This is a genomic window from Geothrix sp. 21YS21S-2, assembly GCF_030846775.1.
Classification (GTDB): domain Bacteria; phylum Acidobacteriota; class Holophagae; order Holophagales; family Holophagaceae; genus Mesoterricola.
Genome location: NZ_CP132910.1, coordinates 1,909,365 through 1,967,035, shown reverse-complemented (window position 1 = coordinate 1,967,035; position 57,671 = coordinate 1,909,365). Strand labels below are relative to the sequence as shown.

The window sequence follows — 57,671 nt, the reverse complement described above, 5'->3', positions numbered from 1 at the left end:
CACCTCGCCGTTGCCCGTCATGATGGCCATGGCGGCTGCGTGCAGGGCCTGCATGGAGGAGCCGCAGAGTCGGTTCACGGTCTGGGCGCTGGCGGTGTGGGGGATGGCGGTCATGAGGGAGGCGAACCGCGCGATGTTGAAGCCCTGCTCCAGGGTCTGCTGCACGCAGCCCCAGATCACGTCCTCCACCTCGGCCGGATCGACCTTGGGGTTGCGCTGGAGGAGCGCGGTGATCATGGCCGCCGAGAGGTTCTCGGCGCGGACGTTGCGGAACATGCCCCCCTTGGACCGGCCCATGGGCGAGCGCACGGCATCGACGATGACGACGTCTTTCATCGCTATTTCTCCTGATGGAAGCCGAGACCGGCTTCGGCGAGCTTTTGCATCTGGGCCGTGGGTTCATAGAGCCTGCCGAGCCGCTTGAGCTTCTCCGCCTTCTCGCAGAGTGCCCGGAGGCCCACGGCGTCGGCGTATCTCAGGGCCCCTCCCCGGAAGGGCGGGAAGCCCAGGCCGTACACCAGGCCGATGTCGACCTCCACGGGCGTGGCGACGATCCGGTCCTCGAGGCAGCGCGAGCACTCGATGATCATGGGGAGCATCATGCGGTCGATGATGTCCTGGTCCGTGACGGGCGCGGCGTCCGCGCGCGCCAGGGGCTGGAGGATCGCCGGGACCTCCGGGTCGGCCTCCTTCTTCGGGGCGCCCTTCCTGTCCGGCACGTAGGCGTAGAAGCCCTTGCCGTTCTTCTGGCCGAAGCGCTTGAGTTCGAACATGGCCTCGATGGCGGTCCTGCCTTCGTGGGCCATGCGGTCGGGGAATTCCCGTGCCATGACGCCGTCGGCGTGGTGGGCCGTGTCGATGCCGACGACATCCAGCAGGTAGGCGGGCCCCATGGGCCAGCCGAACTTCTCCATGACCTTGTCGATGCGCTGGAAGTCCACGCCCTCGTTCACCAGCATGATGAACCCGGCGAAGTAGGGGAACAGCACCCGGTTCACCAGGAACCCGGGGCAGTCGTTGACGACGATGGGGGTCTTGCCCATGGCCAGGGCGTAGCCCACGGTGGTTGCCACCGCGCGCTCGGAGGACGCGCGGCCCCGGATCACCTCCACCAGGGGCATCTTGTGCACGGGGTTGAAGAAGTGCATGCCGCAGAAGTTCTGAGGCCGCTTGAGGCCCTCGGCCAGGCGCGTGATGGAGATGGTGGAGGTGTTGCTGGCCAGGATGGCGTCCTCCCGCACCTGCCCTTCCACCTCCGCCAGGACGGCCTTCTTGACCTGCTCGTTCTCCACCACGGCTTCCACGGCCAGGTCGACGGCCTTGAAGTCCCCGTAGGAAAGGGTGGGCCGGATGCGGGTGAGCACGTCGGCCATGGCCGCCGCGGTGAGCTTGCCCCGCTCAACGCGCTTGACCAGGAGCTTGTCGGCCTCGGCCAGGCCCAGGTCCAGGGCCTTCTCGGCGATGTCCTTCATGACGATGCGGGTGCCCCGGGAGGCGGACTGGTACGCGATGCCCCCGCCCATGATCCCGGCCCCCAGCACGGCGGCCGATTCCACCTTGGCCCCGGCCTTGGCCAGCTTCTTGGCCACCTTGCCCACGTAGTGGTCGCCCAGGAAGATGGTCACCAGGTTGTAGGCGGTGGGCGTCTTGGCCATGCGCGCGAAAGCGGCGGCCTCGATGGCCAGCGCGTCGTCCCGGCCCCGGGTGGCGCCCCGCTGCATGGCCTCGATGGCCGCCACGGGGGAGGGGTAGTTGGGGCCGGCCTTGGCGGCCACGAAGGCCTTGGCGCCCTCGAAGACCATCATGGTCTCGGTGGGGTTGAGCTTGAGCGGGGAGACCTTCTCCAGCCGCCGGGCCTTCCAGTCCCGGCGCCCGGCCATGGCCTGGGCCAGGAGGTCCAGGGCGGCCTCCCGGACCTTGGCGGGGGGCACCACGGCGTCCACCGCGCCGATCCTGAGGGCCTCCTCCGCGCCGTGCTGGTCGCCGCCGGCGATCCACTCGATGGCGTTGTCGGCCCCGGTGAGGCGGGACAGGCGCACCGTGCCGCCCCAGCCCGGGAAGATGCCGAGCTTGGTCTCGGGGACGCCGATGCGGGTGTCCGAGGCCATGACCCGGTAGCTGGTGGCCAGGCAGAACTCGAGGCCGCCCCCGAAGGCGAAGCCGTTGATGGCCGTCACGGAGGGGAAGGGGAAGTCCTCCACCGTGGAGAAGATTTTGTCCACTTGCAGCAGCCATTCGGCGAGCTGGTCCTCCGGATTCTTGAAATATTCAGTAAATTCCGTGACGTCGGCCCCAACGATGAAGCAATCCTTGCCGCTTGTGACCAGCAATCCACGGACCTCGGGGTCGGCTTTGATCAGGCCGATCGCTTCCGCCAATTCGGAGAGTGTGGCTTTGTTGAACTTGTTGACGGAGTCATCCTTCAGGTCGAACCGGAGCTCGACCCTTCCGCCTTCGAGCATGGAACACTGGATGGACTGGCCTTCGAATTTCATGGTGCGGGTGCTCCTATAAATTGACCGGGTTGTCCTGGGGTGTCGGCGGGGGATAACGGTGAGAATCGATCAATTAATATCGAATAAACTATTTAGTTTTTCAGTTTCCCGCTCCGCCCAGATTCTCGCCGAAACCCATCAGCACGGCGGCGTAGCTGGAAAAGATGGAGCATTCTGCCGCCTCCCGGACCCCCATGCAAGATTTGATTATTTCTTTTTTCCCGGTGAATTGGATATAGGATGACCCAACCTCGGAGGAGATCCCGTTGATCAAGACCATTGCAGAGCTTTTTTACGAAGCCCTGGGTCATGACCTGCCCGATGCCATGGCCTACAAGGCCGGGGGAACGTATGTCCCGCTCTCCCATCGGGATATCCAAACGACGGTGGAGCGGCTGGCCCTGGCGCTCCGGCACGAGGGGATCCTGGAGGGCGACCGGGTGGCCATCCTCTGCGAGAACCGGCCCGAATGGGCCATGGCCGACTACGCCTGCGCCATCCTCGGCATCGTCTCCGCCCCGGTCTATCCCACCCTGAACCCCCTCTCCACCGAGTACATCATCCGGCACAGCGGGGCCCGGATGATCTTCTGCTCCACGCAGACCCAGCTCGACAAGGTCCTGGCGGCCTGGCCCCGGCTGCCGGAGCTTCAGACCGCGGTGCTCATGGACGGCGAGCCTCCGGAGGTTCCCGGGCGGCGCATCCTCACCTGGAAGGGCCTGCAGGCCGCAGGGAGGCTCCAGGAGGACCTGCGGCCCCAGGTGCGGGTCTGGGCCTCGCAGCGGGACCCGGGCCAGCTCCTCACGCTCATCTACACTTCGGGCACCACCGGCGAGCCCAAGGGGGCCATGCTCACCCACGGGAACCTGGTCTCCAACATCCTGGCGGCCCTGAAGGTGCTAGAGATCCATCCGGGCCAGCGCTGCATGAGCTTCCTGCCGCTTTCCCACATCTTCGAGCGGATGGGGGGGCACTACACGATGTTCCACGCGGGGGTGGCGATCTACTACGTCACCGACCTGGAGAACCTGCCCGCGGCCTTCCTGGAGGTTCGTCCCCAGGTGCTGCTGGCGGTGCCGCGGGTGTACGAGAAGGTCTACGCGCGGATCCGCGAGGCGGTGGCCGCGGCGGGCCCCGCCAAGCGCTACGTCTTCCACTGGGCCATGTGGGTGGGGCGGCGCATGGCGGCCCTGCGCTACGTGGGCAAGGCGCCGGGGCTGCTGCTGGGGGCGCTCTACGGGGCGGCCGACAGGGCCGTCTTTTCCAAGGTGCGGGACCGGCTGGGGGGGCGCCTGGAGATCTCGGCCTCGGGCGGGGCCGCCCTGGGCGCGCCCGTCATGGAGTTCTTCTGGGCGGCCGGCGTGCCGGTCTTCGAGGGCTACGGCCTGTCGGAGACCAGCCCCATCCTGACGATCAACATGGTCAACCAGGTCCGGCCCGGATACGTGGGCAAGCCCCTCCTGGACGAATGGCAGGGCAAGCCCTTCCTCAAGCTCAGCGAGGACGGGGAGATCCTCTGCCAGGGGCCCAACGTGACCCTGGGCTACTGGAACGACCCCTTCGCCACGGAGCAGGCCTTCGACGAGGAGGGCTACTTCCGCACCGGCGACATCGGGGCCCTCGACGAGCTGGGCCGCCTGCGGATTACGGACCGCAAGAAGGAGCTCCTGGTCACTTCCGGCGGCAAGAACGTCGCCCCCCAGCCCCTGGAGCGGCTCCTGACCCAGGACAAGTACATCGCCCAGGCCGTGGTCATCGGGGACCACCGCAACTTCCTCAGCGCGATCATCATCGCCAACATGGCCAGCCTGCGCCGCTGGGCGGAGCGCGCCGGGGTCGCGTACGCGTCCGACGCCGAGCTGGTGGCCCGGCCCGAGGCCATGGCCAAGGTCATGTCGCGCATCGAACGCATCAACGAGCACCTGTCCAACTTCGAGCGCATCCGGAAGATCGTCCTCTCCAGCGAGGAGATGACCCTGGACTCCGGTCTGCTCACCCCCAGCCTCAAGATCAAGCGCAAGGCGGTGTGCGAGCGCTACGCCGACGCCATCGGGAACCTGTACGAAGGTTGCTGACGTTCTTTGACAGGCCGGCCCGTCCGGTGGGAAGGTTGTTTGGTTACCCCAGGTAACTGGACTTGGAGCCACAAATGGAAAGAAGATGGTTGCCCCTCCTTCTAGGGATCACGCTCATGGCCTCAGGCAAGACCCCCGCACCCACCCCCGCCCCCGAGGACGCCTACCTCTGGCTGGAGGACGTCACCGGCGAAAAGTCCCTTGACTGGGTCCGGGCGGCCAACGCCGTCACCGCGAAGGAGCTGGAAGGTTCTCCCGCCTACAGGAAGCTCGAGGACGATCTCCTCGCGATCATGGATTCCAAGGAGAAGATCCCCTACATCACCAAGTCGGGCGCCCACTACTACAATTTCTGGAAGGACGCGGCCCATCCCCGCGGCCTCTGGCGGCGCACCACCCTGGCGGAATACCGCAAGGCCGAGCCCGCCTGGGAGACCGTGCTGGACATCGACGCCCTGGGCAAGGCCGAGAAGCAGGGCTGGGTGTTCCACGGCGCGCAGTTCCTGCGGCCCGACTATCGCCGGTGCCTGGTCTCGCTGTCTCCGGGCGGCTCCGACGCCGCGGTGGTGCGGGAGTTCGACGTGGAGACCCGGACCTTCGTGGAGGGCGGATTCTCCCTTCCCCTGGCCAAGTCCCAGGTGAGCTGGATCGACAGGGACACCCTGTTCGTGGGCACCGACTTCGGCAAGGGCTCCATGACGACCTCCGGGTACCCCCGGGTGGCCAAGATCTGGAAGCGCGGCACGCCCCTGGCCCAGGCCAAGTTGGTCTTCGAGGGCCTGGAGACCGACATGGAGGCGGTGGCCTACCATGACCCCGCTCCCGGGTTCGAGAGGGACTTCCTGGTCCGCAAGCCCACCTTCTTCACCAACGAATTCTTCCTGCTGGCGAAGGACGGCTCCCGGCGCAAGGTGGACGTGCCCCTGGACGCCGAGCCCTCCCTCCACCGCGAGTGGCTCACCGTCAAGCTGCGCACCTCCTGGACGGTGGGCGGCACTACCTACGCCGCGGGGTCCCTCCTCGCCGCGAAGTTCGACGACTTCATGGCCGGCAGGCGCGACTTCGCCGTGCTCTTCCAGCCCAGCGCCACCACGTCCCTGGAGGACGCCACCTGGACGCGGAACCGCCTGGTCCTCAACGTCATGGACGACGTGAAGAACCGCCTTTCCGTGCTGACCCCGGGCACCTGGAAGGCCGAGCCCCTCAAGGGCGCCCCGGCCATGGGCACCACCTCGGTCTCCGCGGTGGACGACGAAGCCTCGGACGACTTCTTCATGGTCACCCGGGACTTCCTCACCCCCGATTCCCTCTACCTGGGCACCCTGGGCCGGGAGCCCGGGCTGCTGAAGTCCCTGCCGGCCTTCTTCGACGCCGGGGACCTCGAGGTCACCCAGCACTTCACCCCCTCCAAGGACGGCACCCGCATCCCCTACTTCCAAGTGTCCCGCAAGGGCCTGAAGCTGGACGGCGCCAACCCCACGCTGCTGGACGGCTACGGCGGCTTCGAGGTCTCCTCCGTGCCCTACTACAGCGGGGCCGTGGGCCGCGCGTGGCTGAGCCGGGGCGGGGTGCTGGTCCTCGCGAACATCCGCGGGGGCGGCGAGTACGGCCCCCGGTGGCACCAGGCCGCCCTCAAGGCCAACCGCCCCCGGGCCTACGAGGACTTCGCCGCCGTGGCGCGGGACCTGGCCGCGAGGAAGGTGACCTCCCCGAAGCACCTGGGCATCATGGGCGGCAGCAACGGCGGGCTGCTGGTGGGCAACATGCTGGTCATGTACCCCGAGCTCATGGGCTCCGTGGTTTGCCAGGTGCCCCTGCTGGACATGAAGCGGTACTCCCACCTGCTGGCGGGCGCCTCCTGGATGGAGGAGTACGGCGATCCCGACAAGCCCGAGGAGTGGGCCTACCTCCAGACCTTCTCCCCCTACCAGAACGTGAAGGCGGGCCGGAAGTACCCCGCCACCTTCTTCATGACCACCACCCGGGACGACCGGGTGCACCCCGCCCACGCCCGCAAGATGTTCGCGAAGATGAAGGACATGGGCTACGACGTGCGGTACTTCGAGAACATCGAGGGCGGCCACGGCGCGGGCGCCGACAACCGCCAGACCGCGCATTTCTGGGCCCTGGCCTACACCTTCCTGGACAAGACGCTGCGCTGAATCACTTCCGCCCCGGAACCCGCAGGTCCGTGAGCGCCGCGAAGGCGCCGGGCGCGGGTTCCGCCGAGGGTGGGCGCGGGGCGGGGATGCTCGCCAGGAGGGCGTCGCGCTCCCTCGCCAGTTCCGTGCCGTCCTCCCCGGCGGCCTTGAGGAAGGGGAAGACGAGGTCCACCTGGGCGGAGGTGATGCGCACCGGAAGGTCGTCGGCCACGAGCTTCAGCCCCTCCCAGCATTCCTGGAACCAGCCGCGGCACTCCACGTCGCGGTGCGCCTCCAGGAGCTCCCGGGCCACGGCCCGGTGGACCTTCTCCGGCAGGAGGCAAAGCCACCGGGAACGGGGCTCGGCGGCGGGCATCGTCCGGGCGAAGGCGTAGGCGGAGGGCCGGTCCGGGCACAGCCGGGCCCAGGAGATCCAGGTCTCCCAGAGCCCGGCGGAGCTTGGCCACCGGCGCAGGGCGGCCTCCAGTTCGGGCATGGCGGCGGCGAGGGGCGCGGCCCAGGCGGCGGTATCCGGGCGCCAGCCGCCCTCGCCGGTCTCCACCTCCAGGAACGCCGCCGTGGCGTCGGCGGCGAGGGCGGGTTCCAGCCCGGGGGAGGGCATGCGGTCCCGCAGGATGCGGAACCGCTTCCGGCGGGCGTCCAGGTGGATGGGGTCCCGGCGGATGAAGGGGTTGAGCCAGGCCAGCCGTGGCGTGTCCAGGGCCTCGAGGGTATGGCCCATCGCGCCGGGACGCGCCGGATCCTCCCAGGCGGCGAGGAGGGTCGTGGCGCCCCGGAAGGCCCCCCAGGCGCTCTGCCCCATGATTTCCGCCTCCCGGGGCGAAGCCATGCCCCAGCGGAGTTCCCGGGGCCCCCAGAGGAGGAAGGCGGGGTCGCCGCGGAGCGCGGCGTCCTGCGCAGGCTTCAGGGGCGGTCCCTTGCGGACCAGGCGCAGAGGCTCCTCCCGCACCGGGATGGGCCAGTCGGGGAGGGCATCCAGCCCCAGGATGCCGGAGAAGCTGCGGGGCAAGGGCTCCATGGCGAAGGCGTCCAGCAGGGCCTGCGCGGCCGCGGGCCAGGAGCCTCCCGCCCACCGGCGGCACTCCAGGGCCGCCGCGTCGGCGTTCTCCCAGAGAAGCTGCTTGCCATAGGCCACCGCCAGCAGGAGCCGCACGTGGACCTGCAGTTCCACGAAGCGCCGCCAGTCCCCGGGCCCCGCGGCCCGGCCCGGGATGACCTCGGGCAGGTCCTCCAGGAAGGCCGCCACGCCTCTCCACTCCTTGCGCATCCAGGGCCTGCGCACCAGGAGGTTGACCTCGAGGCGGCTGGGCCAGGTCTCCCCCGGCGGCGGGACCAGGTCGGGCAGGATACCCACCCGGTCCTCCTCCAGCCCGCGCTCCAGGGCGATCCACAAGGCCCCCTCCCGGGCGCTGCCCGAGGCCGGGGAGCGGGCCCAGCGCTCCCGGGCGGCCTCCCGCAGGCCGGTCATGATGCCTCGCATGCGAGGGGAGCGTCCCGCCTGACCCTCCTCCAGGGCCCGGGCCAGGTCCGGCATGCGGGAGAGCCGCCACCAGTCCGGAAGCTTGAGGAGCTGGTCCAGGGTGTCGGCGGTCTCCTGGTACATCCGGTCCGCCTCGGGCTCCGTCAGGGCCTGGGACAGGCGCAGGCGCGCCCCCAGGACGCCCAGGGCCGAGCCCAGCTTCTCGTCCAGCGCCTCCCCGTGGTCGGGGAACTCCTTCAGGAAGGCCTCCCGGCGCACCCGCACGGTGCGGTAGCCTCCCGCCGTCATCGCCGCGAGCAGGGCCTCGCCGGAAGGCAGCCCCCGGAACTCGAGGATCGTCCTGAAGTCCCGGCTCACCAGCAGGCATCGCGCCTCGGAGGAACGGCTCCAGTGGTCCCACATCAGCACGGCCGGGGACGGGGGCGCCGCGAAGACGGAGAGGTCCTTGTCCTCCTGGAGCCTCAGGAAGGTCTCGTCCAGCCGCCACGGGTCCGGGGCCAGGTCCCGCTCCCGGGCCACCAGGACCCAGGCGGAGCGCCGCGCCGCGTTCTGGAGGACCTGCCTGACGAAGTGCGTCCGGGGGCCGGAGGCCTGGGCCGACAGGGCGCCGGCGAGAAGGATCGTCGGGAGGATCATGCGCGCTCTCTTGGAGGTGGAATCCCAGTCTACTACCCCAGGTGGGTGGGTCTGCCCGTGCGGGCCTCCCCCTCCATCTCCGCGAGGCCCTGGAGGATGCCGCAGTCCTCCACCGTGCGCTCCGTGCGGCAGCGGTCCCGCAGGCTCTTCAGCTGGGCCTCCAGCTGGACCAGCTGGTCGATGCGCACCCGCACGTGGTCGATGTGCTCGTCCAGGATGACGTTGACGGCGCCGCAGTCCAGCTGGGGCTGGTCCAGCAGGGCGGTGAGGGACCGGATCTCGGCGTGGGCCATGTCCAGGGCCCGGCAGTGCCGCACGAAGCGCAGGCGCTCCAGGTGCACGGCGGCATAGCGCCGGTAGTTGGCGCCGGTGCGGCCCGGGGCCGGCAGGAGGCCCTCCTTCTCGTAGTAGCGGATGGTCTCCACGGTGCACTGGGCCGCCTGTGCCAATTCGCCTATGGTCATGGACGGCCCTCCCCGGAAATCCCTTGACCCTAAAGTAGCTTCAGGGTTTGAAATGGGCCATGGCTTTCGACCGAGAACCTTCAACCTGCTCCCACTGCCACTGCGAGGCGGCCGTCCCGGACGCCCCCGGGGAGGTTCCGGAAGGCGCCCTGCGCAGCCGGCTGCGCATCGCCCAGATGGACTGCCCCACCGAGGAGGCCCTGATCCGGAAGAAGCTGGGGGGCCGCAAGGGCCTCCACGGCCTGGAGTTCAACCTGATGGAGCGGGTCCTGTCGGTCGTCCACGCCCCCGGGCTCCTGCCGGAGATCGAAGGCGCCATCCGGGAGCTGGGCATGACGCCCGAGTCCATGGACGCCCCCCCGGCGCCCCCGGCGCGGACGTGGCCCTGGTCCCTGGCCCTGGGCGCCCTGGCCGCCCTGGCCTCCGAGGCGGCGGCCCTGGCCGGACTGCCGTCCTGGGCCTCCCCGGTCCTGGCCGTGGCGGCGGTGGCCGCCTGCGGCCTGGGCACCTACCGCAAGGGCTGGATCAGCCTGCGCAACGGCGACATGAACATCAACGCCCTCATGAGCATCGCCGTCACCGGGGCCATGGCCCTGCGGGAGTGGCCGGAGGCGGCCATGGTGATGGTGCTGTTCGCCCTGGCCGAGCGCATCGAGACGCTGAGCCTGGACCGGGCCCGGAACGCCATCCACGGCCTCCTGCGGCTCTCCCCGGCGACGGCCACGGTCCTGGGCCCCGGCGGCTGGGCCGAGGCCGAGGCCCGGTCGGTGCGGGTGGGGGACCGGGTGCGGGTGGGCCCCGGGGAGGCCATCCCCCTGGACGGGAAGGTGGCCGCGGGGCGCTCCTCGGTGAACCAGGCCCCAATCACCGGGGAGAGCCTCCCCGTCGACAAGGGCGAGGGGGATCCGGTCTTCGCGGGCACCCTCAACCTCACCGGCTCCTTCGAATTCACGGTCACCGCCGAGGAGGGCTCCACCACCCTGGCCCGCATCATCCACGCGGTGGAGGAGGCCCAGGAGTCCCGGTCACCCACCCACCGGTTCGTGGACCGCTTCGCGAAGATCTACACCCCCGCGGTGCTGATCGTGGCCGTGGCGGTGGCGGTGGCGCCGCCGCTCCTCCTGGGGGGCGCCTGGTCCGTGTGGGTCTACCGGGCCCTGGTGCTGCTGGTGATCGCCTGCCCCTGCGCCCTGGTGATCTCCACCCCCGTGACCGTCGTCAGCGGCCTCGCCGCCGCCACCCGCCACGGGATCCTCGTCAAGGGCGGGCGCTGGCTGGAGGAGGGCCGGAACCTCGCCTGGATCGCCTTCGACAAGACCGGCACCCTCACCCGGGGCGAACCGGCGCTCACGGATTTCGCGCCCCTGGCCCTGGAGGGGGACGCCGCGTGGCGCCTGGCCACGAGCCTGGCCTCCCGTTCGGACCACCCCGTGTCCCGGGCCCTGGTGCGGCCCGGCGTCCCCGTGGCCGAGGTCGAGGCCTTCCGCGCCCTGCCCGGCCAGGGGGTGCAGGGGAGCATCGGCGGCACCGTCTACAGCCTGGGCAACCACCACCTCATCGAGGAGCTGGGGGTCTGCTCGCCGGAACTGGAGGCGCGCCTCGAGGCCCTGGAGCAGCAGGGCAAGACCACCCTCCTGCTCACCGACGGCAAGGCCGTCCTGGCGCTGTTCGCCCTCGCCGACGAAGTGCGCCCCGGCAGCCGCGACGCGGTGGCCGCGCTGCACGCCCTGGGCCTCCGCACCCTCATGCTCACGGGGGACAACACCCATACCGCCAGGTCCATCGCCGCCCAGGTGGGCATCGACGAGGCGCTGGGGGACCAGCTCCCCGAGGACAAGGCCCGGGCCATCCGCTCCAAGGCCGGGAAGGTGGGCATGGTGGGCGACGGCATCAACGACGGACCGGCCCTGGCGGCGGCCCACATCGGCTTCGCCATGGGCGCCGCGGGTTCCGACACCGCCATCGAGACCGCCGACGTGGCCCTCATGGACGACGACCTGGGGAAGATCGCGCGCTTCATCCGCCTGTCCCGGGACACCCGCGCGATCCTGGCCCAGAACATCGTCCTCGCCATCGGCATCAAGACGGTGTTCCTGGGCCTGGCCATCGCGGGGCGGGGCACCATGTGGATGGCGGTGTTCGCGGACATGGGCGCCAGCCTTCTGGTGGTGTTCAACGGGCTCCGGCTGCTGAGGAAGTGATCAGTTCGCCTTCTTGGCTTCGATGTTCAGCTCGATGTCGACGTCGTCGCCCACCAGGCCCGCGCCGTAGGAGACGCCGTAGTCCATGCGGTTGACCTTGACCGCGCCCTCGAAGGCGGCGACCACGTTCTTCCAGGGATCCACGGCCGTGCCCAGGTTGTTGATGGGGAGCACGATGGTCTTGGAGACGCCCTTCATGGTGAAGGTGCCGGTGACCTCCAGCTTGCCCTTGGCCACTTCCTTGACCGCGGTGCTCTTGAAGGTGATGGTGGGGAACCTGGCGGCGTCGAAGAAGTCGGGGCCCTTGAGGTGGGCGTCGCGCTTGTCCTCGTTGGTGGAGACGCTGGCCACGTCGATGGTCACGTCCACGCTGGACTTCGAGATGTCCTTGGTGTCGACCACCACGGTGCCCTCGGCCTTGCCGAAGCGGCCCTGGACCTTGGAGAGGAGGTGGCGCACCCGGAAGCCGACGCTGGAGTGGACGGAGTCGATCTTGTAGGTGTCGAGGGTGGAAGGGGTCGCGGCCAGCAGGCCAACCGAGGGGACGGAGAGCAGCAGGGCGATGGCGGGAAGAACGAAGCGGGAAGCGGGGTTGCGCATGGGGGTCTCCGATTAGGTGTTCAAACACCATATAGCCATGGTAGGCTCTTTTTTAGATGTTGCAACATCTTTCTTGAAAAAGATCCCGAACCCTCCACAAGGACCCCGCCGCCATGCCGATCCGAGACGAATTGTTGATTACAAAAGATATGCACCCAGGCCAGGAGCTCCTTCTCTCCATCCTCCTCACCCGGGAATTCGTCTCCCGGCTCTCCGACGAGCGCCTCTTCAAGCCCGCGGGGATCACGGACCAGCAGTTCAATGTCCTGAGGATCGTGAAGGGGGGTCCCGCGGAGGGGTCCCTGATCCGGGAGATCCGCCGGCGCATCCTCACCTGCCGCGCCGACGTGCCGCGGCTCGTGGACCGCATGGTCCGGGCCGGCCTGGTCACGCGCCGGGAGGATCCCGCGGACCGGCGGGGCTGCCTCGTGAGCCTCACGGTCGAGGGGGACAGGTTGGCGGCGCAGCTGGCTCCGGTCCACGACGCCTTGTGCCGGGAGGTGGAGGCGCTGCTTCCGGCCGAGAGCCGCGCCATGCTGTCCGGGCTTCTGGAGGAATTCCGGGCGGGGATCCAGAAGAAGTTCAGGGAAGCCTGAATCCGTTCGCCCCGGTCCGTCGTATTCATCAGTGAGGAGGCGGACATGGACAGCGGCATGAGCAGGAACCAGTTCCTCAAGATGATGGGCGTCGGCGGGCTGGTGTTCGCGACGGGGCTGCCCGGGTTCGGCGGCGGAGGTGCGAAAGGGGACGACTTCTGCTTCGTCCAGCTCTCGGACATCCACTGGGGCTTCGAGGGACCGAAGGCCAACCCGGACGCCGCGGGCACCTTCCCCAAGGCCATCGAGGCGGTGAACTCCCTGAGCCCCCAGCCGGACTTCATCATCTTCACGGGCGACCTCACCCACGACACGCCCGACGGCGACGCCCGCCGGAAGCGCATGGCGGAATTCAAGGCCCAGGCCGCGCGGCTCAAGGCGCCCAAGATCTTCTACCTGCCCGGGGAGCATGACGCCGGCGAGGACCGGGGCGAGGCCTACCGGGAGGCCTTCGGACCCTCCCACTACGCCTTCAGCCACAAGGGCGTCCATTTCATCGCCCTGGACAACGTCTCCCAGGAGGGGTCCATCCTGGGCAGGCCGCAGCTCGCATGGCTCGCCTCGGAAGTGGCCAAGGTCCCCAGGGACGCGCCCCTGGTGATCTTCGCGCACCGGCCGCTCTTCGACCTCTTCCCGGACTGGGACTGGGCCACCCTCGACGGGGAGGACGCCCTGGCCCTGCTCAAGGACCACCGGAACGTCACCGTCTTCTACGGCCACATCCACCAGGAGCACCACCGCCTCACGGGGCGGATCGCGCACCACGCGGCCACCTCCCTGATCTTCCCGCTCCCGGCCCCGGGCTCCCAGCCCAAGCGCGCCGCCGTGCCCTGGGATCCCGCACAGCCCTACAAGGGCCTCGGGTTCCGCCAGGTGCGCGACGTGGTGGCGGGCACGGCCCTGCGCCAGGAGATCTCGGAGCAGGCGCTGGCGAAATTCCTTCAGGCCGCCAAGGTGCCCGCGTGAGCACGCGGCGGGAATTCTGCGCGGGCTGCTGCCTCCTGGCCTGCGGCGCGGTCCTGGGGGCGCAGCCCGCGCCCGACGGGGAGGCTCCCCTCAAGCGGACGCAGGAGACCCGCGCGGGCATGAAGCCCGGATCGGTGCGGGACTACCGCAAGCTGGGACGGTTCTTCCTCGTGGCCGACGCCGCGGGGATCTACGCCCTCACCTCGGTGTGCACCCACCGGGGCTGCAACGTGAACGCCGCGGGCGCCGAGGGCTTCCACTGCCCCTGCCACGACAGCGAATACGACCCGCAGGGCCGGGTCACGGAGGGACCCGCCCGGCTTCCGCTGCGCCACCTGCTTGTGCGGGAGGCCGGAGGGCTCCTGGAGGTGGACGTCTCCGTCTCGGTGGATCCAACCGTGCGCATCTGAGCTATCCTTTCCGGATCGGAGCCTGCGCCATGGCCATCGCGCCCGTCCCCAGGACGCCCCAGGAGGAGGAAGCCGCCCTGGCCGCGGGAATCGCCGCGGGGGACGAGGAGGCCCTCCAGGAACTGCACCGGAGGTACGCCCCCCTGGTGTTCCACCTGGCCTGCAAGTCCCTGGACCGCCCCGCCGCCGAGGAGATCACCCAGGACGTCTTCGTGGCGGTGTGGCGCAGGGGGGCAAGCTACGATCCCGGGCGCGGGACCGTGCGCACCTGGCTGCTGGGCATCGCGCACAACCGCATCCTGGACGAGCTGCGGTCGCGGTCCAGGCGGCCCGGGTCCGAGGGGACGGTGGACGACCTGGAGCTGGCCGCCCAGGATCCCCTTCCCGACGAGGCCCTGTGGCGGGACTACCAGCGCCGCGCCATCGCCCAGGCCCTGGCGGCCCTGCCCGAGGCCCAGGCCCGGGCGCTGCGCCTGGCCTACTTCTCCGAGCTGTCCCACGGGATGGTGGCCGACGCGCTCCACGTGCCCCTGGGCACCGCCAAGACCCGGATCCGGTCCGGGCTGAGGGGCCTCTATCTGCGCCTGGGCGCGCTGGTGGCCGCACTGCTGGTGGTCCTGGGCGTGCCGGCGGTCATCGTCGGCCAGCGCCAGCGCGCACGGGACGCCCGGGCCCTGGACGTGCTGGCCAACAGCCACCTCCGGATCCTCAAGCTGATTCCCCCCGGCCTGGCCTCCCAGCCGGAGACGGCACAGCACGCGGCCTTCCGCGGCGTCCCGGGCCGGGAGACCGCCGTGCTCACCCTCACCCGCTTCCCGGCGCCCCCCGCCGGAAAGCACTATGTCCTGTGGTTCGGCCCCCGCCCCGTGGTGCTGCCGGATCCCGACCGGGAGGGCAAGGCGATCGCCATCCTCGAAGGGAGCTGGCTGGCCGCGCCCTGGCCCGCCGAGCTGTCCATCACGGCCGAGGCGGGGAGGCCGCTGGTGCCCACGGGGCCGGTGGCGGTCAGCGCCGCTCCGCCTTCACCGTGAGCCCGTTCTGCCTGATGACGAGGGCCACGACCTTGCCCGCGCCGTCCCGGGTGAAGGTGAATTCGGCGCCGGCGCCCGGGGCCTGGAAGATGTCCTTGTCCACAGGCTCCACCAGCACCTCGGCCTGATGCGTGCCCTGCACGTAGAGGAGGGTGCCCCGGCGGGTGACCTTCACGGTGAAGTCGTCGGAGGCGCGGTACTTCCCGACCAGGCGCTGGAGCGCGGCCTCGTCCATGGGGTCGGCCAGGACCCGCTCCGCCTTGACCTGGCCTCCGCCCTGGCGCAGGAAGAAGCTGTATCCGCCCGTGCCCCGCACGGGGTGGAGCACGGCGTCCAGGGTCAGGGCGTAGAAGTCGCCGGCGCTGTCGAAGCCCAGGTCCAGGGCGGGCTGCCCCTCGATCTGCGCGACGAGGCCGCCGTCCTTCGTCCAGAGCGCGATCTTCGTCCCGCCGGGAAGCGTGTACCGGCCGGTCATGCCCTCCAGGAGGCCGCTGCCCGGGGGCACCGGACGGCGGGGAAACCCGGGCGACGGGACACTGCCGTCCAGAAGGGAGAGGCCCATGGGCACCAGGCCCCCGAGGTTGGAGAGGGAGGTGTCCGCCAGGAGCACCACGCCCCGGCGCCGGTCGGGATCGAGGGCCACGAGGCTGGAGAACCCGCCGGTGGCGCCCTCGTGGTAGAGGATCTTCCGCCCCGCGACGGTCACGATCATCCAGTTCATGGCCACGGGGGGCATGGAGGCCTCGAGGGGCGTCTGGGTCCTCCTCATGGCCGCGGTGATGGGGGACTCGCGCCTGCCCAGCTCGGCCTCGACGTAGCGGACCATGTCGGCGAGGGACGCGCGCACGCCGCCCACGCCCGCCATCTCCACCGGGAAGTCCCAGGCCCCCGCGGGGCGCCCGTTGGAGGCGTGGCCCTGGGCCTCGTTCCGCCCGGTGCGGCGGATGTGGGCGTCCTCCATGCCCAGGGGCTTGAAGACGTCCCTGGCGAGGAGGGCCTCGTAGTCCAGGCCGGCGCGCCGGGCCAGTCCGCCGGAGAGCAGCATCATGGCGAAATTGGAATAGCGGTAGCGGGTGCCCGGGGCGGCGTCGAGCCTGACGTCCTCGAGCGAACCCAGGAGCTGCGCGGGCGTGAGGGAGGCGAAGGGGTTCGAGTCGTCCTCGGGCCGGAGGCGCCCCGGAAGGGAGGGCAGGCCGGAGCGGTGGGTGAGGACGTGGGCGAGGGTGATGGGCCGGCCCTCGAAGTCGGGGACCTTGGCCTCCTTGGGCAGGTACTTGGACAGGGGGTCGTCCAGCGACGCCTCGCCCTTGAGGATGAGGTCCGCCACCAGGGCGGAGGCCATGGTCTTGGCCACCGAGCCGATCTCGAAGGCGGTGTGCGCGTCCAGCCTGGCGGGGTGCAGGGCGTCGGCGGAGACGATGGCCTCGGCCGTGGCGTCGCCCACCAGGGCGGCGGCGACGGTGACCCCGGTGCGGTCGCCCAGGAACCGGGCCTCGAGGGCGGCGCGGAGCTCCTGCTGGGGGGTGGCGGCGGGCAGCACGGCGGCGGCCAGGAGGAAGGCTAGGACGGGGTGTTTCACGGTTGACTCCCTTCCCGAGCCTAACGCAAATCCGGGGAGCGCGTCGTTCCGGGCCGCCCCCGGGAACGATGCTATAGTTCAGCTCTCGTCTTCCGGAACGTACATGAGCCTTCAGGGCCCCAGCGCGTCGTGGCAGGATCCCCGGGACCGCCTCGGCGGCTACCTGGGCGGCTGGCGGGCCTACGTCTTCGCGGCCCTCGCCACGTCGGCCACCCTGGGCCTCCGGCTGACCTTGCAAAAGGCCTTCGGGGAACGCCCCCTGATGATCCTGTTCATGCTGCCCATCATCTTCAGCGCCTTCCTGGGGGGCATGGGCCCGGGTCTCCTGGCCACGGGGCTCTCCGGCCTGCTCCTGCTCTACTTCCTCCTCCCTCCCGCGCACTCCCTGGCCGTCGCCAGCCCCTTCGACCTGGCCCAGCTCACCATACTGCTGGCCAGCGGGGGCCTGGTGAGCGTCCTCGCGGGCGCCCTCCTGCGGTCCCGGGCCCGGGAGGCCACCGCCACCGCCGAGCTCCAGGCCGCCCTGGAGGAGGACATGGCCGCCCACCGCGCCCTGGGGGTCAGCGAGAACTCCCGCCAGCTCCTGGACGCCCTCTACCGCGGCCTCATGGAGACCACGCCCGCCGGGTGCTTCGTCACCGACGGGGACTGGCGGATCATCCTGGTGAACCAGGCCTACGTCCAGCGTTCCGGGTACGGCCGGGAGGAACTCCTCGCCATGCGGGTCCCCGACCTGGCCACGGACGGGGCCGACGAGTCCTACCGGCGGATCCTGGCCGAGGGGCAGGTCCGGTTCGAGACCCGCCACCGGGCCCGGTCCGGCGAAGTCTGGCCCGTGGAGGTCGTCGCCTCCTACTCGCCCATGGAGGGCGGGCGCTGCTTCGTGTTCTGCCAGGACATCACCGAGCGCGTCGAGGCCCTGGAGACCGTCCGGTCCATGGAGCACTTCAACCGCGCGATCCTGGATTCCGTCAACGCCCAGCTGGCGGTGCTGGACCCCCGGGGCGCGATCCTCGCGGTCAACGCCCCGTGGAGGGCGTTCGGCAGGGCCGGTGGCGCGGGGCCCGGAGGGGACGTGGGGGACAGCTACCTGGCCGCGTGCCGCAAGGGGGCGCAGGAGGGCGCGCCGGGGGCCCGGGAGGCCCTCGACGGCATCCTGGCGGTCCTGGAAGGCCGGCTGCCCCGGTTCTCCCTTGAATACCCCTGCGACACCCCCGACGACAAGCGCTGGTTCACCATGTACGTCACGCCGCTGGGCGACTCGGGGGGCGGGGTGGTCATCGCGCACACGGACAACACCTCGCGCAAGCGAATGGAGATGGCCCTGGTGGAGAGCGAGAAGCGCTTCCAGGACATCGCCAGCGCCTCCTCGGACTGGTTCTGGGAGATGGACCGGGAGGGCCGCTACACCTACGCCTCGGAGAGCGTGGCCAAGGTGCTGGGCTGGAGCCCGGCCGAGATGGCCGGACGGTCCGTGCTGGACGGTTTCCCGGCCGGGGAGCGCCAAGGGATGGAGGCCCGGTATCTCCGGCTCTTTTCCGAGGCCAGGGGCTACCGGAACCTGCCCGCGACCCAGGTGCGCAAGGACGGGACGCTCTGCCACGTGCTCACGTCCGGAACCCCCCTCCTGGACGACGCCGGGACCTCGAAGGGCTTCCGGGGCCTGGACCGGGACGTGACGGACGTGAGGGCCGCGGAGGAGCAGCACCGGCGGCTGGAGGGCGAGCTGACCCAGGCGCAGAAGCTGGAGTCCATCGGCAGGCTCGCCGGCGGGGTCGCGCACGACTTCAACAACATGCTGGGGGTGATCCTCGGGCAGGCGGAAGTGGCCATGATGATGCCCGGCTCCAAGCCCTTCCACTCCTTCCTCGGGGAGATCATCAAGGCGGCCAGGCGCAGCGGGGACCTCACCCGCCAGCTGCTGGCCTTCGCCCGCAAGCAGGTCATCACGCCCCGGGTGCTGGACCTGAACGAGACCATCCAGGGCATGCTCAAGATGCTGGGCCGGCTCATCGGCGAGGACATCACCCTGGCCTGGATGCGCAAGGAGGGCCTCTGGCCGATCCGCATGGACCCCTCCCAGATCGACCAGATCCTCGCCAACCTGGCCGTCAACGCCCGGGACGCCATCCTCGGGGTGGGAAGGGTCACCATCGGCCTGGAGAACGTCCGCGTCGGGAAGGACTTCCTGCAGGAGCACCCGGAGGCGGTGGAGGGCGAATTCGTGGCGCTCTCCGTGGCCGACTCGGGTTGCGGGATCGACCCCGAGGTCCTCAAGCACATCTTCGAGCCCTTCTTCACCACGAAGCCCCTGGGCAAGGGCACCGGCCTGGGCCTCGCCACCGTCTTCGGGATCGTCAAGCAGAACGACGGCTTCATCCTGGTGGAGAGCCAGCCCGGGAAGGGCGCGCGGTTCCGGATCTACCTGCCCCGGCACCTGGGCCCGGAGGACGTGGCCGGGGGGGACTCCGCCCCGGCGATCCCCACGGGCAACGGCGAGACGATCCTCCTGGTGGAGGACGAGGCCACCGTCCTGGTGGCGACCCGGATGCTCCTGGAGCAGCTGGGGTACGTCGTGCTCCCCGCCCAGGGCGCCGCCAGGGCGCTGGAGATCGAGGGCGCCTTCCAGGGGAACCTCGACCTCCTGCTGACGGACGTCGTGATGCCGGAGATGAACGGCAGGGAGCTGTCCGAGTGGATCCGGAACCGCAGGCCGGGCCTGCCGGTGCTGTTCATGAGCGGCTACACGGCCGACATCCTGGATCCCCACGGCGTACTGGAGGAGGGCGTGCACTTCATCCAGAAGCCGGCCTCGGTCCTGGAGCTGGCCCGGGGCGTGGAAGGCGTCCTGGGGCGCCGCCCCAGGGTATGATGGGGCCATGCAAGGTGGGAACCCCATGCGAAAAGCCGCAGCCATCCTGTTCATCCTGGCCTCGGGCCTCGTCATCGGCTGGTGCGCCGGCCAGGGGGCTGCGAGGGGCCCCGCCGCGCCGCGCCCGGTGACCCCGCGGGGCGCCCTGCCCGCCGCCGAGCAGAGCGTCGTGGACCGGTTCCGGGAGGCCCGCGCCTCCGTGGTCTACCTCACCAGCCTGGCCTACCAGCAGGACCTCTTCTCCCTGGACGTGCAGGCCGTGCCCACCGGCACCGGCTCGGGGTTCATCTGGGACTCCGGCGGGCACATCGTCACCAACTACCACGTGATCCAGGACGCCCAGGAGGTCGAGGCGGCCCTGGCCGACGGCAGCCGGCACAAGGCCAGGGTCATCGGCGTGGCCCCGGAGAAGGACCTGGCCGTGCTCCTGCTCCAGGACGGCGCCTCGGCCAAGCTGAGGCCCCTGCCCCTGGGCACGTCCGCCGACCTGCAGGTGGGCCAGGGGGTCATGGCCATCGGCAATCCCTTCGGGCTGGACCAGACCCTCACCACCGGCGTGGTGTCGGCCCTGGGCCGCGAGATCCAGAGCGCCACCCGCCGGCGCATCACCGGCGTGATCCAGACCGACGCGGCCATCAACCCCGGCAATTCCGGCGGCCCCCTGCTGGACAGCGCGGGCCGGCTCATCGGCATCAACACCGCGATCCAGAGCACCTCGGGCAGCTCCGCGGGCATCGGCTTCGCCGTGCCGGTGGACACCATCAACCGCATCGTCCCGCAGCTCATCTCGAAGGGCCGGCCCGTGCGGGTCGACCTGGGCTTCGACCCCCTCCCGGAGGGCTGGGCGGCCTCCATCAACGTGCCGCCCGGGGTCATCGTGGGCCGGGTGCGGCAGGGCGGCTCCGCGGAGCGGGCCGGGCTGCGGGGCCTGACCCGCCAGGGCCGGGGCTACGCCCTGGGCGACGTGATCGTGGGCGTCAACGGGGCGGCTGTGAAGGACATGGACCGCCTCCTGGACCTGGCCGAGGCGGAACCCTCCGGCGGGCGTCTCCAGCTGGAGGTCCTGCGCGACGGCAAGCGCGTCAGGCTGAACCTGGACCTGGAGCCCGGCAGGATCTGAGCGGATGTGGGATCATGGCCCCATGGCCATCCACCTGCGCACCTTCCTGGCGTTCCTCGTCCTGGCCTTCGGGTGCGCGGCCCAGGAGCAGAAGTTCGTTTCCATCGGCGACCTGCCGCTGACGAGCGGCGAAGTCCTCCAGGACTGCCGCGTGGGCTACCGCACCTTCGGGGAGCTCGACGCCGCCGGGTCCAACGCCGTCCTCGTCCCCTCCTGGTACGGGGGGACCACCCGGGAGCTCCTGGGCCAGGTGGGTCCGGGGCGCGTCTTCGATTGTCCCGGCGCCTTCGTGATCCTCGTGGACGCACTGGCCGACGGGGTCTCCACCTCCCCGTCCAACAGCGTCCGCCAGCCCCGCATGAGGTTCCCGCGCATCTCGGTGCGGGACATGGTGGAGAGCCAGCGCCGGATGCTCAAGGTCCTGGGCATCGGCCACCTGCGGGCGGTCATGGGCATCTCCATGGGCGGCATGCAGACCTTCCAGTGGCTGGTGTCCTACCCGGACTTCATGGACAGGGCCGTGCCCATCCTGGGCTCCCCGCGCCTGGCCCCCTACGACGTCCTGCTGTGGCGCACCATGAACCTCGCCATCACCGGCGACGCCGGCTGGCAGGGCGGCGACTATGCGGAGAATCCCGCCCGGGCCCTGCGCGCGGGCCTGTCCAACCTCACCCTGGGCACCCCGGCCCAGGTGAACGCCGGCGGCACCCGGGCCCAGGTGGACGCGGACCTGGCGCGGTACGCCCGGGATCCCGCCTTCGACGCGTGCGACCAGGTCCGCCAGGGCGAGGCCATGATCGGCCTGGACATCGCCGAGGGCTTCGGCGGTTCCATGGAGAAGGCGGCCGCCGCCGTGAAGGCCCAGGTCCTGGTGGTGGTGGCCGCTTCCGATCAGACCGTCACCCCCGGCCCGGCCCTCGCGTTCGCGGCGCTCCTGAAGGCCCGGACGCTGACCCTGGAAGGGAGCTTCGGCCACCGAAGCCTGCGGGTCGAGAGCGGGAACGTGGGCCAGGCCGTGCGCACCTTCATGTCCGGGCATTGACGGAGAGACTCAATCGCCCCATATTGCGGTGTGCTTCGAAACCCGGGGAGAGTTGTGCCATGGCCGAACTGACGCGGGATGAGGTCATCGAACACGTTAAGAACAAGGTATCTCTGGAGTTCGCGAACCTGTCCGGTCTGGACCTGCGGGGGATCGACTTCAGGAAGACGAACCTGAGCGGGGCGGACATGACGTCCTGCCGCCTCCAGGGCTCCCACTTCCTGGACACCAACCTGACCCGGGCGATCCTCTACGAGGCGGACCTCTCGGGCACGAACCTCTCGGGCTCCGACCTTTCCCACGCCAACCTGCAGAAGGCCATCCTGGTCGAAGCCAACATGACCAACGCCAAGATGGTGCAGGCCAGTCTCCGCCAGGCGGACCTCTCCCAGGCCGACTTCACCCAGTCCGACCTGGCCAAGGCCGACCTCCACTTCGCCAAGTGCAGCGGCACGGATTTCCGCCGCGCCGTGCTGGCCGACGCCAACTTCGGCCGGGCCTTCCTCCGGGGAGCCATGTTCCGGGGGGCCAACATCATGGGCGCCACCTTCGAGGGGGCCCTCGGCATGGACCCGGCGGTGCTCAAGGGCGACATCGGCGGCGGCATCGAGCTGGACGAGCCCGGTACCGGCTCCACCCTCCTGGGCATGCTCAAGGTCACCACCACGGTGGACTACAACGCGCCCCGCCCCATCGGGGAATCCGGCAAGGGCGCCCCCGCGCGCAAGACCAAGTACCATCCCCCGCTGCGGGGCATCCCCTCCGTCATCTACACCACCGGCGGCTGGATCAGGGGAACCTTCCACGTGCCCACCATGCACGGGTTCTTGGAGTACCTGAACCTCTCCGGCGACATGCTCAAGCTCACCGGCGTCATCCTGCCCTACCTCGAGATGGAGCTGCGGTTCTTCGCGCTGCGCCGGGGGAAGGCCCTCCTGGTGATGCCCGACTGCGACCTGGCCCTCCTCCAGCTGCCCGAGCCCACCGCCCAGTATCATGTGCATCGCGTCTCGTTCCTCCTGGAAGGCGGCACCGTCACCGGCAGCCTCGCCATCGAGGAGGACATCCGGGTCTCGGACTACCTGGCCAACCACGACGGCTTCCTGGTGCTGCGCAACTGCAGGTTCGGCGCCCACGACGCCCCCGTGGAGGAGGAGAGCCACTTCCCCATGCTCCTGGTGAACAGCGCCACGGTGGTGGGGGCTTCGGACGAGCGCCTCAGGGATACGTAGGGGCCCCCTGTTACGTGGACAGGCTCCTTGTGATCACCCAGAGCACGACGCCCAGAAGCGCCGCGCCCACGACGACGACGTAGATCGCCGTCAGGGCGATGCCCTTGAGGTGCCGCTTCCAGCCGGGGCCCCCGTGGACCCGCTTCAGGGCGAGGCACAGGTGGACCGGCAGGGCCAGGGTCAGCAGCCCCCCCGCAAGGCGCACCCAGCCCAGGGGAACCAGGCCCAGGAGCCCCTGTGCCAGGAACACGCTGAAGGCGAACGTGTGGAAGTGCAGCGAGAAGATCACGTGCTCCACATAGTAGGTGCCGCTTCGCGGGTGGAACAGGAAGAGGAGCCCCGCGAAGGCCGGGAGCAGCAGGAACATCACCCGCGAGAGCCAAACCAGGAGGGCGGCCTTGAACGCCCGCGGGTTCTCCACGGCCTTCTCGATGCCCCGCTTGAGGCGCCCCGCCTTCTCCTGCATGGCCGGGTTCTGCTTCCCGGCGTCATCACCGAGGTTGATCACGATGTTGGTCTCGGCCTTTCCCTGGGTGGCGACCGAGGAGGGACCGGAGCCCAGGAGCAGGAACAGCAGGAAGCTGACGAAGACGTAGAGCCGGAAGGGAGGCAGGAACCGCGCCCTGCGCCCCGCGAAGTATTCCAGCGTGAGCTGGCCCGGCCGCAGGAAGAGCAGCCTCAGGGAGGTCAGGATGCGGTTGTCCAGGCTGAAGACCTCCGCGACCACCTCGCCCACCACGTGCCTCAGCCGCAGGTCCCGGTCCTGCCGGGGCTGCCCGCACCGGGAGCAGAAGCGGCCGTGGAGCGGCGTGCCGCAATCGAGACAGGGTTCCAGCGCGGGAAGAGGTTGCATGGGACTCGCCATGGAAGTGGATACCCAACCATAGCATCGGGCCGGATCGTTCGGTCCCATGGCCGGATCACGGCGGGGGCGGGCCCGTCGGCTCCGGCACCCCCTGCGCCCGGAGCCATTCCGCGGCCAGCCGGGCATTCCGGCCACGGGCCAGACAGACGTCGCCCCGGGGATGGCCGTGCAGGAGCAATTGGTTGCCAAGCCATTCCAAGCGAATGAACCCCAAGGGGATTTTCAGGCTGCCATCCCGGATGGGGGGAAAAGCCTTAATGAAGAACCGCGTTGCCAGGCCAAAGGGAAGCCGGCCCGCCATCAGGACCACCTTGTCGTCCTCCCGGATCATTTCACGCCAGGAGAAGAACCGGCTGATCAGGAAGTAGTGGCCCAGGACCAGCAGGCCCGCCACCGACACCCCCGCAGGGAGCCAGAAACCCTGGCCCCGCCGCAGGTAGGCGGACCAGAACAGCGATGCCGCCATGCCACAACCGCAGGCGAAAGGGAGGATCCGGCGGTCCCAGACCGGGTGGAGATGGAAGGGGTCACGGGTGTCCCCTGAAGGGATTGGGGTCGATTCTTTCCGCATTCTTCACGTTCCTCTGCGAGCCTTCTGTACCCATGCGCCAAGCGATTTTCCAGACGCATGCCGTCAGCCTAACTGATGGCGCCGATGGAAGAGGAGAGAACTTGAACGAAGATGCGAAAAGGACATTCAAAGGGGCTCAGAGATAGGGCTTTCTTGGCATATTTAGCCCTTTATTGGGCGTCCTTCAGGTCCAAAACCAACCACCCCAGGGTCCTCGGGGTCGTGGAGAACCAGCCCGAAGGCAGCATCACGGTATAGAGGGCCAGGTCCCCCTTCGGATCCCCCCTGGCCATCCCCAAAGGCTCCGTGACCCGCTTGCCGAGCTGGAACCGGCGGATTTGGTTTCCCGCCCGGAAGTACACCGCCCTGGGCTGCCCTTTGACCCAGTAGAACACCTTGCCGTCGAAGGCACCGAGGAAGATCTCGTTCTCCCTGAGCCCGTACTGCTTCCTCGCCTCCTGCTGGGCGATGTACGGGTAGATGCGGATGTGGCCCTTCTCGATGCGGTAGAGATCCCGGCCGTCGAAGGCGGCGTCGGTGTCGAAGGAGAAGAGGCCGAGTGACAACCATCCTGACCAGAACTTGGGTGGAAGCGTCTTTTCAAATTCAGGGGTGAGCGTCTCCCGATGGAGGGTTACGGTCAGGGGATCATTCTGCAAATACCCTGAAACCACTGGAAAGCCAGGGTTCCTGTTGTAGGCGATGACGATGGTGCACGTCTTGTCCTGTGGATCCAGAGCGTTGAGCCTTGTGAAGATCAGACCGCGCTGGCCAGATCCCAACCCCATGGGTTCTGAGGGGACGGCGCCAGCCAATGCAAGGGAACTGCCGAGGAGCAGAACGTATGGGATTTGCATACCTACCTTCCCCAGTCGATTTCATCAACCAACTCGTTTTTGTGATGAATTTTGTACGGGTGGATCACATTGAATTCGGCCTCCCTCGCCAGGGCTGTTCGGAGGTCACGCGGCGTGTAAGGTGTTCCCGGGATGATAAGGGTCTGGTTCGCCCACATGCCGCCCAGGGACACCCCTCCATCGCGTAGGCTCAGGATGATGCCATGGGCGCAGTTGGTCGAATTTCCCATGAAAGGCGGGTTCATGAACCACTGACCCTTTCCCAGATCGGCCATCGCCCCCCCTATCAGACCCCCAAGGTTAGGAACTGACACCAGGAAAGCGCTTTCCGGCTTTCGGCCGCCCTCCTCTCGAATAAGGTCACTCGGACGTGAAATCAGTACATTCGGGCCAAGAGGCTTGGGGACGCCGCCAGGTTCATGGGGGAATTGGCTTTGAATTATTTTCCATTCGTTGCTGGAACCCTTTATTGCCAAAGCAGCATGACCCACGGAATGAGACGGCCCAACCACTCCCAGTCCCACCCAGTCCCAGATCAGGACCAGGGCCGAACCCTCCTTGCCTCCCGTCGAGGTCGCGAGTGGGCGAAGGTATTCGATCGTTTCGAGATTCGATGGGTGGGTGGGGACTGTCGGTGCCGCGATGGCCTCCTGGACCTGCCTCGCATGCGCCTCCTTCGCCCTTTCAATCGCCGCCTGTTGGGCCCGTTGCTGGTTTCGGAACATCTCATCCAGGTTTGCCTTCCGAAGGTCCCATTGGGCCTGCGCCATCATGGCGCTTGAGAGCGCTTGAGGGACGGCCGCCCCCATCAAGGCTGCGGTTCGTTGGCTGGTTTCCTGGATGGCCTGCTGGTTCTTCGCGATTTCCTGGGCCAGGAGGCCGGGGCCGTGGAACAGGGCTTCGCCGGGCTGCATCACGCGGCCGGAGGCGCCCAGGGGCGGCGTGCGTCCAGAGAAGGCCTCCATGGTCGCTTCTCCCTTGGCCGGGTCATAGGAGATGCCTCCGGGCCACTTGGGAAGAGGCTGGCGGAACGCGCCTCCCCGGAGCCCGGGGCGGCCGAGGGTGTGGAGATCAGGGGGATCTCCGGGGTCGCCCGGTTGCATGCGGACCCACCGCGTCAGTTGGCCAGGAACGGGTACGAGGGAAAGCGTCTGGCTGTCCAGTTCGAAGGTGGGGATGGGTCCATCGCCGTCGCCGGCCAGGTCCCCAAGGTTCCAGCGGTTCCTGACATGGGTCTGGCAGGGGGCGCCGGGACCGAGCGCGAAATGCCGGAAATGGCGGCTGGGTTCCTCGGCGGCAGCACCCTCCCGCTTCCGGACCGCCGTGGCGCAGAATCGCCAAGCCGGGCCCTCGCCGGGCTCCGGACGCTGCCACGGGGCGGCTTCCCAATCAATGGAAAGCGCGCAATGGTCGGAAGTGATGTCCGTCAGGACCGTGGGGGCGAAGGAAAGCGTCCCGAGGGGACCCGGGTGTTCGACGGTCGGACCCTTGCCGTAACCGATGCGGATGGATTCGCCGGTGGCCTCATCCTGCACGTGGGTGACCTGAAGGCCATCGCGGAAGGCATCCAGGGCCTTGCCTGACTCCTCGTCCGGGTGTGTCATGGCCAGGACCGTGTAGCTGGCCAGGGACCCCGCCCCTTCATAGGTGATGTGGAGGCGCGCTTCCGTATCGAGAAACGCCTGGGAGGGCGCCTGCGGGTCCGTGACCGAACTGGCGAGAGCGGGGACCGGGGCGGTGGGGTTCCGTCCCGCCAGCGCCACGCGGACCCGGGTGCCGTCCCCGGCCGCCAGGAAATCCACCTGGTTGGGACCGTAAGTGAAGGTCAGGCTGCCGCCGGAGGGGTCGCGCACCTCCGCGAGGCGGAAGCGGGCCGTCCCGGATGGGCCGGGACGGTATTCGAAGGCCCGTCCTCCCCGGATCACCAGGAATGCGGAGGGAGCGGTCCGCGGCCCGGAACTACCGGGCAGGGCAAGGAGAAGGTCCCCCGCCACGCCGGCCACCATCTGGCAGGCGGAGACCTCCGGGCCGTATCCGAAGATCGTGAGGATCTCCCGGGGATCCGCCGACGCGCGCCGGCCTCCGGTGCTTCCCCCCGATCCGTCGGGAAACACCCATCGCGCCATCAGGGAATCCGCGCCGGATTCGCCGGGACCGGTCCGCCAATCGAGGTGCCCCGGGGACAATTCGAAGCCCGTTGGCGCCAGGAGGACCTGGGCCCCCGGGGATCCACCGCGTACCGCATGCGGGGCGAAGCGTCCGATCAGGGAGGGGACGTACGTGAAGCCGGGACCGCCCACTCCGGGACCCAGGGGGATTCGCAGCGTGACGCACCCCGTGCCGGGATCGACCTCCAAGGCGGATGCTGAAATACTCCGTTCTCCAGCTGGTAAGAACGCCATTTGGAACGCTAGAATGGCAATTAGCTTGAATGCACCGACCGGCCATCCCGGAGAAGCGGAAGAGCCTATGTGGCGTTGCCTTTGCATGGAATCCCCCTGGCCCGACGCCGGCTGGGCAATCAGGCATTGGCATTCCCGCAATTGCGGGAACGCTTCTCAGGTGGATATGTGTATGCAGCGGGGAAAGGCCTCGCAAGCAGGCGTTCCGGATGGGGAACCCATTCATCGTGATCGACTGATAAAATAATTCAACTAAATGGCGATTTAATTTATTTCAATCCCTCGGCCAAGGCCCTATTTCCCTTCCTTCCTCAGCACGATCGGCACCGGCGGTTTCCGTCCGGGCCCAAGCTTCCCTTCCCAGCGCTTGAACCCGCGCAGGGACACCACCAGCACAGCGGGGTTGTCCGGCACGCGGACGCCGTCGCAGGGCGTCGTTCCCAGGCTGCGTCCGTCCAGGGTCACGGTGGCCCCGGGGGGCGTGCTGCGGATGTCGGCCCAGGACGTGGCGGGCTGGAGGGCCAGATCCAGCGGGGGCTGGCCGGCGCGGACCTCCTGGACGAGGGTGTCGTAGCCGTTCAGCCGCACTTCCAGGAGGTGCGTGCCGAACGAGACGGAGCCGTTGTAGGGCGTCTCGCCCACGGGCTTGCCGTCCAGCAGGACCTGGGCCCTGGGGGGGGTGGTCTGGATGCTGATGGACCGCGGGAAGAAGAAGAAGAAGGAGAGGGCCGCGGCGGCCATGGCGCCCACGACCCAGACCGCCTGGCCGCTGCGGCCGGAGCGGGCCGGGGTGAGGATGGGGGTCCAGCCCTTGGGGTGGGACTTGGAGGTGTACCCGGCCAGCGTGATGCCCTGGGGGGTGGAGTTCCGCGGGGGGGCGCTTTCGTTGGGGGAGGCGGCGTCGCCCTTGAAGAGGCCCGGGGGAGGGCCGGTGAGGGGGGCCACAGGCTTTGCGGGGGACGCCGCAGCGCGGGCCCTGGGGGCGGCCGTCGCTGCGTGGCCGCCGGTCGCGGCAGGGGCGGGCAGGGCGAAGGCCTCCGTCTCGTCGGGCCGCTGCAGCTTGGGGGAGGACGGATGGGAGGACCCCGCGCCGCCTTCGGGGGCAAGGCCCCGGGTGACCAGCTTGTCCTTGAGGCCCATGGCCTCGGCGAGGGCGGTGAGGAAGGCCAGGACGGACTCGTAGCGGCGGGTGGGGTCCTTGTGGAGCGCCTTGAAGAAGACCCGGGCGAGGGGGGCGGGGGTGCCGGGGGGGATGGCGGGCGGATCGTGGGCGATGGAGCTCAGCACGGACGAAAGGGTCTCCCCCGGGTGGGGGAGGGTGCCCAGCACCATCTGGAACGCCATCACCGAGAAGGCCCAGCGGTCCGTGGCGGGCGTCGCGCGGTCGCCCCCGAGGAGCTCGGGCGCGGTGTGGGTGGGCGTGCCCATCATGGTGCCGGTGTGGGTGAGGCTGCTGTCGTCGTCCCGGGCGAGGCCGAAGTCGGTGAGCTTGAGCTGGGAGTCCCTGCTCACCAGGATGTTCTCGGGCTTGATGTCCCGGTGGACCACCCCGGCGCGTTCCGCGGCCACCAGGGCCTGGCCGAGCTGTGTGAGCCAGTCCAGGGCGGTCGCGGGGTCCAGGGTCCGCTCCGAGAGGATCTTGGAGAGCGAACTTCCGTCCACGAACTCCATGGTCAGGAAGGGGCCGACCTCGGGATCCTCGCCCACGTCAAAGACCGTGATGATGTTGGCCTGGTTGAGCTGGGCGCTGATCTCGGACTCCCGCTGGAACCGCGCGATCATGGTCTCCGAATCCGAGCGGGTCTTCTGGACGATCTTCACGGCGACGCGGCGCTTCAGGAGCGGGTCCTGGGCCAGGTAGACCACGCCCATGGCCCCGGCACCCAGCCGCTCCAGGACCGTGTACCGCCCGATGGCCGCGGGGTCTACGAAGTCCATGGGTCCCCTCCTAGGAGCGTCTTACCATCACGATGGTCCGGTCATCGGTCGCGGCCGCGCCCCGGGTGTGCTCCTGGAGGGCGGAGGCCAGGCCCTGGTTCAGGTCGGGAAGAGGCAGCGCGCCCAGGGTCCTGAGGGTCCGGCAGACCATCCCGAGATCGAATTCGACCCCCTGCGGGTCTGCGGCCTCGGTGATGCCGTCCGTGTACAGGAAAAGCAGGTCCCCGGCCTCCAGGCGGACGACGCCCTGGCCGTACTCGGTGCCGGGGAACATGGCCAGCGGGAAGCCCTGGGAGGCGAGCTCCTCGATCGTGCCATCCGCGCGCAGCACGGGGATGGGGTTGTGCCCGGCATTGACGTAGGCTATGGTCCTGGCCACCGGGTCGAGCAGGCCCAGGAAGGCCGTGATGAAGCGGTTGGCCGTGGTGCGCTTGCTGAGGGCCAGGCTGATCTTCTTGGCGAGGACGGCGGGATCCTCGGCGCCCTCGGTCCAGGCCTGCATGAGGGCCTGGAAGGTGGCCATGAGGAGCCCTGGGCCGATGCCCTTGCCGGAGACGTCGGCGATGGCCATCCAGGTCTTCCCGTCGGGGCCGGGCCAGAACCCGTAGAGGTCGCCCGAGACGTTCCAGCACGCCACGTTGATCCCGAAGAGCTCGAAGCCTTCCAGCTCGGGGCAGCGGTCCGGGAGCAGCCGCTCCTGGATCCTGCGGGCCACCTCCATCTCCTTCTGCATGGCCTGCTTGACGACCAGCTCCTCCAGGAGCCGGGTGGTGCGGATCTTGGCGGCGGCCATGTGGCTGACCACCGCCACCAGGCGGAGGTCCTCCTCGGTGAACGCGCCGCGCATGGGCCCGGCGTCCATGTAGATGATGCCCACCACCTCGCCGCCGTGCTCCAGGGGCACGGTCATGATGGAGGTCACGCCGCTGGACATGATCGACTGGGCCTGCGCCAGCTTGGAGTCCAGCATGGGATTGTTGATGAGGAGGGCCTCCCTGCGCTCCACGGCTGCCTCGAGCATCGTCTTCGACAGCTCGACCTGGAAGTCGTGGCCCCGCGAGCGGGACCGCGCGGCCACCTGGGTCATGGGCCCCTTCCCGTTGCGCAGGAGCACCGCGCCCCGGCCCGGCTTCAGGTAGGCGTAGAGCCGCTCCAGCAGGTCCCAAAGCATCATCTCGGTGGAGACGTCGCCCAGCATGTCCAGGCTGAGGGCGTGGACGATGTCCAGGGCCTCCTTCCAACGCCTGGCGGTGCCGGTGTCGAGCGTGCCCGGGGACGAGGACCTCAGCCGGTCCACGTCCATGAGGAAGGAGACGCTGGAGTCCAGGCCCGCGGGGATGTCCGGGCCCTCCTCGAGGCGGATGGAGAGCCGCCCGAAGATGATCTCGTCGCCCCCCCTGACCTGGCGGGGCTCCAGGATCCGGTCGCCGTTGACCAGGGTGCCGTTGCGGGAACCCAGGTCCTCCAGCATCGCCATGCCGTCCCGCCACGTCAGCCGGGCATGGTTGCGGGAGAGGCTGGAGTCCTCGAGCACCACGTCGTTGGCGGGGTCCCGGCCGATGGTGAGGGCCGCGTGCTCGCGCCCGAGTTTGACGGGGGCCCGGTCGGGTAGGCGGATCCAGAGTTCGGCCATGGGATTGCCTTTGGTGTGGCAATCTTCATGGGATTTCTTGACTTGTCAACTATGAATTATAAGTGGTTGAAGATTGGACGGTTTGACACCTATTCCGCTTTCCGGCCGGTGAACTCCCCCAGCATGATGGGCACCGCGATCTTGAGCATGAGCGTGAACACCAGGAACCCCATCGCGAAGATCCCCGCGGCCACGAGGAGCTCCGTGAGGGAGGGCCGGTAGACGTAGATGTCGCCCAGCACGTCGGGGGTGAGGCCCGGGATGATCAGCGCCATGCCCTTCTCGATGTAGACCGACGCGTAGATCAGCACGCAGCCGATGTTGAGGGTCACCCAGTTGGTGCGTGTCTTCGGTATGAGGAAGAGGAGGAAGGCGACGACGCCCGTGAGGATGGAGGCCCAGGCGAAGGGCACCAGGCCGTTGTGGCCCTTGAGGCCGAAGAAGAGGTACCTGATGAACACCAGGTGCTCGGTGTTGGAGTAGAACTCCTTGAAGACCTCCGCGACGGTGAGCAGGAGGTTGAAACCCATGGTGTAGGCCATGAGCTCGGCCACCTTGAAGATGGCCTCGTCCTGCACCTTGAGCCGGGTGGTCCTTCGCAGGATCTGCAGGAGGATGAGCAGGATCGCGGGGCCCGAACAGAAGGCCGAAGCCAGGAAGCGCGGCGCGAGGATGGCGGAGTTCCAGAAAGGGCGTGCCGCCAGTCCGTTGTAGAGGAATGCGGTGACCGTGTGGATGCTCACGGCCATGGGGATGGAGCTCAGGACCAGGGGGATGACGACGGACTTGTTGTATTCCTTGCCCGTGTAGCTGCAGTAGAGGAGGTAGGTCACCACCGTCCAGTTGAGGAGGAGGTAGCCGTTGAGGGCGAGCACGTCCCAGGCCAGGAGGGAGCTGGGCAGGTTGAGGCGGCCCACGAAGGGGATGATGTGCCAGAACCGGTCCACCCTGCCGATGTCCACCAGGACGAAGCCCAGGCACATGACCAGGGCGCTCACGGCCAGGAGCTCGCCCAGGAGCGTGATCTCCTTGATGGGGCCCCAGTGGTAGACGTAGGCGGGGATGACCAGCATGATGGCCGCCGCGGCCACGCCCACCAGGAAGGTGAAGTTGCCGATGTAGAAGCCCCAGGACACCTGGTCGCGCATGTTGGTGACGATGAGGCCCTCGCGCACCTGGCCCGCGTAGGCGAAGCCGCCCAGCGCCATGAGAAGCAGGAGGAAGGCGACCCAGGCGTAGTAGTAGCGGTCCCCCTTGAGGACGAGCGGGAGGCTGTCGATGGTGAAATGGCCGAACGTCCGCAGCGTCTCCATGGCCTCACACCCCGTAGAAGTAGAAGAATTTCGGTTGGGTATTGAGTTCCCCCTTGAAGACGAAGACCCGCTTGTTCTCGAGGATGTAGCGGATCTCGCTCTTCGGGTCGGCCAGGTTGCCGAACTTCCGGGAGCCTGTGGGGCACACCTCCACGCAGGCCGGGTAGAGGCCCTTGCGGGTGCGCTGGATGCAGAAGGTGCACTTCTCCACCACGCCCTTGGGGCGCGGGCGGTTGCCCAGGTAGTGCGTCTCGGGGTTGAGGTCGGCCGGCTGCACCGTGGGCTCGCCCCAGTTGAAGTGGCGGGCTCCGTAGGGGCAGGCCGCCATGCAGTAGCGGCACCCGATGCACCAGTTGTAGTCGATGACGACGATGCCGTCCGGGTCCTTCCAGGTGGCGCCCACGGGGCAGACCTTCACGCAGGGCGGGTTCTTGCACTGCTGGCACTGGACGGGCATGTAGAAGTGGCCTTCCTGGGGCACCTCCTCCGGGTTGTAGTAGGCGTCCGCCGCCTCCAGGTCGACGCCCTTCTCCTTCTCCATCTGCAGGACCCGGATCCACTGGATCTCAGGGCTCCGGGACGGGTTGTTCTCCTGGACGCAGGCATGGACGCAGCGGCGGCAGCCGATGCACCGGGAGAGGTCCAGGGCGTAGCCGAAGACCACGCCCTGCATCGCGGGCTCCTTGCCGATGCGGATCTTCTTCCCGTACCTGCGCTTGGCCTCGCCTTCCAGGCGCTTGATGATCCTGTCCAGCTCGTCCCTGGAGAGCTCGCGGAAATTGTGCTGGAGGAAGGCCTCCATGCCCTCCCTGCCGCAGCCCGTGGCCAGGGCTCCCGCCACCGCGGCCAGGGCGCCGCCAAGGAAGGCGCGCCGGGAACCGGCGGGCCGGAGGCCGCGTCTCGTCATGCGCAGGGACCGGCTGGTAGCGTCGCTCATCGTCTTCTCCGGTTCGGGGGGGATCATCTTCGGGCCCTGATCTGGTCAGGCGGCACCGGCGGCGGCAGGGGCCTGAGGGCCTTGAAGCGAGGCGAGTGGGGGTTGTGGCAGTGGACGCAGAGGAGGTACTGCTTGGCGCCGTTCCAGCTCCCGGTGCGCTTGCCGTGGACGCCCACGCGCCAGTCCCGGAGCTTGTCGCCGTGGCACTGGCCGCAGAGCAGGTAGGAGGCCGTGAAGTCGAGCTTCTCGCCGTTCACCAGGTGGAGCCGGTCGCGGTCCTTGAGGTCGTGGCAGTCCAGGCACCAGCGGCTTTCGGGCCCGTGCCGGAGCTCGATGTCGGCATGCATGCCCTCCAGGGGCCGGCGCTTGGGATTGGGCGCCATGGCCTTGGGATCGTGGCAGGAGGAGCAGGGGAAGATGCCGTCCGAGAAGGGCGGGGGCGGCGCCTGGAAGTCACGGTGGTCCACCACCGGCGAAGCCGGCGGCGTGGCCCGGAGCAGGGTGCCCATGGCCAGCAGTCCGGACAGGATCGGCCGCAGGGCGCGCGGGGCGGATGAGGGCATTTCGTCTCCTCGGACAGGGGCCATGTCGTGCCAGGGCCGGACCCGGTGGGGGGCCCGCGAAGAAGGACGTTTCCGGGAACGGGGGCCCCTGGATGGAAGCCTGGATTGAGAATGAGTGCGTGAACTATCCCATGTGTCCCGGGGTTGTCAATTGCGGAGTATCGGATCTTTTTTGACCAGGATGATGTTTGAACATTCATATGTGCCGTGCATCACAAGGAGCTGTATTACCCCGGGGCAGGTTCCGATGACGGGGACCCCGATTCATGGGGAAAGGCCCGGATCCGAGCCCAAGCACCCTTCCCGACATGGGCCCTTGACGCAGGGAACCGGGGGATCAGAAATAAAGGCGTTTCCAATCTCAAATAAACAATCGTTCCCCGGGGTGGCCACCCTGGTCGGCGGTTCCATCGACACCTCCAGCGAACTCCTTGCCCGGCTGGCCTCCCTGGAGGCGCGGGTCGCGGCCCTGGAATCCGGGCGGGCCTGCCTCATCCTCGGCGGGGGGCTTCCTCCTTCGGCCGCTCACGGATTCCGGGATCCTCGCAGCGCCGGCGGGGATCGCCGAAGGGCTCGGCTACGCCGGCTTCTGGGCGTAAGGGGCGCACCGCTCCGGCCTCAAGGTGCTTCCTCCGGCCCTCGCCGCCCTCGTCGCGGCGCGCACGGCCATCGTGGTGTCCCTCGGCACGGGCTGCGCTCCGGGGCGTCTCCGGCTCGAGGGTCAACCTCTCTCCGCGGCAAGGACGTCCCTGACGGCCGCCACGGCCACGGCAACGTCGGCCTCCGTGGTGCGCCAGTTGCAAACGGAGATGCGCATGCACCGCCGGCCGCGCCAGGTGGTGCCGCCCACAAAGACCCTGCCGGTGCCCACGATCTCCGCGATGATCCGGTCGGTGTGGGCGTCGTGGTCCTCCTGGCTGGCGCCGGGACGGGGATCCGGGAAGCGCAGGAGTCCCTGGTTGATCACGGGTTCCCACATGACCTCGGCCCCCTCGAGGGCCCCCATTCCGGCCACCAGGGCCCGGGCGTGGAGGCAGCACCGGTCCACCAGGGCCGCCACGCCGCGCCGCCCCAGTTCGCGGATGGCCGCGTAGGTGGCCACGCCCCGTCCGCGCCGGGACCATTCCGGGTTCCAGTCGAAGGGGTCGCGGGCCTCTTCGGCATGGGTGAGATAGCTTGCGCGCATGGACATGGAAGCCCGGTGGGCGGATCCGGCCGCCACGAAGGCGTAGCCCGAGTCGTAGGGTACGTTCAGCCACTTGTGGCCGTCGGTGGCCCAGGAATCGGCGCCCTCCACGCCCTCCAGGAGATGGCGGTGGGTCGGGCTGGCGTTGGCCCACAATCCGAAGGCGCCATCGACGTGGACCCAGGCTCCAAAGGCGCGGGCGATGGCGATGAGCTCCCGGAAGCGGTCGAAGGCGCCCATGTTGATGTCGCCCGCGCAGAGCAGGACGATGGCCGGGTCCGGGCAGGACGCCAGGGCCCGCTCCAGGGCGGCGGGCTCGACCTGGCCCCGGTCGTTCACCTCCAGGTTCCGGGCGCAGTCGGTGCCCAGGCCCAGGAACCGGAGAACGCGCAAGGCGGAGCCGTGGGCGTGGCTGTTGCAGAGCACGCGGATGGGGGGCGCGCCCGCGAGCCCCATCCGCTCGACGTCCCAGCCCCGGGCCGAAAGCACCGCGTTCCGGGCGGCGGCGAGGCACGTGAAATGCGCCATCTGGCAGCCGGTGGTCAGGGCGAAACTGGCGTCCGGAGGCAGCCCCAGGAGCTCCTTGAGCCAGGCGCCGCACACCTCCTCGATGACCGCCTCCGCCGGGGAGCAGGCGTAGAGGGCCGCGTTCTGGTCCCAGGCGGACGTGAGCCAGTCCGCGGCCAGGGCCGAGGGCACGGAGCCCCCGATGACCCAGGCGAAGAACCGTCCGCCGGCGCTGCCCAGGAGGCCGCCCTCCACGCCCGCCGCCAGCTCGTCGATCACCTGCTCGGGATCGGTGGCGCACGGAGGCAGGGGACCCGCCAGGCGGTCCCGCAGTTCCTCGAGGGTCCGGGTTGCGCCCACGGGGGCCGTCGCCAGGGACCGGAGGTAGGCCACCGAATGCCGCAGGGCGGCCTCCAGGGCGGGCTGGTCGGGATTCGCGCTCTCCATGGTGCACCTCCGGGGGAAGGGCAAGCATGGGGCAGGGGGGGCCCGGAGGGCGACCCGATTCTTGCGGGGTGCCGATCCCTTCCCTGGCATCTCCGGAAAAGAGTGTTAGCTTTGTGCCATTCAAATTGTCCATACCTGGGAGGTCCCAATGGCAGGCACGTCGATGCGGTCCTATTTCCAGTCCTTGGCGGGCAAGGTGTTCGGCACCGCCATGATCCCCGTGGCCGGCTTCCTCGTCCTCATCGCGGCCTACATGCTGCCGACGGTCCACTCCCTCCTGCTGGGCGCCAAGAAGGAGGGGCTCCGGAACGTGGTCGAAAGCGCCCAGGCCCAGGTGGCGGGCCTGGCGGCCGAGGCAAAGGCCGGGCGAATGAGCCAGGAGGAGGCCCAGAAGCGGGCCAAGGAACTGGTGAACGCCATCCGGTTCGCCGACAAGAATTACGTATTCATTCATGGGCCCAACCACACGATCCTGGTCCTGCCCCTGGCCAAGCAGCTTGAGAACAAGCCCTCGAACGAGCTTCCCGCGGCCACCCTGGGGATCGTCAAGGCCCTGCGGGAGGCCTCCAGCGTGCCCGAAGGGGGCTTCTACGACTACCCCTACGGCAAGCCCGGCAAGGAGGGCCTCTTCCCGAAATCGGCCTTCGCCAAGCGCGTGCCGGACTGGGACTGGGTGGTGGGCGCCGGGATCTACGTGGACGACGTCAACGCCGAGATGTGGCGCATCTCCTTCGCGCTCCTGGGCGGCGCCCTGGTGGTGGCCGCACTGGCGGCCTACATCTCCCGCAACCGCTCCCGGGCCATGGTCAGGCCCCTCCTCCAGCTGGTCCAGGGCCTGCGCGACAGCGACCTCTCCAAGCGCATCGACGTGGCCACCAAGGACGAGATCGGCGAGGCCGCGGACGCCTTCAACGGCTACAACGGAAAGATGCGCACGACGGTGCGGGACATCGCCAGCTACGCCGAGCGCGTGGCCTCGGGCAGCGCGGAGCTGGCCGCCACCTCCCAGGAAATGGCCCGGGCGGTCCATGACATCGCCCGGGTCAGCGAGGAGCTCAAGGGCGCCGGGGACCAGGTCTCCCAGGCCATGAAGAGCCTGAGCGCCAACGTCGAGACCATGCGGGAGCGCACGGGCCAGACCTCGGCCCAGTCCGACAGGGCCGTGGAGGACACCGCCCGGGGCGCCGAGGCGGGGCAGGGCGCCGCCCACGGCATGGAGGAGATCCGGGAGGCCACGAGCCAGGTCGTCAAGGCCGTTCAGGTGATCCAGGACATCGCGCGCCAGACCAACCTGCTGTCCCTGAACGCCGCCATCGAGGCGGCCAAGGCCGGCAGCGCGGGCAAGGGCTTCGCCGTGGTGGCCGAGGAGGTGCGCAAGCTCGCCGAGCGGTCCCGCTCCGCGGCGCTGGAGATCGCCGAGCTCAACCAGCGCACCCAGGACGCCGTGGCAGGCGGGGTGGAGGGCGTCAAGGTCAGCGTGGACAACCTGCGGGCCATCGGCGAGCGCATCACCGGCATCGCCGCCAGCATCCAGGAGATCGGCAGCCTCAGCCGGGCCCAGGAGGAGACCAGCCGCGACGTCGCCCAGCGCATGGCCCACACCGCCCAGGGCCTCGCCCAGAACGCGTCGGCCACCCAGGAGCTGTCCGCGACGGTTTCGGAGATCACCAAGACCTCCGACGACCTCGCCGGCGTGGCCGAGGGGCTCCGCCACGTGGTGGACGGGTTCAAGGTATAGGGGCAGCCTAGATTTCGCCCCGGATCACCTTCTTGAAGGCGTCCATCTCGCCCTTGGCGATGGGCCGCGCCGGCACGCCGCCCCAGGTCTCGCCCGCCCCGACCCGGCTTCCGGGCAGGACCACGCTCTCGGGGAGGATGACGGCGTCGTCGCCGATGATCACGTCCCCCATGACGCAGCAGGCCAGTCCCAGGGTGGCGCGGTGGCCCACGACGACCGGGGCCACCACCAGGTTGCCGCCCCCGCCGTAGTGGGCGAAGATCCGCACGCTGCCTCCGATCACGGCGTCGTCGCCCACGGTGATGAGGGAGGGGTCGCTGATGTACTCGGTATTGATGAAGGCGTGGCGGCCGATTGTCATGCCCATGGCCTTCAGGAACCAGACGCCGTAGGGGGTGAGGGTCACGAAGGGCATGAAGGTGAAGCGCACCAGGTAGAAGAGGCCGTTGTGCAGGAACCAGGGTACGGCGTCCAGGGTGTAGTAGCCGCCCTTGTAGGGCTTCACCCGGGTGGGCAGGACCTTGTTGTAGGCCGCCACCACCACCAGGAGGGCCATGCCGAAGACGAACCAGGCCAGGGCCACGGCGAAGCCCCGCAGGAGCCAGGCGGGGATGGAGGGCAGGCGGGACGCCCACCCGAACAGGAGGTGGGTCAGGGCCAGGGCCGGGGCCAGGGCGGCGCCCAGGGCCGTGGCCGCGAGGAGGTAGAGCAGGAGCACCACCACGGCGTAGCTGGTTCGGGCATAGCGGCGGAGGAGGGTCTCGAAGACGTTGCGCGAAGGGGCTGACTTCGCGTGGCCGATGGGGTCGCGCATGGGGATTCCTGAGGTGGGGAGAGGCGTGCCATTATGCGGCCGCCCCGCCCCCTCCACAAGGGGCCCTATTCCTTCCGGCGGATCCCGGCGTGGGCCTGGAACTCCTCCTCGACCTTCTCCACGTCCGGGGAGTTGAAGAGGACGAGGTTCCTCAGGTGGATGTAGCTCTCCAATCCGTCGATGGTGGAGAACTCCATGCCGAAGCCCAGCGGGTTCTCCGCGGCGACGACGCCGGAGGTGCGGATCTCCACTTCGCCCTCGACCAGCGAGATCACCGCCTCGCAGGGCGTGCCCACGGGGTGGCGCTCCGCGGTGAGCACGAGCATGCCCTTCATGCTGAGGTCCTTGACGCGGGCCCCTTCGACGGGCCTCCCCTCGACGGCGATGCGCACCTCGAAGGTGATGGGCACCCTGGTGAATTCTCGCTTCTCGGAGTCGGGAGTCATGGCGGCGTCCTCGCAGGCTCTAGGATACCTTCGGAGCGGGCCCCAGGGTGGAACCTTCGATGAGGGCCACCGGAACGATCGTTTGGTGGACCGTATCCTTGCCAATGGCGGCCAGGGCCAGGGACACCGCCTGGTGGGCGATGGCCGGGATGTCCTGGGCCACGGAAGCCAGGCCGGGGTGCAGCTCCACGAGCCCGTCGAAGCCCAGCACCGACACCTGGCCGGGCACCTGGACCCCCAGGTCCGCCAGGGCCCCCAGGGCTCCCACGGCGATCTCGTCCGTGGCGCAGAACACCCCGGTCGGGCGGTGCCCCTGGCGCCAGGCGTCCCGCATGAGGCGGTAGCCGCCCAGGACCGAGGCCTCGCCCTTCACCGTCGCCGCCCGGATTCCCGGGAGGCTGGACCCGGCCAGCACGGACGTGAACCCGTTGGCGCGGTCCTGGGCCCACTGGACTTCGCACTCGACGGTCAGGTGGAGCAGGTTCCGGTGGCCCAGGGAAAGCAGGCTGTGGGCCGCAAGGCGGCCGCCGCCCATGTCGTCGGGGGCCACGCAGGAGATGCCGGGATGGTGCCCGATGAGCACCGCCGGCACGCCCCGCTCCCGGAGCTGCTCCAGGCGCCCGTCGACCCCGTCGCTGTTGAAGACCAGCACCACGTCGAAGCGGGTGCGCACGCCGCTGATGTCCTCGGGCAGCTCCACCACCTGGGTGGCCCGCACCTGCATCTCCCGCAGAAGCGCCCGCCAGATGAGGTTGAAGTAGGGGGAGAGCCGGTTCTCGCCCGCCCCCACCCAGATGCCCAGGGTGTGCTTGGTGCGCATGGAGAGTTCGCGGGCGATGGGGTCGGGCTCGTAGCCCAGGCGCTTCATCACCGCCAGGACGTTCTTGCGGGTGGTCTCGGCCACGGTGGACTTGCCGTTGATGACCCGGCTCACGGTGCCCTTGGATACGGCGGCCTGGCGCGCGATTTCACCGATGGTGATCTTCATGGTCTTCCCATGCGGAGGGCGGTGTCCGCGGCACCATAGAGGCTCACGTCGTAATCCCGGACGATGTGGACGGGCGTGGCCCGGGTGATCCCGTCGAGGTGCTCCCGGTAGTTGCGGTCGAACGCCGACATGAAACGCCGGCCGTCCAGGAGGAGCCCGGCGTTCTTGGAGGCGATGCCCCCGGCCAGGAAGATCCCGCCCGTGGGGAGGAAGGCCACGCAGAGCTCGGCGCAGACCCGGGCGTAGAGCTCCACGAAGAGCTCCATGGCCCTGCGGCAGGCCGGGTCCCCCGGCTCCGCCGCGATGGCCCCGGGGCGCAGGGCCTCGGGCAGGGCGAGGATGGCCGCGGAGGCCGGGGTCGCGGGAAAGCGCCCCGATTCGGCCAGGAACCGGTGGAGGGCCGCGATGCCGGGGCCCGACACGGCCGTCTCGGCGCCCGGGGGTCCCGGGTACTTCCGGCTGAGGTGCTCCCAGAGCTCCAGCGTCTCCGGGCCGGTCATCGGCAGGCCGATGTGGCCGCCTTCGCTGGGGTGGACACGGGGCCCGTCCGTGCCTCGGGTGATGAAACCCACGCCCAGGCCCGTGCCCGCGCCGACCACCAGGACGGTGCCCTGGGGGTCGGGAGCCGGTTCGGGAGAGCTCCCGTGGGGCAGGGGGAGCAGCTGCTCCCGGTCCGCGGGGTCCAGGAGCAGGACGCCCTGGGCCACGGCCGTGAAGTCGTTCACGAGCATCACCGGGATGCCAAGCTCTGCTTCCAGGGCGGGGCCATCGATATCCCAGGCGGCGTTGGTGAGCTGGATCCTGCCGTCCTGCACCTGGCCGGCGGCGGAGACGCAGAAGGCCACCGGCGGCCCCAGCCCGGCGCAGCCGTCCAGGAAGCTCCGGAGCGGCCCCAGCAGGGAGGTCGCGGCGGCGGTGCTGAAGGCCGCCTTGCGCAGCATCCGGACCCGGCCCGGGCTCCCGGCCAGGAGGGCCAGGGTCAGGTTGGTTCCCCCCACGTCCGCGGCGAGGACGATCCGTTCCGGGCTTGCGGTGGGCATTGCAGCCTCCTGAAAAACAAGGCACTAAATATTTCTTGTTGACAACCCTACCTTGATTGGCCAAACATTGCGTGACTTCTTTGTAACCGGTTTCATCCCCTGAGCGCTAGGGTGAATTCTCACCCGCATAAGCAGACGGCCAACGGGCCTTCTTTTTCGTCCGAACTTTGTAACCGGTTGCAGCCATTCCTTCCGACTAGAGTAGCTGAGCAAATCAGTCAAGCACACCCGGGCGCGCCCAAAAGGACACGAATCATGACCTCGCAGTTCACGGAAGACCAGGGCAACCGCCGGGCCGAATGGTGGCGGGGAGCCTCGATCTACCAGATCTACCCCCGGAGCTTCCAGGACACCAACGGCGACGGCGTCGGGGACCTGCCGGGAATCACCGCGCACCTGCCCTACATCGCCGACCTGGGCATCGAGGCCATCTGGATCTCCCCCTTCTTCACGTCGCCCATGCGGGACTTCGGCTACGACGTGTCCGACTACCGCAACGTCGACCCCATCTTCGGGAATCTGGCAGACTTCGACGAACTGGTGGCCAAGGCCCACGCCCTGGGCCTGAAGGTGCTCATCGACCAGGTGCTCTCCCATTCCTCCGACCAGCACCCCTGGTTCAAGGAGAGCCGCTCCAACCGCACCAACGCCCGCAGCGACTGGTACGTGTGGGCGGACCCCAGGCCGGACGGGTCCCCGCCCTCCAACTGGCAGTCCGTCTTCGGCGGGGCCGCCTGGGGCTGGGAGCCGCGCCGGCGCCAGTACTTCCTCCACAACTTCCTGGAGTCCCAGCCGGACCTCAACTTCCACTGCCAGGCCGTGCAGGACCAGATGCTGGAGGAATGCCGGTTCTGGCTGGAGCGCGGGGTCGACGGGTTCCGCTTCGACGCCTGCAACTTCCACTTCCACGATCCGCAGCTCCGCAACAATCCGCCGGCCCGCGGCAAGGCCCTGGAGGTCTCCTCCGTGCGCCCCGGGAACCCCTACGGCATGCAGGTGCACCGCTACGACAAGACCCGGCCCGAGAACCTGCCCTTCCTGCGCCGCCTCCGGGAGCTGCTGGACGCGTACGGCGCCGTGAGCGTGGGCGAGGTGGGCGACGAGGACTCCCTGGTGACCATGGCCGAGTACACCGGTGGGGGCGACAAGCTCCACATGGCCTACGGCATGCACCTGCTCACCGACGAGTTCAGCGTGGCGCGCATCCGCGGGGCCGTCGAAGCCTTCGAGAAGCGGGTGAAGCAGGGCGGAGGCTGGGCCTGCTGGTCCCTCTCCAACCACGACTGCGTGCGGGTTGTGACCCGGTGGGGCAACGGCACCCAGGATCCGGCCTTCCCCAAGGTGCTCCTGGCCATGCTGGGCTCCCTGCGCGGCACCTTCTGCGTCTACCAGGGCGAGGAACTGGGCCTCACCGAGGCCGTGGTGCCCAAGAACCGCCTCACCGACCCCTATGGCATCGCCTTCTGGCCAGACTTCAAGGGCCGCGACGGCTGCCGCACCCCCATCCCCTGGACGCCCGAGGCGCCCTTCGGGGGCTTCTCCGGCGTGGACTCGTGGCTGCCCATGCCCGCCGAGCACCTGGCCAGGGCCGTGTCCCTGCAGGCCGAGGCACCGGGCTCCGTGCTCGACTTCTACCGCACGTTCCTGGCCTGGCGCCGCCGCCAGCCCGCCCTGCGCGAAGGCTCCATCACCTTTCCCCGGGCCCCCGAACCCCTTCTGGTCCTGCGGCGGGAGAGCCCGGGGCAGTCGATCCTCGCCGTCTTCAACCTCGGGCCCGTCCCGGCCGAGTTCACCCTTCCTCCGCACATCGATCCCCTCCACGGCCATGGCCTGGAACCCGCCCAGCTCCACGGGCGGCGACTGGGCCTGCCTCCCTGGGGCGGATTCTTCGGGCAATCACGCCCCGCAACCCAGCAGTAACCCCAACCACTGCCGCATATGCGGCATCTTCAAGGAGCCAATCCCATGAAGAACAAACTCTACCTGGCTGCGCTGCCGCTGGCTCTCGCCTGCGGGACCCTGGCCGCCCAGGACACCTTCGACCTTCACGGCTACATGCGCTCCGGCGTCGGCCGTTCCTCCAACGGCGGTGAGCAGGTCTCCTTCTTCCTCGCCAACACCGGGGGCTCCCCCACCGGCGGCCCCGGCTACCGGCTCGGCAACGAGACCGACAACTACCTCGAGCTGGCCTTCGACGTGCGCGCCTACGACAAGGGCGAGGAATCCTTCAAGCTGCACTTCCGCCCCTCCTTCCGCGGCTACTACCAGGTGCGCGACGCCTCGGCCGACGCCGGCGGCGATGTGGACAACAGCAAGGCCGGCAACCAGACCCAGCAGGTTTGGGTCCGTGAGGCCTGGGGCGAGGCCTCCGGCATCTTCGGCAAGAGCCAGTTCTTCAAGGACGCCACCCTGTGGGCCGGCCGCCGCTTCTACATGCGGCAGGATCTCCACCTCCGCGACCAGTGGTACTGGAACGACAGCGGCGACGGCGTCGGCATGGAAGGCATGAACCTGGGCTTCGCCAAGTTCCACTACGCCTTCATCCAGCATGATTCCGGCAACATCACCAGCGACTGGAACAACGGCGCCATCCGCGGCCAGCTCGCCCCCTACAGCCAGTGGGTCGGCGGCAGCGGCCACTTCGTGATCGGCTCCCACGACCTGCGCATGAGCGACATCAAGCTCTGGCAGGGAGGCAGCCTGACCCTGGGCTACCAGTACAACGACGCCCACGGCGACGCCAAGGCCGACGCCGCCGGCATGAACAACAAGGGCACCCAGTACAGCCTGATCTACAACCAGTCCAACGTCCTCGGCGGCGACAACCGCGTCTACGCCACCTACGGCAACGGCAACACCTTCTGGAACTGGTACAACCCCGAGGTGAAGACGGAGAACACCTGGTGGATGGTGATGGACGCCCTCTACTTCAAGCCCGTGCAGAACGTCGAAGTGGCCGCCACCGCGATCTACCGCAAGCAGAACGGCAAGAACTCCATGGCCGGCAACACCAACACGTGGCAGTCCGTGGGCGTGCGCCCGATGTACTTCTTCACCAAGCACTTCTCCATCGCCGCCGAACTGGGCTACGACAAGCTGAAGTTCGACAACGAGAAGGAGGACCGGCACCTCTTCAAGGAGACCCTCGCCCTGCAGTGGAGCCCCCAGGCCTCCTTCTGGAGCCGTCCCTCCATCCGCATCTTCGTGACCCGCGGCCAGTGGAACCAGAACGCGAACAGCTGGAACAAGGTCGGTGAAGGCCACTTCGGCGCCGACACCCAGGGCGTGACCTTCGGCGCCCAGATCGAAGCCTGGTGGTAAAAGGGGACTGACGGATGGAACGCCTCCCCTTCGGCATCTTCGCAAGCCGTCCCCGGCGCGGGAATCCGCGCCGGGGGCCGAAGGGAGGCTCCATGCGCCTGACCTGGCTCCTCGCAACGACACTCGGTCTCGTGGGCCCGCTGGGATGCGCGGGGGGTGGGGGGGGAACCTCGGCCCCCGCGTACCCGGCGGACACCTCGACCATCGCCCCCGGCCAGCAGCTGGAGAACGCCCCGCGCTGGTACGACGACGCGATCATCTACCAGGTCTGGGTCAAGAGTTTCGCCGACGGCATCTACAACGACGGCATCGGCGACCTGCCCGGCCTCCAGGGCAAGCTGGACTACCTCCAGTCCCTTGGCGTCAACACCATCTGGCTGTCCCCCATCTTCGAGTGCGCCTACAAGGGCGCGAACATGCATGGGTACGACACCACCGACTACTACGCCGTCAACAACCGGTTCGGCCTGAAGTCCGACCTGAAGAACCTCATCGACGCCACGCACGCCCGCGGCATGCGCATCATCTTCGACTTCGTCCCGAACCACACCTCGGCGTCGCATCCCTGGATGGACGACCCGCTCAAACGGAACTACTACGTCTGGCAGTCCACCCTGCCTTCGGGCTGGGGCTTCCCCTGGGGCGGGGGCACGTCCTCGGACGTCTGGAAGGAATACGAGGGCGCCTTCTACTACAGCGCCTTCTCCGGCGACGCGGACCTGAACTACTACAATCCCGAGGTGCGCTCCACCATGCAGGCCGTGGAGAGCTACTGGCTGGACCGCGGGTTCGACGGCATGCGGGTGGATGCCGTGCGCTACCTCTGCGAGTCGGGGCCCGGCAGGGCCGCCGACACGCCCGACACCCACGCTCGGCTCCAGGAGTTCCGGTCGGTGATCGACGGCTACCTGGCGCCCGGCAACGCCCATCCCCGTCCCGGCGGGGACGCCGCCAGGTACAGCGGCAAGATGATGATCGCCGAGGCCTGGACCAACGACGCGGCGGGCGTCGCGCCCTACTACGGCAACGGGGCGAACGAGTTCCACCTGTGCCTGGACTTCAGCGCGCCCTGGGCGGTCTTCAACGCCATCAACGGCCCGGACGCCACGAGGCTGACCTCCCTTTGGGAGTACGAGCGGGACACCTACCCCGCGGGCTTCCGTTCCGCCACCTTCGATTCGAACCACGACAACGTGATCTCCCGGCCCGGCACCCAGTACGCCGCCAGCCGCCCCAGGATCGTCCTGGCCGAGGCGCTGAACCTCCTCTCCCCCGGCACCCCCATCATCTACTACGGCAACGAGGTGGGCATGACGGGCGCGTCGGGCACGGACCTGAACCTGCGCGGGGCCATGGACTGGGCGGCGGTGACCGCCCAGACCGCACAGCCGGATTCCATCCTGAGCTGGGTCAAATACCTGAACAAGGCCCGCGCCGCCTATCCCGCCCTGCGGGGCAGCTACGCGACCCTCGCCACCGACCTGGGCCCCTCGAAGGTCCTCGCCTACATCCGGTCCGCCGGCGCCGAGCGAGTGGTGGTGGTGGCCAACCTCACGCCCACGGTCCAGACGGCGGTGCTCACGAACCTCACGACCAGCGGCGTGGCCGCGGGCGCGACGGTGGCGGCCATCCTGGGCGATACGAAGTCTAATAATTCATTGACTGGCACCCAGTACACCGTGAGCGCGCTGCCGCCCTACGGGGTGCGCGTCCTCCACATGGGCGGGGACACCTTCAAGGGCAACCTTCATGGCGATATCCAGTAACCGGTTCTAGACTCTTTACCGCATTCCCACCTCTCCACTCACCTGGAAGCAACCTCATGGGCGATCTCCAAATCAAAGCACTGAAAAAGGCCTATGGCGACGTGATGATCCTCCAAGGCCTGGACCTGGACATCCACGACGGGGAGTTCATCGTCTTCGTCGGCCCCTCGGGCTGCGGCAAGTCCACCCTCCTGCGCTGCATCGCGGGCCTCGAGGAGATCACGTCCGGGGAGCTTCACATCGGGGGCAAGCTGGTCAACGACGTGCCGCCCTCCAAGCGCGGCATCGCCATGGTCTTCCAGAGCTACGCCCTCTACCCCCACATGACCGTGGCCGAGAACATGGCCTTCGGCCTCAAGCTGGCCGGGGCGTCCAAGCAGGAGATCTCGGCGGCCGTGGCCCGGGCCGCGGCCATCCTCCAGATCGAGCCCCTCCTGGACCGCAAGCCCAAGGCCCTCTCCGGCGGCCAGCGCCAGCGCGTGGCCATCGGCAGGGCCATCGTCCGCAAGCCGGACGTCTTCCTCTTCGACGAGCCGCTTTCCAACCTGGACGCCGCGCTGCGGGTGCAGATGCGGGTGGAGCTCAGCAGGCTCCACCACGAGCTGAAGACCACCATGGTCTACGTCACCCACGACCAGGTGGAGGCCATGACGCTGGCCAACCGCATCGTGGTGATGAACAAGGGCCTCATCGAGCAGGTGGGCACGCCCCTGGAGCTCTACCACAAGCCCGCCAACCTCTTCGTGGCCGGTTTCATCGGCTCGCCCAAGATGAACTTCCTCCCCTGCACCCTGGTGTCGGCCCAGGAGGGCTCCACCCTGGTGAGCCTCACGGACGGCACCTCCATCCGCGTGCAGGCGAAGTCCCATGGCCTGGCGCCGGGCTCGCCGCTGACCCTGGGGATCCGCCCGGAGCACCTCCTGGCCTCCAAGCAGGGCGTGGAGGGCGCCGCGCCGGCCCACATCCAGCTGGCCGAACACCTGGGGGACATCACCTACCTCTACGTGGTCGCCCCGAGCTGCCCCGAGACCCTCACCGTGAAGTCCGATCCCGACAATCCCCTCACCACGGGCGACAGCGCGTTCCTGACGTTCCCCGCGGAGCACTGCTACCTGTTCGACGCATCCGGCAAGGTCCTTCCGAAGGACTGAGCCCCCTCCATCCACATCCCATCACCAAGGAGAATCCCGTGAGCACGCACTCGAAAATCGCCAGGCTGGCCACCGCGGCCGCGCTGGTCGTGGCCGGCGGCATCAGCGCGCTGACCGCCGCGGCCCCCAAGGGCCCCCTGACCATCTGGATCAACGGCGACAAGGGGTACAAGGGCCTGCAGAAGGTGGGCGACGACTTCACCAAGAAGACCGGCATCAAGGTCGTCGTCGAGCACCCCGAGGACGCCCCGGGCAAGTTCCAGCAGGCCTCCAGCGAAGGCAAGGGCCCCGACATCTGGATCTGGGCCCACGACCGCGTCGGCGAGTGGATGGCGGGCGGCCTCCTCACCGAAGTGCGCCCCAACAAGAAGTTCAAGGACGGCGTGGTGCCCATGGCGTGGGAAGCCTTCACCATCCAGGGCAAGACCTGGGGCTACCCCCTCTCCATCGAGGCCGTGGGCCTCATCTACAACAAGGCCCTGGTGCCCGAGCCCCCCAAGACCTGGGACGAGGTGTTCGCCATCGAGAAGAAGCTCAAGCCCCAGGGCAAGCACGCCATCCTCTGGGACTACAACAACACCTACTTCACCTTCCCCATGCTGCAGGCCTGGGGCGGCTACGCCTTCAAGCGCCGTCCCGACGGCACCTATGACGCGCGCGACACGGGCGTGAACAACGCCGGGGCCGTCAAGGGCGCCGCCATCCTGGACAGGCTGATCAAGGAGGACGTCATGCCTCCCGAGGCGGGCTACGCCGAGATGGAGACCGCCATGGCCGAAGGCAAGATCGGCATGATGATCAGCGGCGCCTGGGCCTGGGACAACGTGGCCAAGGCCAAGATCAACTACGGCGTCGCCAAGCTCCCCGCCGTGGACGGCAAGCCCTCCCGGCCCATGGTCGGCATCACCGGCGCCATGATCCCCAAGGCCAGCAAGAACCCCGCCATCGCCAAGGAGTTCATCGAGAACTGGATGCTCGTCCCCGCCGGCCTCAAGAAGATCAACGCCGACGTGGCCCTGGGCGCCCCCGCCAACCTGGAGTTCTTCAACCAGATCAAGGGTGATCCCCGCGTCCAGGCCACCATGGCCAGCGCCAAGGACGGCGTCATCATGCCCAACAACCCCGAGATGGGCCGCTTCTGGGCCGCCATGCTCAGCGCCCTGGGCAGCATGACCGACGGCCGCCGGAGCCCCAAGGAAGCCATGGACGCCGCCGCCAAGCGGATCCTCGCCAAGTAGGCTCATCCCAGGGCGGGGGGCCGCAAGGCCTCCCGCCCGTTTCCGCGGACACGACGAAATGACCCTCCCACCCGCCATCCGACGCAACCTGGGCCGAGCCTTCCTGGCCCTGCTTGTCGTCGCCGCGCTGTTCCTCGTCACCGTCATCTACGCGACGGGCGAGGCGCTCCTGGCCGGCACCTTCCTGGTCATCATCGCCCTCGCCGCCTGGATCTACCTCTCGAAGAAGACCTATGCATACCGGTACCTGTTCCCCGGCATCGCGGCGGCCATCATCTTCGTGGTCTTCCCGGTCATCTACACCATCTTCATCGGCTTCTCCAACTACAGCTCCAAGAACCTCCTCGAGTTCCCCCGGGCCACCCAGTACCTGCTGGACCAGACCTACGCGGGCGAGAGCAACACCTTCGGCTTCTCCCTGTTTCCCGACGGCGCGAAGTTCCGCGCCCGCCTCGAGGACTCCGAGGGCGGGGCCGTCTACTTCACGCCCGCCTTCGCCATGCCCGGCGACGCGCCGGTGGAAGTCAAGGCCGGACCCGAGGCGGAGGCCGGCTTCACCCCGGGCGACCCGGTGGAGCTGGGCGACATCATCGCCAACGAGGACAACCTCAAGAAGCTCACCGTGACGATGCCCAACGGCGCCAGGCTCGGCATGACCGGGCTCAGCGAATTCGCGGCGATGAAGCGCCTCTACACGCCCAAGGGGGACGGCAGCCTCCTGAACAACCAGGACGGCACCGTCATCAGGCCCAACGTCCGCACCGGCTTCTACGAGACGCCGGCCGGGGAGCAGGTGCTCCCCGGGTTCCAGGTGAAGATCGGCTGGGACAACTACAAGCGCATCTTCCTGGAGCCCAAGTACCGCGAGCCCTTCATCCGGATCTTCATCTGGACCGTGATCTTCGCCGGGCTCTCGGTGCTCTTCTCCTTCTCCCTGGGCATGGTGCTCGCGGTGATCCTGAACTGGGAGGCCCTGCGCTTCCGCAGCGTCTACCGGCTGCTGCTCTTCCTGCCCTACGCCGTGCCCGGGTTCATCTCCATCCTGGTGTTCAAGGGCCTGTTCAACAACAACATGGGCGAGATCAACCTGATACTCGACGCCATGTTCGGCATCCGTCCGGGCTGGTTCTCGGATCCCTTCCTGGCGAAGGTGATGCTGCTCATCGTCAACACCTGGCTGGGCTTCCCATACATGATGGTGGTCTGCATGGGCCTCATCAAGGCCATCCCCATGGACCTCTACGAGGCCTCGGCGGTGGCGGGGGCCGGGCCCCTCACCAACTTCTTCAAGATCACCCTGCCGCTCATCAAGCGGCCCATGCTGCCCCTGCTGATCTCGTCGTTCGCCTTCAATTTCAACAACTTCGTGCTCATCTCGCTGTTGACCGGAGGCCGGCCGGACTTCCTGGACACCACGATCCAGGCGGGCACCACCGACATCCTCATCTCGTACGTGTACCGGAACGCCTTCGTGGACTCCGGGCAGCAGTTCGGCCTCGGGGCCGCCATCTCCACGGTGATCTTCCTGCTGGTCGCCGCCATCACCCTCGTCCAGATCCGCTACACCAGGATCGCCGACGACGAGAAGCGCTGAGGGGGAACCATGGCCATCGTAACCAACAAGTCGCAGCGCTGGAGGGTCTACGCGGCCCACCTGTTCCTCGTGTGCCTCTGCGCCCTCGTCATCTTCCCGTTCCTGCTGACCATCTCCATCTCGCTTCGGCCCGGCAATTTCGCCACCGGCCGGCTCATTCCCAGGGAGATCAGCTTCGAGCACTGGCGCTTCGCTCTGGGCCTGCCCTCGGTGGGCCCTGACGGCGCCCTCGTCTCTCCCGACCTGCCCGTGCTGCGCTGGCTCTGGAACTCCATCCGGGTGGCCCTGGTCTCGGCCTGCATCGGGCTCCTGCTGAGCACCACCGCGGCCTACGCCTTCGCCCGCATGCGGTTCGCCGGGAAGAAGGCCGCGCTGACGGGCCTCATGCTCATGCAGATGTTCCCCTCGGTCCTGGCCCTGGTGGCCATCCACTCCATCTTCACCCGCATCGGCAACGCCTTCCCGCTGTTCGGCATGGACAGCCTCTGGTCCCTGGTGCTGGCCTACTCCGGCGGCATCGCCCTGCACGTCTGGACCATCAAGGGGTTCTACGAGACCATCCCCGCCGAGATCGAGGAGGCCGCCACCGTGGACGGAGCCACGCCCTGGCAGGCCTTCTGGCGCGTGCTGCTGCCCATGGCCCTGCCCATCCTCATGGTGGTGTTCCTGCTGGCCTTCATCGGGGCGATCATCGAGTACCCGGTGGCCTCCATCCTGCTCCACTCCCAGAAGAACCTCACCCTGGCCGTGGGCGCCAACTCCTTCCTCTACCCCCAGAAGTACATGTGGGGGGATTTCGCAGCGGCGGCCATCCTCTCCGGCCTGCCCATCACCGTCGTCTTCATGCTGGCCCAGAAAGGCCTGATCGCCGGGCTCACCTCCGGCGGCACCAAGGGCTGAGCCGGCCCTCCCCTTCACCCCTTCCGAGGGCCGTGCCCTCGAACCTCAACCCAGGAGCCCGACATGAGCCTCCGTTCCACCCTCGTCAAGGTGTTCGCCGCCGTCGCGCTGGCCTTCGCCACCCTCTCCCCCGCCCAGGCCCAGGCTCCCGCCGCCGGCCCCAACATCACCATCCACTACCACCGCGTGGACGGCAACTACGAGAAGTGGGGCATCCACCTCTGGAAGAGCCCCAACATGCCCCTGGAAGGCGTGGAGTGGCCCACCCCCATGCCCCCCACCGGCAAGGACGCCTTCGGCGTCTACTGGACCCGGGAAGCCGCCGAGTTCAAGACCCGCACCAAGATGGTCGTCAACTACATCATCCACAAGGGCGACATCAAGGAGCAGGGCGGCAAGGACATGAGCTTCGACGGCATGACCAACAAGGAAGCCTGGGTCTGGGAAGGGGACAGCAAGACCTACTTCTCCCTGGACGAGGTCAAGGCCGGCCACCCCGAGTACAAGTAGCCGGAATTCCAAGCAACTGGGGCCGGTGGTGACCGGAAGGCCATCACCGGCCCGGCCCCTTTTCACGACCAGCGAGCCTCCCATGACCCTGCGAACCCTCTCCCACGCGTTCCGGCTTTCCCTGGCGCTCTCCGGCGCCGCGCTCCTGGCCCAGGGGGCCCCGGCCTCCGTGCCCGGGTCCTTCGCGGACAATCCGATCGTGTACTTCCTCATGACCGACCGGTTCGTCAACGCCGATCCCTCCAACGACGGCAGCTACGGACGCAGGCGGGAGGCCCTGCCCAAGGACGACGTGGCCACCTTCCACGGGGGCGACCTCAAGGGCGTCACCCAGAAGCTCAAGGAAGGCTGGTTCAAGCAGCTGGGCGTGAACGCCATCTGGATAACGGCGCCCTACGAGCAGATCCACGGCTGGGTGCAGGGGGGCAAGGCCGAGTTCAAGCACTACGCCTACCACGGCTACTACGCCCTTGACTACACGGTGGTGGACAGGAACCTGGGCACCCCCGCGGATCTGAAGGAGCTGATCGACACGGCCCACGCCCAGGGCATCCGCGTCCTGTTCGACATCGTCATGAACCACCCCGGCTACCTGGACCTGCAGACCGCCCGGGAACTGAAGGTGGACGTGCTCTTCGAGGGCTCGGAGAAGGCCACGCTGAAGAACTACCACAACTACATCGACTACAACAGCTTCAAGTTCCTGGACTGGTGGGGCAGGGACTGGGTGCGGGCGGGCCTTCCCGGGTACCTCGACGGAGGGCGCGACGACCTCACCATGCAGCTGGCCTTCCTCCCCGACTTCCGCACCGAGAGCAAGGACTTCGTGAAGCTTCCGAAGTTCCTCAAGAACAAGCCCGACACCCGGGCCGTGGACCTGCCCAACACGACCGTGCGGGGCTACCTGATCAACTGGCTCACCGACTGGGTGCGCACCTACGGCGTGGACGGCTTCCGCTGCGACACCGTCAAGCACGTGGAGCCCGAGGCCTGGGCGCAGCTCAAGGCCGAGGGGGTCAAGGCCCTGGCGGAGTGGAAGGCCGCGCATCCCGCCAACAAGATCGACGACGCCCCTTTCTGGATGGTGGGCGAGTTCTGGGGCGTCGGGCCCGCCAGGCACAAGATGCATTCCTTCGGCTTCGACGCGATGCTCAACTTCGACTTCCAGAACGACGAAGGGGAGTTCGCCAAGCCCGAGAAGCTCTTCGCCGGATACGCGAAGCTCCAGGCCGGCATGCCCGTCCACATGCTGAACTACCTTTCGTCCCACGACACGAAGCTGTTCGACCGGGAGAAGCTCGTGGTCGGCGGCGCCGCCCTGATGCTGGCCCCCGGCGGGGTGCAGATCTTCTACGGCGACGAGACCGCGCGGCCCGCCGGGTACGAACCCCGCACCGACTTCCAGCAGGGGACGCGGTCCGACATGAACTGGACGGCCCCGGACGCGAAGGTGCTGGCCCACTGGCGCAAGCTCGGCACGTTCCGCAGCCGCCACCTGGCCCTGGCCAAGGGCGTCCACAAGCAGCTCGGTTCCTCCCCCTACGTCTTCAGCCGCATCGACGCGCCCTCCGGGGACTGCGTGGTGGTGGCCATGGGCGCCAAGGGCGAGGCGACCATCCCCGTGGCCGGCGCCTTCAAGGACGGCGAGAGCCTCCGGGACGCCTACACGGGCCGCACCGCCACGGTGGCGGGAGGGGCCGTGAAGGTCCAGGCCGAAACCTATGTCCTGCTCGAGCGGGCCAACTAGTCAAGGAACTCCACGATGGCTTCGAAACTACCTCAGGTCGCCTATTTCTGCATGGAATACGCCCTGGAGAGCACCTTCAAGATCTATTCCGGAGGCCTGGGCATCCTCGCCGGCGACTACTTCAAGGGCGTCAAGGACCACGGCTTCCCCATGGTGGGCATCGGCATCCGCTGGAAGCAGGGCTACGGCGAACAGCACGTGGACCCGGTCACCGGCAAGGTCTTCGACGCCTTCCGCACCGGGGACCACGGCTTCCTGGAGGACACCAAGGTCACGGTCAAGGTCGACATCAAGGGCCGCCCCGTGCACATCAAGGTCTGGAAGGTCACGTCCTACGGCGTGGACACCCTCTACCTGCTGGACACCGACCTGGAGGCCAACGACGGCGAGGCCCGCTGGATCACGGGCCAGCTCTACGGCTGGTTCGGCGAGGAGCGGGTGGCCCAGGAGATGGTGCTGGGCATCGGCGGCGTGCGGGCCCTGCAGGCCCTGAAGATCAAGCCCGACGTCTACCACTTCAACGAGGGCCACGCGCTCTTCGGCGGGTTCGAGCTCATCCGGCGGCGCATGGCTCGGGGCGCCACCTTCCAGGACGCCCTGGCCCGCACCCGGGAGGAGGTGGTCTTCACCACCCACACCCCCATCGTGCAGGGCAACGAGTCCCACCCCATCGACCGGTTCATGTACCTGGGCGCCAACCTGGGCCTGACCCGGGCCCAGCTCAAGCAGCTGGGGGGCTCGCCCTTCAACATGACCGTGGGGGCCCTGCGCATGAGCCGCATCGCCAACGCCGTGGCCGAGCTGCACCGGGTCACCGCCAACGACATGTGGAAGGGCATCAAGGGCCGCTGCGAGATCATCGGCATCACCAACGCCATCCACCAGGGCACCTGGGTGGATCCGAAGATGCTGGAGCTGGCCGCCAAGGGGAGGAAGGACGCCCTCTGGAACCGCCACATGGAGAACAAGCATAAGCTCATCGCCTTCGTGGAGGCCCGCAACGGCGTGAAGCTGGATCCCGAGGCCCTCCTCATCGGCTTTTCCCGGCGCGCCGCGCCCTACAAGCGCTCCAACTTCATCTTCACGGACCGCAGCTTCATCGAGCCCCTGCTCAGGAGCGGCAAGGTTCAGATCGTCTTCTCGGGCAAGGCCCATCCGCTGGACGACAACGGGAAGGTCATCGTGGAGGACATCCTGGAGATGACCCGGCTGTATCCCGGCCGCGTGGTCTTCCTGGAGAACTACGACATGGAGATCGGCGCCCTGCTCACCCGCGGCTCGGACGTGTGGCTCAACAACCCGCGCCGGCCCAAGGAGGCCTCGGGCACCTCGGGCATGAAGGCCGCCCAGAACGGCGTGCTCAACCTCTCCATCCTCGACGGCTGGTGGCCCGAGGCCTGCGACCACGGGAAGAACGGATGGCAGTTCGGCGACGGCTTCGAGAGCGCCAGGGACGCGGTGCTGGACAGGCACGACTTCAAGGCCTTCCGCAAGGTCCTGGCCGAAGAGGTCCTGCCCACGTACTACGACCACCGGGACCAGTGGGTGGACATGATGGTCCGTTCCATCCAGGACACCCGGGAGACCTTCGGGGTCAAGCGGATGCTGGACGAGTACTACGCCCGGATGTACAAGCGCTTGTGATCGCATAGGAGGCCGCCGTGGCCAGGAACCCGTTCTTCGTTTTGGCGGCCGCCTCGGCCCTTTTATGGACCGGCTGCGGCGGGGGCGGGGGCGGCACGTCCCTGACGACGCCCACCACCTCCATCGACGCCGACCTGGCCCAGTCCCCGGCCCCGGACGCCGCCTACCACAAGATCCCCAGCAACGACCTGGGCGCGGTGGTCAGCGGCGCCAACGTCACGTTCAACTACTGGAACCCCACGGCCTCGACGGTGGCCGTGAACCTCTACGCCAACTGGAACGACAGCCTGGGCTCCCCGGCGGCCACGGTGAGCCTGTCCAAGGGCGCCAACGCGATCTGGACCAGCGGCTCCATTCCCATCCCGGCACAGAAATACTACGTCTACAACGTCGGCGGCACCTACGTCCTGGACGCCTACGCCAAGTCCATGGCCCAGTGGGTGCACACGGGCAAGGCCTCCATTCCCGGCGACACCAAGGGCAAGGGCGCGATCCTCGACCCGGCCGGGCCCCTCCCCGACGGCGGTTGGGTGCCCTATGCCGGCACCTCCAGCTATTTCGACGGCTCCGCCATGAAGGCCCCGAACGGCTCCACGGCCCCGTACGGCTACGCCTCCGCCCGGGACGCCATCATCTACGAGGCCGGAGTGCGGGACCTCACCGTGGACCCCGCGGTCACCAGGTTCGCATCGGGCCACGCCTGGGGCACCTTCAAGGGCCTGGTGGACATGCTCCCCCACATCCAGAAGCTGGGCGTCACCCACGTGCAGCTGCTCTGCCCCCTCCAGAACTACAACTACGACCAGACCGCCGTCGGCACCCGGGAGCTCGACCCGTCCGTGACCAGCGGCGCCAACTACAACTGGGGCTACGACCCCCAGAACTACTTCACGCCCTCTGGCATGTACTCCGCCAGCCCCTCCACGCCCGCGGCCCGCATCAGCGAGCTCAAGACCCTGGTCAACGAGATCCACAAGGCGGGCATGGGCGTGATCCTGGACGTGGTCTACAACCACACCGCCAACACCTCCGTCCTGGGCGACCTCTCGGGCACCAACTACTACTACCGCACCACCAGCAGGAACGGCGCGGGCAGCCAGGACGTCATGTCCGAGCACAAGATGGTGCGCAAGCTCATCGTGGATTCCGTGAAGCACTGGGTGAACACCTACCATGTGGACGGCTTCCGGTTCGACCTCATGGGGGTGATGGACACCGGGACCATCAAGGCCGCCTACGCCGAGGCGGCCGCCGCCAACCCGAAGACCCTCTTCGTGGGCGAGGGCTGGACCGGCTTCTACACCGGGGCCGCCGCCGACTACAACGGCGACGCCATCGCCGGGGCGGACCAGGGCAACGCCTCGGCCTTCGCGGGAATGAACATCGGCATGTTCTCCGACAGCTACCGCCAGATCTTCAAGAACGGCTACCCCAACGACGGCGCCACCGCCTTCCTCACGGGCGCGGGCCAGGCCATCGCCGATCTATATTCCAATGCATCAGGCAAGCCCAGCAAAATGAGCAATGGTTTCACTTTTGTCGCTCCTTCCACCAACAACGTGGTGAACTACCTCACCTGCCACGACAACCTCTGCTACTACGACGTGCTGGCCTGCGCCACCAACGCGGCCAGGAGCCAGGACGCCACCATCCTGCAGCGGGCCAAGGTGGGCTACGCGACCCTGCTCACCTCCCAGGGCATCGCCTTCCTCCATGCCGGGGACGAGATGTTCCGCACCAAGGAGACCACGGCCGGCAAGGGCGCCCAGAACACCAAGTCCAGCACCATCCGGACCTTCGTGGACAACTCCTACAACGCCTCCGACGCCGTCAACATGGTGGCCTGGTCCAACGTCTACGCGGGCGACCCCATCACCGGAGCCTTCGCCAACTACGCCACCGCCCAGGACGGCTACAAGCTCTACGCCTACACCCAGGGCCTCATCGCCCTGCGCAAGGCCACCAACGCCTTCCGCCTCCCCGACGCCTACCTGGCGGCCAACCTCGCCTCCATCGCCCCCGCCGGGGCCGGCTCCACGGTCCTGGCCTTCGGGTACAAGGCCGTATCCACCGACCTCACCGGCACCTACTACGTCTTCCACAACGCCGACACCTCGCCCCAGACCTTCACCGCAGACGTGAGCCTCGCGGGCGCGACGCTGATCGTGGACGGGAACTCGGCGGGAGTCACGGCCATCGCATCGTCGACCACCGTGACCGTCAGCGGCGCGAGCGTGACGTTGGCGCCCCTGTCCTCGGCGGTATTCAGGTTCTAGGCATTATTTGCCCTGCAAGCCCACCAATTCCGCTATCAAGGGCGCGCTTTCCGATATAATGACCCTTCTGCCCTGGAGCACCCACCGTCTCCGGGGCATTTCATTGGAGTCTTCATTGCGGCAGGATTTCCATCTGGTTCGATTCCTGAGGGAACAGGCTCCGGTCCGTGGGGCCAAGGTGGCCCTCAGATCCCACGGCGAAGGCGCCACGGTCACCTGGGCGGAACTGGGCGAGCGCATGGACCGGATCGCCCGGGGCCTGCTCCGGCTCGGCCACGAACCCTGCGGGATGGTGGGGCTGTGCGGCCGGAACATGCC

44 protein-coding genes (2 of these 44 cut by a window edge) are annotated in these 57,671 nt (G+C 68.5%); 24 read left to right on the top strand and 20 right to left on the bottom strand.

Translation table 11 applies throughout. The annotated features are described in order from the left end of the window. A protein-coding gene (fadA, locus tag RAH40_RS08835; protein WP_306601734.1) for an acetyl-CoA C-acyltransferase FadA crosses the window boundary here: on the bottom strand, positions 1 to 336 show its 5' portion. Its footprint begins 828 nt before the window's first position; only the first 336 of its 1,164 coding nucleotides appear in the window; it begins with the start codon at positions 334 to 336; its stop codon lies beyond the left edge, outside the window. Positions 337 to 338: 2 nt separating this feature from the next. Then, complete coding sequence (fadB, locus tag RAH40_RS08830) at positions 339 to 2,495, bottom strand: fatty acid oxidation complex subunit alpha FadB (protein ID WP_373432551.1); 2,157 nt, start codon at positions 2,493 to 2,495, stop codon at positions 339 to 341. Positions 2,496 to 2,761: 266 nt separating this feature from the next. On the opposite strand from fadB, the gene RAH40_RS08825 reads away from it, so the two are divergent. Together RAH40_RS08825 and RAH40_RS08820 are read left to right on the top strand one after the other, a co-directional pair. Next, positions 2,762 to 4,570, top strand: a complete 1,809-nt coding sequence (locus tag RAH40_RS08825) for a long-chain fatty acid--CoA ligase (RefSeq protein ID WP_306601733.1) — start codon at positions 2,762 to 2,764, stop codon at positions 4,568 to 4,570. A gap of 74 nt (positions 4,571 to 4,644) precedes the next feature. Next, positions 4,645 to 6,732 carry a prolyl oligopeptidase family protein gene (locus tag RAH40_RS08820; RefSeq protein WP_373432550.1) on the top strand — a complete coding sequence of 696 codons (2,088 nt, stop codon included), beginning with the start codon at positions 4,645 to 4,647 and terminating at the stop codon, positions 6,730 to 6,732. 1 nt (position 6,733) lies between these two features. Here the strand turns inward: RAH40_RS08820 and RAH40_RS08815 are convergent, their stop codons facing one another. Together RAH40_RS08815 and cadR are read right to left on the bottom strand one after the other, a co-directional pair. Then, positions 6,734 to 8,848 carry a hypothetical protein gene (locus RAH40_RS08815; protein WP_306601731.1) on the bottom strand — a complete coding sequence of 705 codons (2,115 nt, stop codon included), beginning with the start codon at positions 8,846 to 8,848 and terminating at the stop codon, positions 6,734 to 6,736. A 32-nt stretch (positions 8,849 to 8,880) separates the two neighbouring features. Next, positions 8,881 to 9,312, bottom strand: a complete 432-nt coding sequence (cadR, locus tag RAH40_RS08810; protein ID WP_306601730.1) for a Cd(II)/Pb(II)-responsive transcriptional regulator — start codon at positions 9,310 to 9,312, stop codon at positions 8,881 to 8,883. Positions 9,313 to 9,371: 59 nt separating this feature from the next. Here cadR and RAH40_RS08805 point away from each other — a divergent pair, with 59 nt between their 5' ends. Beyond that, entirely contained in the window at positions 9,372 to 11,513 is a 2,142-nt protein-coding gene (locus tag RAH40_RS08805) for a heavy metal translocating P-type ATPase (RefSeq protein WP_306601729.1), read from the top strand. Here RAH40_RS08805 and RAH40_RS08800 read toward each other — a convergent pair whose 3' ends face one another. Then, positions 11,514 to 12,113 (bottom strand): YceI family protein, encoded by a 600-nt coding sequence (locus tag RAH40_RS08800; RefSeq protein ID WP_306601728.1) that lies wholly within the window; start codon positions 12,111 to 12,113, stop codon positions 11,514 to 11,516. Between the two features lie 149 nt (positions 12,114 to 12,262). Here RAH40_RS08800 and RAH40_RS08795 point away from each other — a divergent pair, with 149 nt between their 5' ends. The 4 genes from RAH40_RS08795 to RAH40_RS08780 are packed head-to-tail and all read left to right on the top strand — an operon-like array spanning position 12,263 to position 15,116. Next, on the top strand, positions 12,263 to 12,709 hold the full coding sequence (locus tag RAH40_RS08795; RefSeq protein WP_306601727.1) for a MarR family winged helix-turn-helix transcriptional regulator: 447 nt from the start codon (positions 12,263 to 12,265) through the stop codon (positions 12,707 to 12,709). Positions 12,710 to 12,754: 45 nt separating this feature from the next. Beyond that, positions 12,755 to 13,675 carry a metallophosphoesterase gene (locus RAH40_RS08790; RefSeq protein ID WP_306601726.1) on the top strand — a complete coding sequence of 307 codons (921 nt, stop codon included), beginning with the start codon at positions 12,755 to 12,757 and terminating at the stop codon, positions 13,673 to 13,675. Continuing rightward, the gene (locus tag RAH40_RS08785; RefSeq protein WP_306601725.1) at positions 13,672 to 14,085 is read left to right on the top strand and encodes a ubiquinol-cytochrome c reductase iron-sulfur subunit; all 414 of its coding nucleotides are present in this window, start codon (positions 13,672 to 13,674) and stop codon (positions 14,083 to 14,085) included. The genes RAH40_RS08790 and RAH40_RS08785 overlap by 4 nt, the downstream gene beginning before the upstream one ends. A 29-nt stretch (positions 14,086 to 14,114) precedes the next feature. Next, complete coding sequence (locus tag RAH40_RS08780; protein ID WP_306601724.1) at positions 14,115 to 15,116, top strand: RNA polymerase sigma factor; 1,002 nt, start codon at positions 14,115 to 14,117, stop codon at positions 15,114 to 15,116. Here RAH40_RS08780 and RAH40_RS08775 read toward each other — a convergent pair. After that, the gene (locus RAH40_RS08775) at positions 15,091 to 16,695 is read right to left on the bottom strand and encodes a serine hydrolase (RefSeq protein ID WP_306601723.1); all 1,605 of its coding nucleotides are present in this window, start codon (positions 16,693 to 16,695) and stop codon (positions 15,091 to 15,093) included. The genes RAH40_RS08780 and RAH40_RS08775 overlap by 26 nt on opposite strands. 103 nt (positions 16,696 to 16,798) lie before the next feature. Here RAH40_RS08775 and RAH40_RS08770 point away from each other — a divergent pair, with 103 nt between their 5' ends. The 4 genes from RAH40_RS08770 to RAH40_RS08755 are packed head-to-tail and all read left to right on the top strand — an operon-like array spanning position 16,799 to position 22,961. Next, positions 16,799 to 19,567: a PAS domain S-box protein gene (locus tag RAH40_RS08770; protein WP_306601722.1), complete on the top strand. Its 2,769-nt coding sequence runs from the start codon at positions 16,799 to 16,801 to the stop codon at positions 19,565 to 19,567. A 25-nt stretch (positions 19,568 to 19,592) separates the two neighbouring features. Continuing rightward, positions 19,593 to 20,687, top strand: a complete 1,095-nt coding sequence (locus RAH40_RS08765; protein ID WP_306601721.1) for a S1C family serine protease — start codon at positions 19,593 to 19,595, stop codon at positions 20,685 to 20,687. A 4-nt stretch (positions 20,688 to 20,691) separates the two neighbouring features. Continuing rightward, a complete protein-coding gene (locus RAH40_RS08760; RefSeq protein ID WP_306601719.1) occupies positions 20,692 to 21,729 on the top strand; it encodes an alpha/beta fold hydrolase in 1,038 nt (345 codons plus the stop codon). Between the two features lie 59 nt (positions 21,730 to 21,788). Then, a complete protein-coding gene (locus tag RAH40_RS08755) occupies positions 21,789 to 22,961 on the top strand; it encodes a pentapeptide repeat-containing protein (RefSeq protein ID WP_306601718.1) in 1,173 nt (390 codons plus the stop codon). A 10-nt stretch (positions 22,962 to 22,971) separates the two neighbouring features. Here RAH40_RS08755 and RAH40_RS08750 read toward each other — a convergent pair whose 3' ends face one another. The 10 genes from RAH40_RS08750 to RAH40_RS08705 all read right to left on the bottom strand — a co-directional run bounded on the left by RAH40_RS08750 (position 22,972) and on the right by RAH40_RS08705 (position 36,180). Continuing rightward, the gene (locus tag RAH40_RS08750; protein ID WP_306601717.1) at positions 22,972 to 23,814 is read right to left on the bottom strand and encodes a DUF3667 domain-containing protein; all 843 of its coding nucleotides are present in this window, start codon (positions 23,812 to 23,814) and stop codon (positions 22,972 to 22,974) included. Between the two features lie 67 nt (positions 23,815 to 23,881). After that, a complete protein-coding gene (locus RAH40_RS08745; protein ID WP_306601716.1) occupies positions 23,882 to 24,292 on the bottom strand; it encodes a hypothetical protein in 411 nt (136 codons plus the stop codon). Positions 24,293 to 24,567: 275 nt separating this feature from the next. After that, the gene (locus RAH40_RS08740; RefSeq protein ID WP_306601715.1) at positions 24,568 to 24,963 is read right to left on the bottom strand and encodes a hypothetical protein; all 396 of its coding nucleotides are present in this window, start codon (positions 24,961 to 24,963) and stop codon (positions 24,568 to 24,570) included. Between the two features lie 293 nt (positions 24,964 to 25,256). Next, positions 25,257 to 27,380, bottom strand: a complete 2,124-nt coding sequence (locus RAH40_RS08735; RefSeq protein ID WP_306601714.1) for a hypothetical protein — start codon at positions 27,378 to 27,380, stop codon at positions 25,257 to 25,259. A gap of 570 nt (positions 27,381 to 27,950) precedes the next feature. Further along, positions 27,951 to 29,594 (bottom strand): serine/threonine-protein kinase, encoded by a 1,644-nt coding sequence (locus RAH40_RS08730; RefSeq protein WP_306601713.1) that lies wholly within the window; start codon positions 29,592 to 29,594, stop codon positions 27,951 to 27,953. Positions 29,595 to 29,604: 10 nt separating this feature from the next. Then, positions 29,605 to 31,227: a SpoIIE family protein phosphatase gene (locus RAH40_RS08725; RefSeq protein ID WP_306601712.1), complete on the bottom strand. Its 1,623-nt coding sequence runs from the start codon at positions 31,225 to 31,227 to the stop codon at positions 29,605 to 29,607. Positions 31,228 to 31,316: 89 nt separating this feature from the next. After that, positions 31,317 to 32,540 (bottom strand): sulfate reduction electron transfer complex DsrMKJOP subunit DsrP, encoded by a 1,224-nt coding sequence (dsrP, locus tag RAH40_RS08720; RefSeq protein WP_306601711.1) that lies wholly within the window; start codon positions 32,538 to 32,540, stop codon positions 31,317 to 31,319. A gap of 4 nt (positions 32,541 to 32,544) precedes the next feature. Next, positions 32,545 to 33,477 (bottom strand): 4Fe-4S dicluster domain-containing protein, encoded by a 933-nt coding sequence (locus RAH40_RS08715; protein WP_306601710.1) that lies wholly within the window; start codon positions 33,475 to 33,477, stop codon positions 32,545 to 32,547. A 23-nt stretch (positions 33,478 to 33,500) separates the two neighbouring features. Beyond that, positions 33,501 to 34,040 (bottom strand): hypothetical protein, encoded by a 540-nt coding sequence (locus RAH40_RS08710; RefSeq protein ID WP_306601709.1) that lies wholly within the window; start codon positions 34,038 to 34,040, stop codon positions 33,501 to 33,503. A gap of 721 nt (positions 34,041 to 34,761) precedes the next feature. Then, positions 34,762 to 36,180, bottom strand: a complete 1,419-nt coding sequence (locus RAH40_RS08705; protein WP_306601708.1) for a pyridoxal-dependent decarboxylase — start codon at positions 36,178 to 36,180, stop codon at positions 34,762 to 34,764. A 148-nt stretch (positions 36,181 to 36,328) separates the two neighbouring features. Here RAH40_RS08705 and RAH40_RS08700 point away from each other — a divergent pair, with 148 nt between their 5' ends. Further along, positions 36,329 to 37,918, top strand: coding sequence for a methyl-accepting chemotaxis protein (locus RAH40_RS08700; RefSeq protein ID WP_306601707.1), 1,590 nt, complete (start codon positions 36,329 to 36,331; stop codon positions 37,916 to 37,918). Positions 37,919 to 37,925: 7 nt separating this feature from the next. Here the strand turns inward: RAH40_RS08700 and RAH40_RS08695 are convergent, their stop codons facing one another. The 4 genes from RAH40_RS08695 to RAH40_RS08680 all read right to left on the bottom strand — a co-directional run bounded on the left by RAH40_RS08695 (position 37,926) and on the right by RAH40_RS08680 (position 41,206). Beyond that, positions 37,926 to 38,732: a hypothetical protein gene (locus RAH40_RS08695; protein ID WP_306601706.1), complete on the bottom strand. Its 807-nt coding sequence runs from the start codon at positions 38,730 to 38,732 to the stop codon at positions 37,926 to 37,928. A gap of 65 nt (positions 38,733 to 38,797) precedes the next feature. Beyond that, positions 38,798 to 39,178 (bottom strand): PilZ domain-containing protein, encoded by a 381-nt coding sequence (locus RAH40_RS08690; protein ID WP_306601705.1) that lies wholly within the window; start codon positions 39,176 to 39,178, stop codon positions 38,798 to 38,800. 19 nt (positions 39,179 to 39,197) lie between these two features. After that, complete coding sequence (locus RAH40_RS08685; protein ID WP_306601704.1) at positions 39,198 to 40,166, bottom strand: LacI family DNA-binding transcriptional regulator; 969 nt, start codon at positions 40,164 to 40,166, stop codon at positions 39,198 to 39,200. After that, the gene (locus RAH40_RS08680; protein ID WP_306601703.1) at positions 40,163 to 41,206 is read right to left on the bottom strand and encodes a glucokinase; all 1,044 of its coding nucleotides are present in this window, start codon (positions 41,204 to 41,206) and stop codon (positions 40,163 to 40,165) included. The genes RAH40_RS08685 and RAH40_RS08680 overlap by 4 nt, the downstream gene beginning before the upstream one ends. 255 nt (positions 41,207 to 41,461) lie before the next feature. On the opposite strand from RAH40_RS08680, the gene RAH40_RS08675 reads away from it, so the two are divergent. The 12 genes from RAH40_RS08675 to RAH40_RS08620 form a co-directional block, all read left to right on the top strand. Further along, positions 41,462 to 43,126, top strand: coding sequence for an alpha-amylase family glycosyl hydrolase (locus RAH40_RS08675; protein WP_306601702.1), 1,665 nt, complete (start codon positions 41,462 to 41,464; stop codon positions 43,124 to 43,126). A 45-nt stretch (positions 43,127 to 43,171) separates the two neighbouring features. After that, on the top strand, positions 43,172 to 44,527 hold the full coding sequence (locus RAH40_RS08670; protein WP_306601701.1) for a carbohydrate porin: 1,356 nt from the start codon (positions 43,172 to 43,174) through the stop codon (positions 44,525 to 44,527). A gap of 92 nt (positions 44,528 to 44,619) precedes the next feature. Next, complete coding sequence (locus tag RAH40_RS08665; RefSeq protein WP_306601700.1) at positions 44,620 to 46,293, top strand: alpha-amylase family glycosyl hydrolase; 1,674 nt, start codon at positions 44,620 to 44,622, stop codon at positions 46,291 to 46,293. A gap of 56 nt (positions 46,294 to 46,349) precedes the next feature. Beyond that, complete coding sequence (locus RAH40_RS08660; protein WP_306601699.1) at positions 46,350 to 47,444, top strand: ABC transporter ATP-binding protein; 1,095 nt, start codon at positions 46,350 to 46,352, stop codon at positions 47,442 to 47,444. A gap of 38 nt (positions 47,445 to 47,482) precedes the next feature. Beyond that, positions 47,483 to 48,682, top strand: coding sequence for a maltose/maltodextrin ABC transporter substrate-binding protein MalE (gene malE, locus RAH40_RS08655; RefSeq protein ID WP_306601698.1), 1,200 nt, complete (start codon positions 47,483 to 47,485; stop codon positions 48,680 to 48,682). A gap of 58 nt (positions 48,683 to 48,740) precedes the next feature. Beyond that, positions 48,741 to 50,276, top strand: coding sequence for a maltose ABC transporter permease MalF (gene malF, locus RAH40_RS08650; protein ID WP_306601697.1), 1,536 nt, complete (start codon positions 48,741 to 48,743; stop codon positions 50,274 to 50,276). A 9-nt stretch (positions 50,277 to 50,285) separates the two neighbouring features. Continuing rightward, positions 50,286 to 51,176, top strand: a complete 891-nt coding sequence (malG, locus tag RAH40_RS08645) for a maltose ABC transporter permease MalG (RefSeq protein ID WP_306601696.1) — start codon at positions 50,286 to 50,288, stop codon at positions 51,174 to 51,176. A 63-nt stretch (positions 51,177 to 51,239) separates the two neighbouring features. Then, on the top strand, positions 51,240 to 51,686 hold the full coding sequence (locus RAH40_RS08640; protein ID WP_306601695.1) for a pullulanase-associated domain-containing protein: 447 nt from the start codon (positions 51,240 to 51,242) through the stop codon (positions 51,684 to 51,686). A gap of 82 nt (positions 51,687 to 51,768) precedes the next feature. Next, on the top strand, positions 51,769 to 53,433 hold the full coding sequence (locus tag RAH40_RS08635; RefSeq protein ID WP_306601694.1) for an alpha-amylase family glycosyl hydrolase: 1,665 nt from the start codon (positions 51,769 to 51,771) through the stop codon (positions 53,431 to 53,433). A gap of 15 nt (positions 53,434 to 53,448) precedes the next feature. Next, a complete protein-coding gene (gene glgP / locus RAH40_RS08630) occupies positions 53,449 to 55,077 on the top strand; it encodes an alpha-glucan family phosphorylase (protein ID WP_306601693.1) in 1,629 nt (542 codons plus the stop codon). A 17-nt stretch (positions 55,078 to 55,094) separates the two neighbouring features. Continuing rightward, positions 55,095 to 57,353: an alpha-amylase family glycosyl hydrolase gene (locus tag RAH40_RS08625; RefSeq protein WP_306601692.1), complete on the top strand. Its 2,259-nt coding sequence runs from the start codon at positions 55,095 to 55,097 to the stop codon at positions 57,351 to 57,353. A gap of 58 nt (positions 57,354 to 57,411) precedes the next feature. Then, positions 57,412 to 57,671: the beginning of a long-chain fatty acid--CoA ligase gene (locus RAH40_RS08620; RefSeq protein WP_306601691.1), read on the top strand. 1,618 nt of this gene lie beyond the right edge of the window; 260 of the gene's 1,878 nt are visible here — the first part of the coding sequence; its start codon is at positions 57,412 to 57,414; its stop codon lies beyond the right edge, outside the window.

Coding starts and splice junctions, on each gene's coding strand:
- RAH40_RS08695 (WP_306601706.1), bottom strand. CDS start 38,732: ATGCGCGACCCCATCGGCCACGCGAAGTCAGCCCCTTCGCGCAACGTC.
- RAH40_RS08815 (WP_306601731.1), bottom strand. CDS start 8,848: ATGATCCTCCCGACGATCCTTCTCGCCGGCGCCCTGTCGGCCCAGGCC.
- RAH40_RS08705 (WP_306601708.1), bottom strand. CDS start 36,180: ATGGAGAGCGCGAATCCCGACCAGCCCGCCCTGGAGGCCGCCCTGCGG.
- RAH40_RS08795 (WP_306601727.1), top strand. CDS start 12,263: ATGCACCCAGGCCAGGAGCTCCTTCTCTCCATCCTCCTCACCCGGGAA.
- malF (WP_306601697.1), top strand. CDS start 48,741: ATGACCCTCCCACCCGCCATCCGACGCAACCTGGGCCGAGCCTTCCTG.
- RAH40_RS08780 (WP_306601724.1), top strand. CDS start 14,115: ATGGCCATCGCGCCCGTCCCCAGGACGCCCCAGGAGGAGGAAGCCGCC.
- RAH40_RS08715 (WP_306601710.1), bottom strand. CDS start 33,477: ATGAGCGACGCTACCAGCCGGTCCCTGCGCATGACGAGACGCGGCCTC.
- RAH40_RS08735 (WP_306601714.1), bottom strand. CDS start 27,380: ATGGCGCGATGGGTGTTTCCCGACGGATCGGGGGGAAGCACCGGAGGC.
- RAH40_RS08640 (WP_306601695.1), top strand. CDS start 51,240: ATGAGCCTCCGTTCCACCCTCGTCAAGGTGTTCGCCGCCGTCGCGCTG.
- RAH40_RS08670 (WP_306601701.1), top strand. CDS start 43,172: ATGAAGAACAAACTCTACCTGGCTGCGCTGCCGCTGGCTCTCGCCTGC.
- RAH40_RS08765 (WP_306601721.1), top strand. CDS start 19,593: ATGCGAAAAGCCGCAGCCATCCTGTTCATCCTGGCCTCGGGCCTCGTC.
- RAH40_RS08820 (WP_373432550.1), top strand. CDS start 4,645: ATGGAAAGAAGATGGTTGCCCCTCCTTCTAGGGATCACGCTCATGGCC.
- RAH40_RS08635 (WP_306601694.1), top strand. CDS start 51,769: ATGACCCTGCGAACCCTCTCCCACGCGTTCCGGCTTTCCCTGGCGCTC.
- RAH40_RS08685 (WP_306601704.1), bottom strand. CDS start 40,166: ATGAAGATCACCATCGGTGAAATCGCGCGCCAGGCCGCCGTATCCAAG.
- RAH40_RS08710 (WP_306601709.1), bottom strand. CDS start 34,040: ATGCCCTCATCCGCCCCGCGCGCCCTGCGGCCGATCCTGTCCGGACTG.
- RAH40_RS08725 (WP_306601712.1), bottom strand. CDS start 31,227: ATGGCCGAACTCTGGATCCGCCTACCCGACCGGGCCCCCGTCAAACTC.
- RAH40_RS08755 (WP_306601718.1), top strand. CDS start 21,789: ATGGCCGAACTGACGCGGGATGAGGTCATCGAACACGTTAAGAACAAG.
- RAH40_RS08680 (WP_306601703.1), bottom strand. CDS start 41,206: ATGCCCACCGCAAGCCCGGAACGGATCGTCCTCGCCGCGGACGTGGGG.
- cadR (WP_306601730.1), bottom strand. CDS start 9,312: ATGACCATAGGCGAATTGGCACAGGCGGCCCAGTGCACCGTGGAGACC.
- RAH40_RS08745 (WP_306601716.1), bottom strand. CDS start 24,292: ATGGCGGCATCGCTGTTCTGGTCCGCCTACCTGCGGCGGGGCCAGGGT.
- RAH40_RS08760 (WP_306601719.1), top strand. CDS start 20,692: ATGTGGGATCATGGCCCCATGGCCATCCACCTGCGCACCTTCCTGGCG.
- RAH40_RS08730 (WP_306601713.1), bottom strand. CDS start 29,594: ATGGACTTCGTAGACCCCGCGGCCATCGGGCGGTACACGGTCCTGGAG.
- RAH40_RS08750 (WP_306601717.1), bottom strand. CDS start 23,814: ATGCAACCTCTTCCCGCGCTGGAACCCTGTCTCGATTGCGGCACGCCG.
- RAH40_RS08805 (WP_306601729.1), top strand. CDS start 9,372: ATGGCTTTCGACCGAGAACCTTCAACCTGCTCCCACTGCCACTGCGAG.
- fadB (WP_373432551.1), bottom strand. CDS start 2,495: ATGAAATTCGAAGGCCAGTCCATCCAGTGTTCCATGCTCGAAGGCGGA.
- RAH40_RS08770 (WP_306601722.1), top strand. CDS start 16,799: ATGAGCCTTCAGGGCCCCAGCGCGTCGTGGCAGGATCCCCGGGACCGC.
- RAH40_RS08800 (WP_306601728.1), bottom strand. CDS start 12,113: ATGCGCAACCCCGCTTCCCGCTTCGTTCTTCCCGCCATCGCCCTGCTG.
- malG (WP_306601696.1), top strand. CDS start 50,286: ATGGCCATCGTAACCAACAAGTCGCAGCGCTGGAGGGTCTACGCGGCC.
- RAH40_RS08790 (WP_306601726.1), top strand. CDS start 12,755: ATGGACAGCGGCATGAGCAGGAACCAGTTCCTCAAGATGATGGGCGTC.
- glgP (WP_306601693.1), top strand. CDS start 53,449: ATGGCTTCGAAACTACCTCAGGTCGCCTATTTCTGCATGGAATACGCC.
- RAH40_RS08700 (WP_306601707.1), top strand. CDS start 36,329: ATGGCAGGCACGTCGATGCGGTCCTATTTCCAGTCCTTGGCGGGCAAG.
- RAH40_RS08665 (WP_306601700.1), top strand. CDS start 44,620: ATGCGCCTGACCTGGCTCCTCGCAACGACACTCGGTCTCGTGGGCCCG.
- RAH40_RS08660 (WP_306601699.1), top strand. CDS start 46,350: ATGGGCGATCTCCAAATCAAAGCACTGAAAAAGGCCTATGGCGACGTG.
- dsrP (WP_306601711.1), bottom strand. CDS start 32,540: ATGGAGACGCTGCGGACGTTCGGCCATTTCACCATCGACAGCCTCCCG.
- RAH40_RS08675 (WP_306601702.1), top strand. CDS start 41,462: ATGACCTCGCAGTTCACGGAAGACCAGGGCAACCGCCGGGCCGAATGG.
- RAH40_RS08690 (WP_306601705.1), bottom strand. CDS start 39,178: ATGACTCCCGACTCCGAGAAGCGAGAATTCACCAGGGTGCCCATCACC.